At 42.7% G+C, this 51400-nt stretch carries 51 protein-coding genes, 2 tRNA genes and 1 riboswitch; of the genes, 45 read left to right on the top strand and 8 right to left on the bottom strand.

Features of this window, described 5'->3' with window-relative positions:
• The 38 genes from AWB54_RS13490 to ribH all read left to right on the top strand — a co-directional run.
• The coding region (locus tag AWB54_RS13490) for a transposase (protein ID WP_174520071.1) at positions 1-260 on the top strand (260 nt) is incomplete at its 5' end.
• Positions 261-418: 158 nt separating this feature from the next.
• Complete coding sequence (gene recA / locus AWB54_RS13485; protein WP_174520073.1) at positions 419-1423, top strand: recombinase RecA; 1005 nt, start codon at positions 419-421, stop codon at positions 1421-1423.
• Between the two features lie 423 nt (positions 1424-1846).
• Positions 1847-3394, top strand: coding sequence for a ribonuclease Y (gene rny, locus AWB54_RS13480; RefSeq protein ID WP_153014742.1), 1548 nt, complete (start codon positions 1847-1849; stop codon positions 3392-3394).
• 202 nt (positions 3395-3596) lie between these two features.
• Complete coding sequence (locus AWB54_RS13475) at positions 3597-4088, top strand: hypothetical protein (RefSeq protein WP_061215122.1); 492 nt, start codon at positions 3597-3599, stop codon at positions 4086-4088.
• Between the two features lie 14 nt (positions 4089-4102).
• Positions 4103-4891, top strand: a complete 789-nt coding sequence (locus tag AWB54_RS13470) for a TIGR00282 family metallophosphoesterase (RefSeq protein WP_061215121.1) — start codon at positions 4103-4105, stop codon at positions 4889-4891.
• A gap of 597 nt (positions 4892-5488) precedes the next feature.
• Positions 5489-5749: a stage V sporulation protein S gene (locus AWB54_RS13460; RefSeq protein WP_011640662.1), complete on the top strand. Its 261-nt coding sequence runs from the start codon at positions 5489-5491 to the stop codon at positions 5747-5749.
• A gap of 81 nt (positions 5750-5830) precedes the next feature.
• Entirely contained in the window at positions 5831-6763 is a 933-nt protein-coding gene (locus AWB54_RS13455; RefSeq protein WP_061215119.1) for a dipeptidase, read from the top strand.
• On the top strand, positions 6753-7607 hold the full coding sequence (locus tag AWB54_RS13450; protein WP_061215118.1) for a PHP domain-containing protein: 855 nt from the start codon (positions 6753-6755) through the stop codon (positions 7605-7607). Before AWB54_RS13455 ends, AWB54_RS13450 begins: the two co-directional genes overlap by 11 nt.
• Before the next feature lie 73 nt (positions 7608-7680).
• A complete protein-coding gene (locus AWB54_RS13445) occupies positions 7681-8481 on the top strand; it encodes a C40 family peptidase (RefSeq protein WP_160328963.1) in 801 nt (266 codons plus the stop codon).
• A 45-nt stretch (positions 8482-8526) separates the two neighbouring features.
• Positions 8527-8925: a hypothetical protein gene (locus tag AWB54_RS13440; protein ID WP_061215116.1), complete on the top strand. Its 399-nt coding sequence runs from the start codon at positions 8527-8529 to the stop codon at positions 8923-8925.
• A 377-nt stretch (positions 8926-9302) separates the two neighbouring features.
• Positions 9303-9818, top strand: a complete 516-nt coding sequence (locus AWB54_RS13435; RefSeq protein WP_160328962.1) for a uracil-DNA glycosylase family protein — start codon at positions 9303-9305, stop codon at positions 9816-9818.
• A gap of 330 nt (positions 9819-10148) precedes the next feature.
• A complete protein-coding gene (locus tag AWB54_RS13430) occupies positions 10149-10496 on the top strand; it encodes a phasin family protein (protein WP_061215114.1) in 348 nt (115 codons plus the stop codon).
• Positions 10497-10592: 96 nt separating this feature from the next.
• Positions 10593-11156, top strand: a complete 564-nt coding sequence (locus tag AWB54_RS13425; RefSeq protein ID WP_061215113.1) for a hypothetical protein — start codon at positions 10593-10595, stop codon at positions 11154-11156.
• Between the two features lie 36 nt (positions 11157-11192).
• Positions 11193-11621 (top strand): MaoC family dehydratase, encoded by a 429-nt coding sequence (locus tag AWB54_RS13420; protein ID WP_011640654.1) that lies wholly within the window; start codon positions 11193-11195, stop codon positions 11619-11621.
• 34 nt (positions 11622-11655) lie between these two features.
• Entirely contained in the window at positions 11656-12237 is a 582-nt protein-coding gene (locus AWB54_RS16415; RefSeq protein ID WP_235811193.1) for an alpha/beta fold hydrolase, read from the top strand.
• Positions 12234-12746, top strand: coding sequence for a hypothetical protein (locus tag AWB54_RS16410; RefSeq protein WP_235811192.1), 513 nt, complete (start codon positions 12234-12236; stop codon positions 12744-12746). The genes AWB54_RS16415 and AWB54_RS16410 overlap by 4 nt, the downstream gene beginning before the upstream one ends.
• 191 nt (positions 12747-12937) lie before the next feature.
• Positions 12938-15649, top strand: coding sequence for a calcium-translocating P-type ATPase, SERCA-type (locus AWB54_RS13410; RefSeq protein WP_061215112.1), 2712 nt, complete (start codon positions 12938-12940; stop codon positions 15647-15649).
• A gap of 47 nt (positions 15650-15696) precedes the next feature.
• Positions 15697-16575: a YicC/YloC family endoribonuclease gene (locus AWB54_RS13405; protein WP_061215111.1), complete on the top strand. Its 879-nt coding sequence runs from the start codon at positions 15697-15699 to the stop codon at positions 16573-16575.
• A 32-nt stretch (positions 16576-16607) separates the two neighbouring features.
• Positions 16608-16868: an extracellular matrix/biofilm regulator RemA gene (gene remA, locus AWB54_RS13400; protein ID WP_061215110.1), complete on the top strand. Its 261-nt coding sequence runs from the start codon at positions 16608-16610 to the stop codon at positions 16866-16868.
• A 23-nt stretch (positions 16869-16891) separates the two neighbouring features.
• Positions 16892-17479, top strand: coding sequence for a guanylate kinase (gmk, locus tag AWB54_RS13395; protein WP_061215109.1), 588 nt, complete (start codon positions 16892-16894; stop codon positions 17477-17479).
• Between the two features lie 6 nt (positions 17480-17485).
• Positions 17486-17701 (top strand): DNA-directed RNA polymerase subunit omega, encoded by a 216-nt coding sequence (locus AWB54_RS13390; RefSeq protein WP_061215108.1) that lies wholly within the window; start codon positions 17486-17488, stop codon positions 17699-17701.
• 1 nt (position 17702) lies between these two features.
• Positions 17703-18899: a bifunctional phosphopantothenoylcysteine decarboxylase/phosphopantothenate--cysteine ligase CoaBC gene (gene coaBC, locus AWB54_RS13385; RefSeq protein ID WP_061215107.1), complete on the top strand. Its 1197-nt coding sequence runs from the start codon at positions 17703-17705 to the stop codon at positions 18897-18899.
• Positions 18900-18926: 27 nt separating this feature from the next.
• On the top strand, positions 18927-20117 hold the full coding sequence (gene metK, locus AWB54_RS13380) for a methionine adenosyltransferase (RefSeq protein ID WP_235811191.1): 1191 nt from the start codon (positions 18927-18929) through the stop codon (positions 20115-20117).
• Between the two features lie 104 nt (positions 20118-20221).
• Complete coding sequence (priA, locus tag AWB54_RS13375; protein ID WP_061215105.1) at positions 20222-22630, top strand: replication restart helicase PriA; 2409 nt, start codon at positions 20222-20224, stop codon at positions 22628-22630.
• Between the two features lie 11 nt (positions 22631-22641).
• Entirely contained in the window at positions 22642-23100 is a 459-nt protein-coding gene (gene def, locus AWB54_RS13370; RefSeq protein WP_061215104.1) for a peptide deformylase, read from the top strand.
• A gap of 27 nt (positions 23101-23127) precedes the next feature.
• Positions 23128-24072 (top strand): methionyl-tRNA formyltransferase, encoded by a 945-nt coding sequence (gene fmt / locus AWB54_RS13365; RefSeq protein WP_061215103.1) that lies wholly within the window; start codon positions 23128-23130, stop codon positions 24070-24072.
• Positions 24073-24076: 4 nt separating this feature from the next.
• Positions 24077-24829, top strand: coding sequence for a DUF116 domain-containing protein (locus AWB54_RS13360; RefSeq protein WP_061215102.1), 753 nt, complete (start codon positions 24077-24079; stop codon positions 24827-24829).
• 2 nt (positions 24830-24831) lie between these two features.
• On the top strand, positions 24832-25509 hold the full coding sequence (locus tag AWB54_RS13355; protein ID WP_061215101.1) for a zinc metallopeptidase: 678 nt from the start codon (positions 24832-24834) through the stop codon (positions 25507-25509).
• A gap of 91 nt (positions 25510-25600) precedes the next feature.
• A complete protein-coding gene (gene rsmB, locus AWB54_RS13350) occupies positions 25601-26980 on the top strand; it encodes a 16S rRNA (cytosine(967)-C(5))-methyltransferase RsmB (protein WP_061215100.1) in 1380 nt (459 codons plus the stop codon).
• Positions 26981-28054, top strand: coding sequence for a 23S rRNA (adenine(2503)-C(2))-methyltransferase RlmN (rlmN, locus tag AWB54_RS13345; RefSeq protein ID WP_061215099.1), 1074 nt, complete (start codon positions 26981-26983; stop codon positions 28052-28054).
• 70 nt (positions 28055-28124) lie between these two features.
• Positions 28125-28835: a Stp1/IreP family PP2C-type Ser/Thr phosphatase gene (locus AWB54_RS13340; RefSeq protein ID WP_061215098.1), complete on the top strand. Its 711-nt coding sequence runs from the start codon at positions 28125-28127 to the stop codon at positions 28833-28835.
• 16 nt (positions 28836-28851) lie between these two features.
• Positions 28852-30690, top strand: coding sequence for a protein kinase domain-containing protein (locus tag AWB54_RS13335; protein ID WP_061215097.1), 1839 nt, complete (start codon positions 28852-28854; stop codon positions 30688-30690).
• Between the two features lie 237 nt (positions 30691-30927).
• On the top strand, positions 30928-31812 hold the full coding sequence (rsgA, locus tag AWB54_RS13330) for a ribosome small subunit-dependent GTPase A (RefSeq protein WP_061215096.1): 885 nt from the start codon (positions 30928-30930) through the stop codon (positions 31810-31812).
• Complete coding sequence (rpe, locus tag AWB54_RS13325) at positions 31809-32465, top strand: ribulose-phosphate 3-epimerase (protein WP_061215095.1); 657 nt, start codon at positions 31809-31811, stop codon at positions 32463-32465. The genes rsgA and rpe overlap by 4 nt, the downstream gene beginning before the upstream one ends.
• 44 nt (positions 32466-32509) lie before the next feature.
• A riboswitch (FMN riboswitch) is annotated at positions 32510-32627 on the top strand.
• A gap of 228 nt (positions 32628-32855) precedes the next feature.
• Positions 32856-33959, top strand: coding sequence for a bifunctional diaminohydroxyphosphoribosylaminopyrimidine deaminase/5-amino-6-(5-phosphoribosylamino)uracil reductase RibD (gene ribD, locus AWB54_RS13320; protein ID WP_061215094.1), 1104 nt, complete (start codon positions 32856-32858; stop codon positions 33957-33959).
• Positions 33960-33984: 25 nt separating this feature from the next.
• Entirely contained in the window at positions 33985-34635 is a 651-nt protein-coding gene (locus tag AWB54_RS13315) for a riboflavin synthase (protein WP_061215124.1), read from the top strand.
• Positions 34636-34650: 15 nt separating this feature from the next.
• Entirely contained in the window at positions 34651-35847 is a 1197-nt protein-coding gene (locus AWB54_RS13310) for a bifunctional 3,4-dihydroxy-2-butanone-4-phosphate synthase/GTP cyclohydrolase II (protein WP_082736227.1), read from the top strand.
• A gap of 105 nt (positions 35848-35952) precedes the next feature.
• On the top strand, positions 35953-36414 hold the full coding sequence (ribH, locus tag AWB54_RS13305; RefSeq protein ID WP_061215092.1) for a 6,7-dimethyl-8-ribityllumazine synthase: 462 nt from the start codon (positions 35953-35955) through the stop codon (positions 36412-36414).
• A gap of 335 nt (positions 36415-36749) precedes the next feature.
• On the opposite strand, the gene AWB54_RS13300 is transcribed toward ribH, so the two are convergent.
• From AWB54_RS13300 to AWB54_RS13290, 3 genes are all read right to left on the bottom strand, one after another.
• Entirely contained in the window at positions 36750-37277 is a 528-nt protein-coding gene (locus AWB54_RS13300; RefSeq protein WP_061215091.1) for a hypothetical protein, read from the bottom strand.
• A gap of 324 nt (positions 37278-37601) precedes the next feature.
• Positions 37602-37688, bottom strand: a tRNA-Leu gene (locus AWB54_RS13295).
• Positions 37689-37790: 102 nt separating this feature from the next.
• Positions 37791-38657 carry a class I SAM-dependent methyltransferase gene (locus AWB54_RS13290; RefSeq protein ID WP_061215090.1) on the bottom strand — a complete coding sequence of 289 codons (867 nt, stop codon included), beginning with the start codon at positions 38655-38657 and terminating at the stop codon, positions 37791-37793.
• A gap of 332 nt (positions 38658-38989) precedes the next feature.
• Between AWB54_RS13290 and AWB54_RS13285 the strand changes: the two genes are divergently transcribed.
• Positions 38990-39538 (top strand): hydrolase, encoded by a 549-nt coding sequence (locus AWB54_RS13285; protein WP_061215089.1) that lies wholly within the window; start codon positions 38990-38992, stop codon positions 39536-39538.
• A gap of 293 nt (positions 39539-39831) precedes the next feature.
• Complete coding sequence (gene fusA, locus AWB54_RS13280; protein ID WP_061215088.1) at positions 39832-41853, top strand: elongation factor G; 2022 nt, start codon at positions 39832-39834, stop codon at positions 41851-41853.
• 123 nt (positions 41854-41976) lie between these two features.
• Here fusA and AWB54_RS13275 read toward each other — a convergent pair whose 3' ends face one another.
• Both AWB54_RS13275 and AWB54_RS13270 read right to left on the bottom strand, forming a co-directional pair.
• Positions 41977-43212: an anti-sigma factor family protein gene (locus AWB54_RS13275; protein ID WP_061215087.1), complete on the bottom strand. Its 1236-nt coding sequence runs from the start codon at positions 43210-43212 to the stop codon at positions 41977-41979.
• Positions 43213-43791: an RNA polymerase sigma factor gene (locus AWB54_RS13270; RefSeq protein ID WP_061215086.1), complete on the bottom strand. Its 579-nt coding sequence runs from the start codon at positions 43789-43791 to the stop codon at positions 43213-43215.
• Between the two features lie 543 nt (positions 43792-44334).
• Between AWB54_RS13270 and AWB54_RS13260 the strand changes: the two genes are divergently transcribed.
• The 5 genes from AWB54_RS13260 (at position 44335) to AWB54_RS13245 (ending at position 47530) form a co-directional block, all read left to right on the top strand.
• Positions 44335-45174: an Mrp/NBP35 family ATP-binding protein gene (locus tag AWB54_RS13260; RefSeq protein ID WP_061215084.1), complete on the top strand. Its 840-nt coding sequence runs from the start codon at positions 44335-44337 to the stop codon at positions 45172-45174.
• A gap of 91 nt (positions 45175-45265) precedes the next feature.
• Positions 45266-46027: an exodeoxyribonuclease III gene (locus AWB54_RS13255; protein WP_061215083.1), complete on the top strand. Its 762-nt coding sequence runs from the start codon at positions 45266-45268 to the stop codon at positions 46025-46027.
• Between the two features lie 170 nt (positions 46028-46197).
• Positions 46198-46344 carry a hypothetical protein gene (locus AWB54_RS15995; protein ID WP_160328961.1) on the top strand — a complete coding sequence of 49 codons (147 nt, stop codon included), beginning with the start codon at positions 46198-46200 and terminating at the stop codon, positions 46342-46344.
• A 247-nt stretch (positions 46345-46591) separates the two neighbouring features.
• A complete protein-coding gene (locus tag AWB54_RS13250; protein WP_061215082.1) occupies positions 46592-47269 on the top strand; it encodes a phosphoribosylaminoimidazolesuccinocarboxamide synthase in 678 nt (225 codons plus the stop codon).
• A 184-nt stretch (positions 47270-47453) separates the two neighbouring features.
• Positions 47454-47530, top strand: a tRNA-Lys gene (locus AWB54_RS13245).
• Positions 47531-47639: 109 nt separating this feature from the next.
• Here the strand turns inward: AWB54_RS13245 and AWB54_RS13240 are convergent.
• The 3 genes from AWB54_RS13240 to AWB54_RS13230 are packed head-to-tail and all read right to left on the bottom strand — an operon-like array spanning position 47640 to position 50533.
• Positions 47640-48623: a TRM11 family SAM-dependent methyltransferase gene (locus AWB54_RS13240; RefSeq protein WP_082736225.1), complete on the bottom strand. Its 984-nt coding sequence runs from the start codon at positions 48621-48623 to the stop codon at positions 47640-47642.
• A 25-nt stretch (positions 48624-48648) separates the two neighbouring features.
• A complete protein-coding gene (locus tag AWB54_RS13235; protein ID WP_061215081.1) occupies positions 48649-49578 on the bottom strand; it encodes a type II restriction endonuclease in 930 nt (309 codons plus the stop codon).
• A complete protein-coding gene (locus AWB54_RS13230) occupies positions 49556-50533 on the bottom strand; it encodes a DNA adenine methylase (RefSeq protein WP_061215080.1) in 978 nt (325 codons plus the stop codon). Before AWB54_RS13230 ends, AWB54_RS13235 begins: the two co-directional genes overlap by 23 nt.
• Between the last annotated feature and the right edge of the window lie 867 nt (positions 50534-51400).

Raw genomic sequence — 51400 nt, 5'->3', positions numbered from 1 at the left:
TTGAGGAATACCGAAAGCGAGCGAAGATCGAACCCAAGAATGCAGAACTAAAAAGATTCCACGGATTGGACCGGGCCAAAGGCTACGGTCTACGAAGTATCCGCATTCAGGCCAAACTAACAGCCCTATCGGTAAATTTAAAGCGGATAGCCAAGCTGGTATCCGCCTTAAAGGGTTTACATGTTCTCATTTTGAAGTTATTATCTCCGTTGGTGGTTAACCGACCAGATTGTGACTGGGTAGCCGCCCAGGCGGCTTAAAAAGGATACTTTTTCAGTGGTTTCGGACCGTCCCCTTGACACCCTGAAAGGCTAGAAATAATTTGACATTTTTAGATAATTCATATATTCTTATAAAAAACGAACAAATGTTTGAGGAGGGTTTTGGGGTGGAGATTAACGAGGTAAATAAAGGTAAAATGGAGGCCCTTAACAGCACTATTAAAAATATTGAAAAACAGTTCGGCAAAGGGTCCATAATGAAACTGGGTGAAGCCGTCAATATGAATGTTGAGGTTATTTCCACGGGATGCATTTCCCTGGATTTGGCCTTGGGGGTAGGAGGCATACCCAGGGGGCGGGTAGTTGAAATATTTGGTCCGGAGTCATCAGGAAAAACTACGGTGGCTCTGCATGCTATTGCCCAAGCCCAAAAAGATGGCGGCATGGCAGCTTTTATTGATGCCGAACATGCACTGGATCCGCTTTATGCTCGAAAACTAGGGGTAGATATTAACAATCTTTTAGTGTCTCAACCGGATTCAGGCGAGCAGGCCCTGGAAATTGCTGAAGCTTTGGTCAGGAGCGGTGCGGTTGACATTATTGTTATCGATTCTGTAGCGGCTCTGGTACCTCGCGCCGAGTTGGATGGTGAAATGGGAGATATTCATGTGGGCTTACAGGCTCGTTTGATGTCCCAGGCCTTAAGAAAACTTACTGCCCACATAGGCAAGTCTAATGCTTGTGTCCTGTTTATCAACCAGATAAGGGAGAAAGTTGGAGTGGTATACGGTAATCCTGAAACAACTACCGGTGGCCGGGCTTTGAAGTTTTATTCTTCCGTAAGAATAGAGGTAAGAAAGGGTGAGGCCATAAAGCAGGGCACAGATCTAATCGGCAATAAAACCAAGGTCAAAGTAGTAAAAAATAAAGTGGCTCCGCCTTTTAAAACGGCGGAATTTGATATTATGTATGGGATAGGTATTTCCCGGGAAGGCGATTTGTTGGATATTGCTGTGACCACAGATATAATTCAAAAAAGCGGTTCCTGGTATGCCTACCAGGGCGAGCGACTGGGACAAGGACGGGAAAATGCCAAGGAATATCTTAAAAACCACCCTGAATTCATGACCTTGCTGGAAAGTCGTATTAAAGATTGGAAACAGGAAGGGAATGCAGCCAGCAACTCACTAGAGGAAGCTTGACAGCCATAGGGAAACTAACTAAAATTTATATAAAGCTCTGGTTGGAAGTCTTACCTTAAAAGCTTGACCATATAGACTGCTTATTTATATAGATGTTGTCCGTAGGCAAAGAGGGAAACCTATATTTTTACGATGAATGGCAGAATGCCAGGAAGTATTAGCTTGTCTGTTAAGGTTAAAGTGAGTTGTTATAAAGCTTACCATTATATATAGGGATAAGTGTGGGTTATTCTATTCTTATCTTAGTTAATAGTGGTCTTAATAACAATAGTGGGTGCAAAGACTTCTTTATGAACCGAGTTTAAACTCGGTTTTTTATTTTCCAGGCTAAATTTTCCTTATAACGGACTGGGCGGCAGTACAGTAAAACCAGTAGATTTAAAGTATGGAATACTAATTTGTGAAAAATTATGCATTAAGGAGGTGATAGAGATAGATCTTACTAGTTTTGTTATAATTACTCTTTCTTTGGCTGTAGGATTGATTGGGGGTTATTACGGGAGACGATTCCTGGCGGAAAGCAGAATACGAACTGCTGAAGAAGAAGTAGCTAAAATGCTCGATGAGGCTGCCAAAGAGGTAGAAGCCAAAAAGAAGGAGATTTTGCTGGAAGCCAAAGATGAGATCCATCGCAACCGGCAGGATGCTGAAAAAGATATCCGTGAACGCCGTCGTGAACTGGATCGAGTTGAGAGACGTATAATACAAAAAGAAGAAATGATTGACAAAAAAACTGAAAACATGGAGAAGAAGGAACAAGTTCTTCTGGAAAAAGAAAAAGAAACGGAAAAAACCCAACAAGACTTGCAGATGATATTAAGCCAACAATTAAAGGAATTGGAACGTCTTTCCGGATTGAGTTCTGAAGAAGCCAAAGAATTACTCTTATATAATGTTTCTCAACAGATTAGACAGGAAACTGCTTTACTAATAAGGGGCATTGAGAACGAGGCTAAGGAAGAAGCTGATAAGAAAGCCAAAAATATTGTATCACTGGCTATTCAAAGATGTGCCGCTGATGTTGTTTCAGAAAGCACGGTATCAGTGGTACCTTTACCTAATGATGAAATGAAAGGACGCATTATTGGTAGGGAAGGTCGAAATATTCGTACATTTGAGGCCTTATCGGGGGTTGATTTAATAATCGATGATACCCCGGAAGCGGTTATTTTGTCCTCCTTTGACCCGATTAGAAGAGAAGTTGCTCGGGTAGCATTGGGCAATCTGGTATCTGATGGGCGAATTCACCCAGCCCGTATTGAAGAAATGGTAGAAAAAGCCCGGAAAGAGATAGAGCAGGAGATTCGCGAAGTAGGAGAACAAGCCGCCTTTGAGGTAGGGGTTCATGGTTTGCATCCCGAGTTGATAAAGTTGTTGGGGAGATTAAAATATCGTACCAGCTACGGGCAAAACGTGCTTCGTCATTCAGTGGAAGTGGCCCATCTGGCCGGGATTATGGCAGCAGAATTGGATGTTGACATAATGCTGGCCAAGCGTTCCGGCTTATTGCACGACATTGGCAAGGCCGTTGATCATGAGGTTTCTGGTCCCCATGTGGAAATAGGAGTAGACCTGGCTAAAAAATACCGGGAAAATAAGGATGTTATTCATGGCATAGAGGCTCATCATGGGGATATAGAACCAGAAACGGTGGAAGCAGTTTTAGTACAGGCTGCGGATGCGATTTCCGCATCTCGTCCTGGAGCCAGAAGAGAAACGTTGGAGACTTATATTAAGCGCTTGGAAAAATTGGAAAATGTAGCTGAATCTTTCTCCGGGGTAGACCGTACTTTTGCCATTCAGGCAGGTAGGGAAATCAGGATAATCGTTAAGCCGGAAGAAATAGATGATCTGCATGCGATTAATCTGGCTCGGGATATAGCCGCCAGGATTGAACAGGATCTTGATTATCCCGGCCAAATCAAAGTTGTGGTTATCAGGGAGACCAGATCAGTGGAATATGCCAAGTAATTGAGGAGTAGAAGCTACTACATATTTGCAAGTAAATTCTTTCTCCTATTATCTACTAGTCAAAAAGGGGCTTGTATCAAGCCCCTTTTTTTATGCATTTCTAATGGAAAGCCTGCTATATTTTACAAGTCCCTAATTAAAGGACTTTTCTATTTCCCTGAAGAAATGGTTTACAATTCGAAATTTAAGGAGAAGATGGGTAATGGACAGAGATTTGGGACTGGATGTTTTTTTGACGGTTTCACTTGATCATCCAGAAATCAACGCAGTTAAATACCTGGCAGATAAAGAGCAGATAATATTGGAAGTAGCCCTTAATACTGTAATCGAACCTATGAAGCGGAAATCTTTTTTGAAAAAAACCAGGGATTGTTTGGATTTGTTTCACCGTCTTGCCGACCAGAAGCCCGTGCTGATGAAAGTTGATTTGATTGATAAATCAGAACTATCCTTTTTGCGCTTTTACCGGGATGTGGGAACCCTGTCTCAGGATGAGATAAGCCTGTTAATCTTGATTTTGCGAGAGGAATTTGCTAATTTATTGGTAAAGGATAATAATGATATTGTAGCTAAAGATGCTTTTAAGAGAAAATTAAAAAGAACTCTGATGCAAAAATTAGACCGGAATAGCTCCAAATCTACCGATTTCCTGGCCTATCGCAAGGAAGGCCGGGTATTTGTATTTAACCGCTAGATGGAGGTTGTTTTTTGAATATTCTTGTTATTGGTGATATCGTTGGCCGGCCTGGGAGAAAAGCTATCCGTGAATTATTACCCCAAATTCAAAAAGATTATAAAATTGTATTTACCATAGCCAATGCTGAAAATGCAGCCGGTGGACGGGGGCTGAGCCGTGAGGTAATGAAAGAGTTGCTTTCCCATAATATTGATGTTTTAACCATGGGCAACCATGTTTGGGACAACAAAGAAATTTTTAATTTTATTGATGATGAATACCGCCTGATTCGACCAGCCAATTATCCTCCGTATTGCCCAGGACAGGGTTATCATGTATATTCTGCCGCTTTTAATCAAAAGATTACCGTGATTAATGCTTCGGGGAGAGTTTTTCTGCCGTCTCTGGATTGTCCTTTTCGGGTGGTAGATGAGATAGTTTCCGAGTTACAGGAAGAATCAGACTATATTATTATTGATTTTCATGCGGAAGCCACCAGCGAAAAACTGGCGTTTGCCCATTTTTTTGATGGAAGAGTTGCTGCCGTTCTGGGCACTCACACCCATGTTCAAACCGCTGATGAAAAGGTATTGCCCGGGGGGACAGCTTATATCACCGATCTTGGTATGACCGGACCGGTCGATTCCATACTGGGTATGCAAAAAGAACAGGTTATAGAAAAAATTATTTTTCAGCGGCCAGTACGGCTGGAGGTGGCAAAGGGAGCTTGCCAGCTTCAAGCAGTAGTATTAAACTTCGATGAAGCCAGCCGCAAGTGTATCAGCATAACCCGCATTTCTCAACAATTACCGGCCTTCTGATCAGCAAAAAAGAGCTATTGCCACTGTTTCTCCTATTTTGCTTATCTAACTTTGACTCTACTGCAAAAAACCCTTTTTGTTGCATGGGGTTGCATAAATATATAAAGCGAGCGTTGGAAGCATGGATGCAGCACCCGGCGAAGACGAGCAGGCGAAAGGGGGCGAGCGACAGGATGTCGCGAGAGCGCCTCACCCTTCGGGTACGCCTGGTGTTCCACCCTGAGGGTGTCACTAATAAGGTTGCCTCCCATGGACGGGAGATTGGCGCGGTACTCCTTGAGCCGCGAAACAAGCCGTTGGTGTTGCCCATGGGTAGCGCCCTGTCGGGCACAACTGATGCTCCCTGCGGTCGCTATTAAGGACGCACCCTGTCGGGCACTTCTGATGTTCCCTTCGGTCACTATTAAGGATGCTGAGCGGAATATTTATGCAAGCTAATGCATAATTATTACTTTTTGCAGTGGAATCAACTTTCTTATGAAAATTAATCCAAAACATTTATGGAAAAAAGAAGGAATTACCAGATTGATTCAGAATATAGATAAATATAAAGGAGCAATCTATCTGTTTTTATATTTTTTGAAGGGGGTTATATTAGTGGAGGTATTAAAAGTCTCAGCTAAATCCAGTCCTAATTCAGTTGCCGGAGCTCTGGCAGGAGTTTTACGAGAAAAAGGAGCTGCTGAAATACAGGCTATAGGTGCAGGAGCCATTAACCAGGCAGTGAAAGCCATAGCAATTGCTCGAGGATTTGTTGCTCCTAGTGGCATGGATCTGATTTGTATCCCTGCTTTTACCGATATAAAGATTGATGGAGAGGAAAGAACGGCTATAAAACTGATTATTGAGCCTAGATGATTATAATATTAAATATTAGCATATTAAGCATATAACCTGCCATCTAAGGCAGGTTTTTGCTGTAGGGAGGGATTATAAATAATGCAGATTGTAGATTTACATTGTGATACTATTTCGGAGATAACTGCGAGCGATGAAGCATTGTTAAGCAATGGGCGACATTTTGACCTGCTGCGGGCAAAAGAAGCCGGCGTCTCTTTACAGGTATTTGCCTTGTTCAGTTCCAGTCGAGAAGCAGATAGCTCATTAAGAGAGATTTTAATGCAAATAGATAAATTCTATCAGGAGCTTGAGCAGAATTCCAGTCATGTGTTTCAGATATTGGGGTCCAATGAGCTGCAAAGGGTTGGTCAAACAGATAAAATAGCCTGCCTCTTACATCTCGAAGGTGCTGATGCAGTAGGTAGTGACCTGGCAGTATTTAGACAATTATGTCATATGGGCTTGCGTAGTATAGGCCTGACCTGGAATTATTCCAATCAACTGGCCGGGGGCATTGCTGAAGGAGGAAATGCCGGGGGATTGACTTGTCAGGGGAAAATAATTCTTAAGGAAATGGAACGGAACGGAATTTTGCTGGATCTCTCCCATATATCTGAAGAGGCATTTTTTGAGTCTTTGGAGTGTTACAATAAGCCCGCCATGGTAACCCATGCCAATGCCCGGGCCCTATGTAATCATCCCAGGAATTTGAGCGATAAACAATTAAAACTGCTGGCGGAAAATGGTGGCGTAATAGGACTTAATCAGGTAGCCCATTTTATAAAAGAAGGGAAAGCTACCCTGGAGGACTTTTTAAATCATGCAGTTTATATTTCCGACTTGATAGGAGTAAAACACCTGGCCCTGGGTTCTGATTTTGATGGAACAGATAGTTTGGTTTTACCTGGGGTCGAAGCTTATGCTACACTGGAACAAAGCCTATATAATAGGGGTTTTCTCCCGCAAGAAGTGGAAATGATTTTTCAACAAAATGCTTTAAGAGTAATGAAGAGGGTTTTAAATGCTTTATGATTTACACATTCATACTAGCGCTTCAGATGGTCTTTTAAGTCCGGTTGAAGTAATCAGCCAGGCCCGGGATATAGGATTGCCAGGACTGGCTATAACCGATCATGATACAGTAGATGGTTTGGAAGAAGCCCGCTGTTTTATGGAAGAGAATAGTCCGGCTTTGGATTTCATCCCAGGAATAGAAATGAATACAGAATTAGCAGAAAAAGAAATCCATATCCTGGGCTACTTTATCGATTATCATAACCGTCTGCTGCTGAAGCGTTTACAGGAAATAAAAGAAGCCCGCTTGGATCGAGCCCGCAAGATGATAATGCGCCTGGCTAATATGGGATTTAATATTGATATGGAACAGGTAGAAAGAATAGCTCGGGGTGATTTGATTGCCAGGCCACATATTGCCCAGGTATTGATGGAGAATGCTTATGTATCTTCTGTTAAGGAAGCCTTTGATAAATATATTGGTAAAGGATGCCCCGCCTATGTTAATCGCTATAAGTTTCTCCCCACTGAAGCCATTGAACTAATAAAAGGGGCTGGAGGTATAGCTGTACTTGCTCATCCGGGTCTCATCAGAGATGATAGTTTTGTTGTTACTATTATTAGCCTGGGCATTGAAGGTATCGAAGTATTTTATCCAGAACATAATCATGGGCAGGTTTTGAAGTATAGCCAATTGAGCCGGGAAAATCGACTGCTTATTACCGGGGGTTCTGATTTTCATGGATACAATCAGGACGAAAACCGAGGTAGAATAGGCTCTTGTGGTGTTAATCCGGAAATAATGCGAAATATTTTCGACTATCAGCAAAGAAAAACAAAAAACCAGCAAGAAGAACATTAGTTTGGGAGGATTTCCCCTACCGTTGTAGAAAAGAAAGATGTGGGAAACTTTTCTGGGGAAAGGTAGGGGAATAATGAGAAGAATTTGGGCCATCATTTTTATGCTTCCAATATTATTACTTTTTAATGGGACAAGCTTAGATGCCAGTGAAGCTGTTTACATAGTTAAATCCGGTGATAGCCTGTGGAAGATTTCCTCGCAACAAGGAATCACTGTTAAGGAGATAAAAGAATTAAACAATTTGACTTCTGATTCTCTCAAGATTGGACAAAAGCTATTACTTAAGGGAAGTATAGGAGTCGAGACGGGAGATAGTTTAGGGCAGGAGAGTTATACGGTACAAGCGGGGGATAGTTTAGAACTTATTGCTCAGAAATTTGCTATGACTGTTGCGCGGCTAAAGGAATTAAACAATTTAAACAGTGATATACTGAACGCAGGGGCTCAACTTAGGGTCGAGAATCGCAATTTAGCCAATCCGTCCCGAGCGGGTTTTCCTCTCGATGGCAGGCTTATTATTGAAAAAGCAGCACAATATTTAGGAACAGCTTATCGCTACGGGGGAGAAGGACCGGCTGGATTTGATTGTTCCGGTTTTGTAAGATATATATTTTCTAACTTTGGTTATAATTTGCCCCATAACGCAGCTGCCCAGTTTAAATCAGCATACGAGCTTGATAGCAGTGAAATGATGATCGGTGACCTGGTGTTCTTTGCCTGTGGAGGTAAGGGAATTGATCATGTGGGGATTTATTCAGGTGATAATAAATTTATCCATTCCAGTTCTCCCCGAAGCGGTGGGGTTATTTATTCTTCATTAACCGAAGGTTATTATGCAGGTAAATATGTTGGTGCTCGCCGGATACTTCGTTAAAAAAACGGTAAAAATAGGAACAAGGTAGTTTTAGGAGGTAAATCGATGGAGGAAAATATATTTGATAGTTTTGGCATTCCCCCTACGATATTTGGGACCAAAGAATGGCAGGATATAGAAAAAAAAGAAAACACTCTGGGAGCAGATATGCTGCTAGCAGAAATTATTGAAAAGAAGATTTGGTCCAATGAAGAAATTCTTTGGGTCATGAAGAGGTTAATCTTCTTTTATGGTAAAAAGGATAAGCTGTTAAAAAAGACCCCGATTGAACGATTATTTGTGAATATGGTTGATATACTTAGAGCGTTTTATGTTATTCTAGATATAAGTAATCCCGAACTTGATGATAATATGAGGAGTTATATCTCTACCAAGCTGGCCGATGCTACTTGGGGAATAAATCTACGAACCCGTGAATACTTGGAAAAGTTGAAAGATAATTAAAAGTTTAAACGGCAGAATAGTCACAAAGAGCATGAAAAGTCACCAATACGCAGCGACATATTTATCAAACTATGCTGCAAGCCATCCCACTTAGGGTAAAAATATTATAGGCTTGTATTCTAGCAAGAAATTATTCATTTCTTTTAATATATCTATTCATATTATTTCTCTGATATAGAATTTATAAGTCTAGGATTAATGGTATTTTTGCCCCTAATTCTATTTTCAGGGAGGACGAAATGCCATCCAGCAGGGAAGAAATCATCCGGCGAATTATTGGGCTTGAGGACAGGATTTCACGATGCTTTCGTTGTAAATCTTTGATTAAATGCACTGGAAGACCCTCATTGGGCAAGGGTGAATTGGAACCCGAGCTAATGCTGGTGTTTGAGTCAGAGAATAGGCTGACCCGCGACTCGAAAAAGCTAATCGAACTAAGAAGGTTTATCCAAGATGAGTTTAAGCTAAAAGATATTTACCACAGCTTCCTGGTAAGGTGCCACCCCAAGGCATGCACCTTGCAAAAAAGTATTGCGGCATATACTGATTATCGACTCCCTTCTGAACGCTATATAGATAATTACAATATATGCTTGTTGAAACAAGAGCCTTGTAGCGGTATATTAGTAAGACCAGGTTATGAAGAGATACTATTTTGTTTGCCTTTTTTGCTGGAAGAAATCGATATACTACATCCCCGGTATATTATTCTTTTTGGGCAAAGAACCGCAGAATTTGTATTAAGATCATTTGGTATTTTTGGTGATATTGCAAATAACCAACATTTTGAGAAAGATGGCATGGCTTTTATCTTTGTAAAATATCCCCAGGAAGATTTTGCTCTCCAAGACCTTAAAGCATTACAGAGAATCTTTCATAAAGCTTCATCTTAATTAATCTAAGAATTATTCCCCTCTATTAGAAAACACTAATTTATGTTAGAATTAAATTTAGGAAACAGAGGACATCTTACCCATTTTGCATACCTTAATTGTTAGGGCCTTTATTTGGTGCCGGTTAAGGAGGTGGTAAGAACTAAATTGTCTTTAAAAAGATTCTTTTTTATGTTAGAATTAAATTTAGGAAACAGAGGACATCTTACCCATTTTGCATACCTTAATTGTTAGGGCCTTTATTTGGTGCCGGTTAAGGAGGTGGTAAGAACTAAATTGTCTTTAAAAAGATTCTTTTAATTGAAGTTATTTGAGAGGAGGAAGTTATAAATGGCAACTAAAGAAAGCTTGAAGAAAGCATTTGTTATTAGTGAGAGTTCTGCCGAAAAACTTTGGGATATGTGGTTGGTAACTTTGGGGAGTATGTCCTGGACTCAAGAACAAATTGAAAATATGATAAGAAAGTATCTGGATCAAAGAAAAGTAGCCAGAGAAGAAACTACCAAATTAGTTGAGGAATTGATGAATCAGGCTAAAAAGAATAATCAACAGCTGCAAAAGATGATGCAAGAAGCCGTAAACGCTACCATGGAGAATGTTGATTTCCCAAGTTTTACTTATTTTGAGGAGTTGAATAAAAAGGTTGAAGACCTTTCCAAAAAGGTTGAAAACCTTTAATAACATAATTATTTGATAAATAGCGGTTATGGTATTTATGCCATAACCGCATTATATCTTAGCCAAGAATCCAGGTGAAAGGAGCAGAGCAGTTATATGTCCCAGGAAAGTGATAAAGCAAAAAATGATATTCAAATCCCGGATATGGCTGAATTGTGGAAAGAAATGTATTTCACTACTGAAGGCGATTGGGCCAAAACTATGAAGAGTTTTATTAGCACGGAAACATTTGTCGCCATGTTGGACAAGACTCTGGAACAGTATCTGGCTATGTCTAAAATCAGTCGCCAGCAGATGGACAAGTTTTCAGAAAAAGGGGTTGTTCCCAGCAAAAAAGATATTGCCCGGGTGGCCGAATTGGTTATTTCGCTGGAAGAAAAAATAGATATGATGGAATTCCAGTTCTTTGATAATTTTAATAAGATGACAGATAGTGTTATTAAAATGGTAGATTTTCAGAATCATTTCAAACAGGAATTGTCTTTAATAAAGACTGAATTGCAAGAGATAAACCGTAATATTGAGAGTCTTAAACCGGCTCACAAAAACCAGCCGAACGAGCAAATTGAACCGGTGGCAGAAGCCCCCAAAAGCAAAAAGAGAGGCAGAAAAAAAGCCGTAGAAAAAACCACTTTACCAGATAATATTAAAGGGAGTTAAATAGCATAACCTTGATAAGGGGGAGGGGCTTGCCGGATGATTGAACATATATATGATGAATTAAACATCGGAGATATGGACTATGTAGAGAAAACCATCACTGAAACCGATGTTTACCAGTATGCTGGCATTACGGGCGATTTCAGTTGGCTGCACGTAAATGAGGTGCGCTCGCGGCAAGGACATTTCAAAAAACGGGTTGTTCATGGTATGCTCTTGGTAGGTTTGATATCCAACGTGATTGGCAATCGCATGCCAGGAGCCGGAACCATTTATGAAACTCAGGATATCCGCTTTCTAAAACCTTGTTTCATTAATGATACTATCAGGGCTCAGACCGAAGTAATAGAAAAACTGCCCCGGGGAAGGGTTAAGCTAAGAACCTCATGTTTTAACCAGTTCGGTGAATTGATTTTAGATGGAGTCGCTGTGGCCATACCACCCCGAGACCACATAATAAAATAAGCGGCAGCGAATTCAGTGAAGGAGAAGAGGAAGAATGAAAAAACCTTTTTTACACAGTGAATCCGCGGCAGATGTTGGCATGGAAATACAACAGAGCTATGACCGTTTACTGGAGACCACTCGAAAATGGATAGATATACTGCATTTTGACCCTCTTCTTGAGACCGGCCTGACCCCCAAGGATATTGTATGGCGAAAGAATAAGAGCCGTCTTTATCGATATGTCAACCATAAGGGATACAAACATCGAACTCCTATATTAATGCTCTATGCTCTCATTAATAAGGCTTATATACTTGACTTAAGACCAGGTATGAGTCTGGTTGAATACCTGGTTGACCGGGGTTTTGATGTTTATCTCTTGGACTGGGGTGAATTTGATTGGGAAGACCGGGATTTAAGCTTCAGCCAGATAATTGCTGACTATATATCCCGGGCCGTATATAAGGTTTGCCAGTATTCTAATGTAAACGAGTTAAGCATTCTGGGTTATTGCATGGGTGGCACTATGGCTACGATGTATGCATCATTGTATTCCCAGCCGCGGATTAAGAACATGATTTATGTAGCGGCCCCATTGATTTTGGAGATGCCGGCTTATCCAGTATATGGTTGAAAGCATCCGTTTTTGATGTGGACAAGGTTACTGATACATTTTCCCTTATTCCCAAGGAATTTGTTGACCTGGGGCTTAAGATGTTAAATCCCGTTAATAACTTTGTGGCCACTTATACTCGTCTTTGGAAAGCAATAGACGAAGGTGTTTCCATCGAAGCCTGGAAGGCTTTAAATAAATGGGTGGATGATAATATTAATTTCCCTGGTAAAGCTTATCGGGAGTGGGTTAAATATCTTTATCAGGAAAATGCCCTGGTGAAAGACGAATTCATAATTAACGGTCGCAAAGTGGTTCTATCCAATATAGATGCTGCTTTGCTGGTTCTTACCGGTAAAACCGATCATATCGTATTGCCGCAGCAGTGCACTCCCATACTTGAGCTTAGCTCTTCCCGGGACAAGACTAATTTACAGTACCCAGTGGGTCATGGGGGACTGGTATTTGGAAGCCGGGCCAGGAATGAGGTATATCCTACCATTGCGGAATGGCTGGCCCAGCGCTCTTAAGTGGTGCCAGGCACTTAAGTTGTTAACTTATTAAGCGACTTCACTTTCATCGGTGGTTGTGTCCTCGGGGCATGGGCGGTTAATAAGAAATATTTTGAATATAGAGGATAGGCTTTAGGGTCTGTCCTTTGTTCTTTTATATACCTTTATTGAATAAGAATTTGTCAAAATGATTCAATGGAGGCTATATTATGTCAAATAATACCTGGCACAGTACAGGCCTGGATGAAATTTTGCTCTCCCTTAATACCAAGCAGGAAGAGGGATTAAATCTTGCTGAGGTAAGAAAACGGCAAAGTATATATTCCAATTCCCTGGAAGAAGATAAAAAGCCAAGTCCCTTGATTCTATTTATAAATCAATTTACCGATACCATGGTATTGGTTCTGTTAGGGGCTACAGTTATATCAGGGCTTATTGGAGCCATGGCTGATGCCATTACCATCATGGCTATAGTGGTATTAAATGCATCTCTGGGTTTTATCCAGGAATACCGGGCAGAAAGGTCCCTGGAGGAAATAAAAAAACTGGCTTCGCCACATGCTATGGTTTTGCGGGAAGGAAGGCGAGTCAAGCTGCCGGCTTCTGAACTGGTACCGGGTGATATTGTTTTTTTAGAAACGGGAGATAAAGTACCGGCTGACCTTCGTCTCTTGGAAAGTTTCAGCCTGGAAATAGATGAAGCGATTCTAACCGGAGAGTCCCTGCCGGTTAAGAAGAATGCCCTTATCACTATCCCGGATCGCACACCCCTGGCCGAAAGAAATAATATGGCTTTTATGGGAACTGTTATAACTCGAGGCCGGGCACGGGCAGTGATAGTCACAACCGGTATGAATACAGAAGTAGGTCAAATAGCAAAAATGATGAAAGAAACGGAAAGACCATTAACGCCATTGCAGGTGAGGCTGGACCAGTTGGGAAAAATCCTCATTGTCATTTGCCTGGTGGTTTGTACTTTAGTTAGTCTTCTGGGCATCTATCGCGGTGAAAATATTATGGTTATGCTTATGGCGGGAATAAGTCTGGCCGTTGCTGCTATTCCCGAAGGCCTTCCGGCAATTGTGACGGTGGTATTGGCTTTGGGAGTACAAAAAATGGCCCGGAGGAATGCTATTATTAGGAAATTGCCAGCAGTTGAGACCCTGGGGTGTACCACGGTGATTTGCTCCGATAAGACCGGTACTTTGACCCAGAATCAAATGACAGTGGGAAGATTGGCTACTATCGATAAAACGATGGAGATAACGGGAAATGGCTATGAACCTCGTGGAAGCTTCCGGCAAGAAGGTATGGTAATTAATCCCCTTTCTGACATAAACACTCGCCTTATAATGGAGGTGGCTTTAAACTGCAATAATGCCACCCTGGAAAAGCATAAAGGCAGTTATTCGATTCAAGGTGATCCTACCGAAGCGTCTTTGCTGGTTATGGCGCAAAAAGCAGCTATGACCAGGTTATATAAGCGTCGAAGAGAAATTCCTTTTGATTCCGCTAGAAAAAAGATGAGTATAGTAGTGGAAGCAGATGGAGAATACCTGGTTTTTTGCAAAGGTGCCTTGGAAGTTCTAATACCCTTCTGTAATCAGCTAATCAATAAAGATCAAACTCAACCTCTACGGGAAGAACAGAAAGAGTACTTTTATTTCTTGCAGGAACAATGGGCGGGGGAAGCCTTAAGGATTCTAGGTTTTGCGGCCAAAAAAATAAAACCTGCCGATATAAATTTGCCGGAAGATGCTTTGGAGTCCGGCTTGACTTTATTGGGAATCTGCGGAATGAGTGACCCGCCTCGCAGTGGGGTGGAAAAATCAGTCGCAGCCTGTTTAAATGCCGGAATAACACCGATAATGATTACCGGGGATCACCCGGTTACTGCCCTGGCTATTGCCCAAAAGATAGGTATTAGCAAGGGCAATGAGGTTCTTACCGGAAGTGATTTAGAACAATTGACTGACCAGAATTTATACCGAAAATCGCTAACAACCAGGGTTTTTGCCCGGGTTGCTCCAGAACACAAAAATCGTATCGTAGAAGTATTAAAGAAAAATAAAGAAGTTGTAGCTATGACCGGTGATGGGGTAAATGATGCACCTGCTTTGAAATCTGCCGATATAGGGATTGCTATGGGGATGAGCGGAACAGAGGTTAGCCGGGAAGCATCATCGATGACTTTGGCCGACGATGATTTTTCTACTATAGTGGCCGCAATTTATGAAGGCCGGGCCATTTATGACAACATCAGGAAATTCATTCGTTATCTTTTGGGTTGTAATATTGGTGAGGTACTGGTTATGTTTTTGGCCTCACTATTGGGTATGCCTTTGCCCTTGATTCCTATACAAATCCTCTGGGTGAATCTAGTAACTGACGGCTTGCCCGCTATGGCTTTAGGGCTTGAACCACCCGAACCAGGGATAATGAATCGTAAGCCCCGCCCTTCAAATGAGGGGATATTTGCCCGCCGTTTGGGGTGGATGGTTCTTTCCCGCGGTTTTTATATTAGTATGGTTACTCTCCTGGTTTTTACAATCGCTATCCTATATGCTCGTCTTAATGGAATAGAGCCCCTGCCACTTTCCCGCAGCATGGCTTTTACCACCCTGGTGGCAGCACAGCTGTTTTATGTTTTTGAATGCCGCTCAGAGAAATATACTGTCTTTGAACTGGGATTCTTCCGCAACAAATTTTTGCTTATTGCTGTTTTTTGTTCCATATGCATGCATTTGATGGTGCTTTATCTGCCCTGTATGCAGGGAATCTTTCATTCGGTGGGTCTTAATTGCTGGCAATGGGCTTTAATTCTTATCTTAACGGGGTGGAAATTCATCGGCAAATTAATTCTTTATATATGGAAAAGAGTTTTTGCTTTCAAATGGGATTATGCTAAAATTAATGCTTAGTAGAATATATTTGCGGCTTTTGTGGCCCTGGGAAAGGTGAATTCAAAATGATAAAAAGTATGACAGGTTTTGGACATAGCCAGGTTAGTAAAGAGGGCTACAAGGTTAGCCTGGAGATTAAATCGGTAAATCATCGTTTTCTTGACCCGCATATAAGAATCCCCCGGCGCTATACTTTGTTGGAAGATCGTGTTCGGGAGGAGCTTAAAAAATTTGTTAACCGGGGACGACTGGAAGTAAACATAAATATCGAGAAAATTGATGAATCACTGCGTGATATCAAGCTTGACAAAGATTTGGCGATAGCTTATTATTACTATTTGAAGGAATTAGCAGAAAAACTAAATATTTCGCAAGAAATTAGAGTTATTGACATTTTCCGCTTACCTGAAGTATTTTCTTTGGAAGAGAAAGAAGAGAATTGGGAAAACCTATGGGCAGTCCTAAAAGAAGCCATAACAGCAGCTATGGAAGGACTACTGCTTATGCGTATTAATGAAGGACAAAACCTGGCCCATGATATTATGAAAAGAAACCAGTTTATTCTTTCCCTGGTGGAAAAGCTAGAAAGCAGGTCTCCGGCCATTGCCGAAGAAAATATGGAGAGGCTTAGAAGGCGCATAAGTGAAATTGTCTCCCAGCAAATGATTGATGAAAACAGGATTTTACAAGAAGCCGCCATATTTGCTGATAAATCCAGTATTACTGAGGAAATTGTCAGACTCAAAAGCCATACCGGCTATCTTTCCGATCTCTTGAAAAGTGACGATCCCATCGGTAGAAAAGCAGATTTTTTGGTTCAGGAGATGTTCCGGGAAATAAATACCATTGCTTCCAAAGCTAATGACCTGGAAATGAGCCAGATGGTAGTCGAAGTTAAAGCCGAACTAGAAAAAATAAGAGAACAGATGCAAAATATTGAATAACGGGAGGTGTATCCGGTTTATCCGGGATAGTTATGGACATTAAATTGGTAAACATAGGCTTTGGCAATATTGTGGCTGCTAATAGGATAGTAGCTATAGTAAGCCCTGAATCAGCCCCAATAAAAAGAATTATCCAGGAAGCAAGAGAAAAAGGCATTCTGATTGATGCCACCTATGGACGCAGAACCAGAGCAGTTATTATAGCGGACAGTGCACATGTAATATTATCTGCAGTTCAACCGGAAACTGTCGCCAATCGCCTTACCTCCAAGGATGTGAATGAAGAGTCTTAAGCTTGCTGGATGTGTAAATTGTTATGAATAGAAAAGGCATTTTATTTGTAATATCAGGTCCTTCAGGGGTGGGAAAGGGAACTCTTAAAAAAGCTTTACTGAACCAAACCAGGGACCTGAATCTATCCATATCGGCCACTACTCGCGCAGCGAGGCCCGGAGAAGTTCATGGCCAGCATTATTTTTTTGTGGATCAGGTCAGATTCCGGGAAATGATAGAAGAGGATGCCTTTCTGGAGTGGGCTCAGGTATATTCCAATCTATATGGAACTCCACGGGAATTTGTATTAAATCATCTGCAGCAAGGCCGAGATGTTCTCCTGGAGATTGATATTCAAGGAGCTCTCCAGGTTAAGGAAAAGATGCCCTCAGGAGTTTTTATATTTATCTACCCGCCCAACCTGAAAGAACTAGCTTTTCGTCTGGTATCCCGGGGACAAGATTCTAAGGATAGCATAGAAGCGCGTCTGGCTGCCTGCGAGAACGAATTAAAGCATATCGATTATTATGATTATCTTGTGGTTAATGACAAAATTGATCGTGCTCTCCAAAAGATTACTGCGATTATTATTGCTGAGAGATGTAAAATAAAAAATTTGAATATGAGGTGATAATGGGTGATTCCGTCTTCCACCAGAGAATTACTCAACATAGCTGATAGTAAATATGCAGTGGTAGTTGCGGTTGCTAAAAGGGCCAGAACCCTTTCCGAAAAGTATAAAGAGGATGAAAACTACCGGCTTTCAACCATGGTAACCCGTGCTTTGGATGAGGTCGTGAGCGGTAAAGTATTAATTGAGCCATCAAAAGAAGATGGTTCTCGGGAGGTGTAGAATGGCAAAGACAGTTGGGCTTGGGATTACTGGTGGTATTGCGGTGTATAAGCTGGCGGAACTGGTAAGCCTGCTTAAGAAAGAAAATATCGATGTTATCGTGATGATGACCGAAGCAGCCACCAAGTTTGTAACCCCCTTAACTTTTAAGACCCTGTCGGGGCGTGAAGTAATCACCAGCCTGTGGCAGGATAGCCGGGAATGGAAAGTCCAGCATATTGGAGTAGCGGAGGAATTGGATTTACTGGTGATTGCTCCGGCAACAGCCAACTTTATAGCCAAAATGGCGCATGGTCTGGCCGATGATCTGCTTTCAACTGTCGTTTTGGCCAACACTGCTCCTGTATTGGTAGTTCCTGCCATGAACAGCAATATGTTTATCAACCCGGTGGTGCAGGATAATCTTAAAAAATTGCAAAGCTATGGCTTAACTGTGATGCAACCGGGGACCGGACAATTAGCCTGTGGCACCAGCGGCCCGGGAAGGCTCCCCTCAGCTCAGGATATACTTGCTGAAATCAAGCAAATCTTGTTTCCCCAAAAAGATTTGTTGGGGAAACGTTTGATGGTTAATGCCGGTACAACCTGTGAGGATATAGACCCGGTCAGATTTATTTCCAACAGGGGCACTGGGAAAATGGGGTATTGTATAGCCCAGGAAGCAGTATCCCGGGGAGCTGAAGTTGTTCTCGTAAGCGGAAGGACCCATCTGGAACCCCCGGCTGGAGTTGAGATGGTTTCAGTCTGGGGAGCGGAGGAGATGTGTGCAGCGATGCTTAAATACCAGGCATCATGTGATATAATTATCGGCGCTGCAGCGGTAGGTGACTTTAGAATTGCTCAAGTGGCCGGCCAAAAACTCAAGAAAACAGAACAGCGCTCCCAAAGACTGGTGTTGGAACTGGTAGGAACCCCGGATATCTTGAAGGAACTAGGCAAGAATAAACCGGAACATCAAATTGTGGTAGGATTCGCGGCGGAAACAGAAAATGTGCTGGAAAATGCTCGCAAGAAATTGGAGAGCAAGAAGCTGGATTTTATTGTGGCTAATGATGTCACCATGGAGGGAGCTGGCTTTGCTACAGATACCAATATAGTAACTATCATAAATAAAGATGGTCAGGTTTCTCCGCTGCCCAAAATGAGTAAAGAGGAAGTGGCTGGGGCCATACTGGATGAAGTGCTTAAATTACTTTAGAATACAGGACTTAAGGAGATGATTAATTTGGCAAAAACACTATTTACTTCTGAGTCGGTTACCGAAGGGCATCCGGATAAAGTGGCCGATCAGATTTCCGATGCAATATTAGATGCTATTATGGAGCTTGATCCATATGGGCGGGTTGCGGCTGAGACCATGGTAACAACCGGTCTGGTGTTGGTGGCTGGTGAGATTACGACCAATTGTTATGTAGATATTCCGCGTTTGGTCCGCAGCGCTATCAAGGACATCGGCTATACCCGGGCTAAATATGGTTTTGATGCGGAGACCTGTGCCGTTCTAACTTCCCTTGATGAGCAGTCCGGCGATATCGCCCTGGGCGTCGATCAAGCTTTCGAAGCTAAAAAAGGGGAAATGAACAATAAAGAACTCGATGCTATCGGGGCTGGAGATCAGGGTATGATGTTCGGCTATGCGAGTAATGAAACCGCCGTTCTTATGCCCATGCCTATCTACCTGGCCAGCAAAATGGCCGAACGCCTGACTGAAGTGCGCAAAGAAGGGATTCTTCCCTATTTAAGACCAGACGGAAAAACCCAGGTTACGGTGGAATACGAAGACGATAAACCGCAAAGAGTTGCTACCGTAGTGGTCTCGGCACAACACCATCCCCAAGTATCCAGTGCTACCATTGAAAAAGATATAATCGAACATGTTATTAAGGCGGTTATACCGCCCGAAATGATAGATGACAATACAATATTTTATGTCAATCCTACCGGGCGTTTTGTTATTGGAGGTCCCCAGGGTGATAGCGGCTTAACCGGAAGAAAGATAATAGTAGATACATATGGCGGCATGGCCCGGCATGGTGGTGGAGCTTTTTCCGGAAAGGACCCGACCAAAGTTGACCGTTCTGCTTCATACATGTTAAGGTATATAGCCAAAAACATAGTTGCCGCCGGGCTGGCAGATCGTTGTGAAATCCAAGTTGCCTATGCTATTGGGGTGGCCAACCCCCTATCCATAAATGTCAATACCTATGGAACAGGCAAGATACCTGATGATAAAATAATTGAGCTGATAAAGAAGAATTTTGATTTGCGCCCCGCTGCCATAATCAGGGACCTGGATTTAAGAAGACCCATATACCGGAAGACGGCTGCTTATGGCCATTTTGGCCGGGAAGATGCTGATTTCACCTGGGAGAGAACCGACAAGGCGGATACTCTAAGGGAGCAGGCCGGTTTGTAAGAGCAACATCATCCTTAAAAGATATCTCATAAACAATGAAGAAGGTTTAAGGCGGGCCATCCCGCCTTAATTTGATATGAACAGCTTTAAAGGAGAGCCTTAATTTGCTCGGAGTTAGAGTCTTGATTAACCTCCCGGCAATGAGCCTGGATCACTCTTATACCTATATGGTTCCCCCAGCATTGAAGAAAGAAATAGCAGTGGGGAAAAGAGTAGTGGTTGAGCTGGGGAATAGAAAAGTGGAAGCTTTCGTCAGCAAAATCCTGGATGAGGGGGAAATTGCCGGCAATACTATTGCTGCCATAAAACCAGTGCTGAAGGTGCTTGACCGGGAACCGCTCTTTGACCATAATCTTTTTATACTGGCTGAGTGGATGGCAGATACTTATCTTTGCCCGTTAAGCCTGGTCTTGAAGTTGATGACCCCACGCCTGTTGCGCAAAAAAAAGGCCGTAAAGATAACTCCGGCATTAAAGCGGGGAGAAATAGAGCTATGGAGTTCCCGCTTGATGGCCCAAAGGGAAAGTGATTTCCTGGATTTATTGCTGCAGCGGGGAGAATTGACCCTTTATGAAGCCAGGAAGTTTTTAAGCAACCAGGAGATTAAAGCCCTGGTAGATGAGAATATAATTTATCTCTCTGGTGATTATTCCTCCCAGCGAGTAGAAAAAAGCGGCTATGTTTATGTCTTGAAAAATTTTGATTTAGCCCGGGATTTGCCTGCACTGGAGAAAGCAGCCCCCCGGCAGGCGGAAGCCATACAGATAGTGGCAAAGGAGCAAGAAGTCGATTGTATTCTGCTGGAGCAATTAATCCCTGCTCGCAGTATTAAATCCTTGCTGGAGAAGGGCTATATTGAACGGCAAAAAAAGAAGGCTATTGTGAGCGACAGAATTCTGCGGCTAAACCGGGAGCAGGAGAGCGCCTTTAGGAGCATAGAAAAATCCTTGATAAAAGCCGACAGGGAAGAATTCCTCCTTTTTGGGGTAACCGGAAGCGGCAAGACAGAAATTTATATTCGCAGTGTGGAAAAGGTTATTGAGCAGGGAAGAAAAGCTATAGTACTGGTTCCGGAGATAGCCCTGACCCGGCACTTACTGGCGGACTTTTCTTCTCGTATCGAAAATATGGCCGTCATGCATAGTGCCATGCCCGATGGAGAAAGACATGATGAATGGAGAAGAATTCGCCAGGGCGAGGTTGATTTGGTCTTAGGAACCAGGTCAGCTATTTTCGCCCCCCTGGACCAACTGGGTCTCATTATTATTGATGAAGAACAGGAAAGCAGCTATAAGCAAGAAGAAACCCCCAAATACCATGTTGCTAAGGTGGCCAGGAAGCGAGCGGAATTGGACGGGGCTGTACTGGTAATGGGTAGTGCTACCCCCTCCCTGGATACCCTTTACCGCGCTGTAAAGGGAGATATGAAACTTCTCACCTTAAAGCAGAGAATTGCTCAGGCTAAAATGCCCATAATACAGGTGGAGAATATGAAGAAAGTGGCTTCCTCCCGCAAAAGCCGGGTGCTATCACCCTTACTGTTGGAGAAGCTTTCGACTACCATACAGCGAGGGGAGCAAAGCATTCTATTTATAAACCGCCGGGGTTATTCACCCTTAAGCCTATGCAGGAGTTGCGGCAATATCTTATCCTGTCCGTCATGTTCAGTAGGCATGACTTACCACCAGGATATAGGGAAAAACCTGTGTCACTACTGTAATTACCAGGCTAGCCCGCCAGGCAGCTGTCCCATTTGCGGAAGCCGCCACATGGGTCACCTGGGCCTGGGAACGCAAAGGGTTGAAGAAGAATGCCAACAGCTTTTTCCGACTGCTCGCATTCAGCGTCTGGATATGGATAGCAGCAGGAAGGCCGGATACCAGGAAAGCATACTGGAAAGAATGGAAAGAAAAGAAATTGACATTTTAATTGGAACTCAGATGGTGGCTAAAGGCTTGAATTTTCCCAGTGTATCTCTGGTAGGGATAGTAGATGCTGATAGTATGCTGAATTTGCCTGATTTTCGCGCTGCGGAAAGGTGCATACAACTTTTGTTGCAGGCAGCAGGCCGCTCTGGTCGCAGCAATTTGCCCGGAGAAGTGATAATTCAGACTTTTAATCCTGCTAATCCCTTGTTTTCAATGATTCAGAAGCAGGACTACCTGGCATTTTTTTATCAGGAAATCAAACAACGCCGTCTACTGAATTATCCCCCCTTTACCCAGCTTTTAAGGATAGTCTGTTCCGCCCAAAGCCTGGATATGGCCAGGATGGTGGCAGAAAGCTTGAGCCGGGAAATCAATGATATAATTGATGCCAAAGAGGATGATATTGAAATATTAGGACCTGCCCCCTGCCCATTGCAAAAAATCCGCAACCGATATCGTTGGCAATTAACCCTGAAATGCGAGAATATGTTATTATTGAAGAGCATTGCACGTTATATAATAGAGTATAAGGAATTTAAAAATGTACGAGTAGAGTGGGATTTGAATCCAGTCATGGCTATGTAAGGAGGATGGCAATGTCGGTTTACCAGGTTCTTACCGTACCTAATGATATATTACGGGGTAAAGCCTTACCGGTAAAGGAGATAAATGCCGGGGTCTTGAGGGTATTGGACAACATGCGTGATACTATGTATGCTGCTGACGGAGTAGGCCTTGCCGCGCCGCAGATAGGGATAGCCAAGCGTATGATTGTAGTGGATATAGGAGAAAATTTACTTGAACTTATAAATCCGGAGATTTTAAAAAGAGAGGGCAATCAACTGGGCTCGGAAGGCTGTTTAAGTGTACCCGGGATTGTAGGAAGAGTGAACCGGGCTAAAAAGGTTCAAGTCAAAGGACTGGATAGGAACGGACAGGAGCTTAATTTTGCAGCAGTAGATTTGCTGGCCAAGGTATTGCAACATGAAATTGACCATCTTGAAGGTATCCTGTTTATTGATAAAGCTATTGATACCAGAACAGAAAAACCGTAATATGCTTAGAAATCAGGTGATACTATTATGAGGATTGTTTTCATGGGTACCTCCCATTTTGCCATACCCTCTTTAAAAGCTTTAATTGCATCCGAACATGAGATAGCCGGAGTGGTAAGCCAACCGGATAAACAACGGGGGAGAGGCCGTAAAGTTACTCCTACTCCGGTGAAGGAAATAGCCGAGCAATATAAGCTGGAATTGTTGCAGACAGCTAATATTAAAAGCCCTGAATCCATTGAACGAATAAAGCAGTGGAAAGCTGAATTAATTATAGTAGTTTCCTACGGTCAGATTATTCCCTTGCCTATTCTGGAGTATCCTCGTCATGGTTGTATAAATGTACATGCCTCTCTCTTACCCCGTTATCGGGGAGCGGCACCAGTGCAAAGGGCCTTGATGGATGGAATAAAGAGCAGTGGGGTTACTATTATGTTTATGGATGAGGGTTTGGATACCGGGGATATTATTCAACAGGAAGCAATAACTGTAGATGACAACCTCAATCATGGAGAACTGGAAAAAATCCTGGCTGACAGGGGAGCTGATTTGCTGTTGCAGGTGGTGGATCGCCTGGCGCAAGGGGAAAAACTACCACGGGTGCTTCAGGACGATAGCCAGGCCAGTTACGCCGCCCGTATCAGCAAAGAAGATGAGATAATTAACTGGTCTGAACCAGCTTACGCCATTCATAACCGGATAAGAGCACTGAATCCACAACCCGGGGCATATTCTTACATTAATGGAACAAAGGTAAAAATATTTGCCAGTAAGGTGAGAAGTGAAGCAGGAAGCGGGGTGATTGCAGAAGTTATTAAGGTTGATAAAAATACTTTCCAGGTGCAAACTGGCGAAGGTATATTGGAAGTATTGGAAATTCAAAAAGCAGGCAAAAAGAGAATGCCCACTTCCGAATTTTTAAAAGGTTTTCCACTAGAGCCCGGGGTTTTGTTGGGACCGAAGGAGGGTTAGGGCGATGGAAGCCAAGAAACGAATATACATAGGCTTACTGGCAGCAAGTCTTTTTTTTGCCATATTCGCTCTTTTTTTGCTATGGTATCTAATAAGTAAACGGGAGTTTATAATAAGCCAGTTTCTTTTGCTAATTATTCTGACCCTGGTAATTTTATTCTTTCTGATTCTGGCTACCGGTATAATAGCCATAGTATTCATGATATTGCGGTCAAGAAGCATTCCTTCCCTGGAAAATATAACCCAGTTGGCCAATGAAATGCTTTTCCCCCTTACTCTTATTGTTGGCCGGCTCATTGGTATAGAAAAGGAAAAGATTTTGCGTTCCTTTATTGCCGTAAACAATTACCTGGTTCGCTGTAAAAAGCTCATATTAAAAGAGGAACAAATAATGTTGTTGGTTCCCCATTGTTTGCAGAATTCCGATTGTCCCCACAAAATAACGGTGGATGTCAATAACTGCAAAGAATGCGGGAAGTGTAAAGTAGGAGAGCTTAAAAAGTTAGCCCAGGAGCACGGGGCGATACTAAAGGTGGCTACCGGTGGTACCCTGGCCAGAAAGTTCATTGAAGAGAATAAACCCCGGGGAGTTATAGCTGTAGCCTGTGAAAGGGATCTTTCGTCAGGAATTCACGATATGGGGTTTTTACCGGTGATGGGTGTGCTCAACTGCCGGCCTAACGGCCCCTGTTTTAATACTGATGTGGAACTGGAAAGAGTGGAAAATGCTCTTAATATCATGTGCAAAGGAGGATAAAAATGGTTTATCTGATTTTCATTCTTCCCGCTTTAATTTTATCGTTTTATGCCCAGTTTAAAGTCAAATCAACCTTTAGCAAGTACTCGCAAGTCCGTTCGTCGCGGGCTTATACCGGAGCCGATGTGGCCACTGCCATACTTAGAAGAAACGGTATGGCCGGCCAGGTGGCGGTAGAAGCAGTGGCAGGCAGTCTCTCTGACCATTATGATCCCAGCGCCAAAACCGTAAGATTATCCGAAGATGTTTATGGCAGCAATTCTATTGCCGCTATTGGAGTAGCGGCCCATGAAGTAGGGCATGCCATACAGCATAATCTGCAATATGGCCCATTGGAGCTAAGACACAAAATGGTTCCGGTTACCAATTTTGCTTCCTCGGCCTCATTTCCCATCTTGTTATTAGGATTATTTCTGCAGATAAGTGATTTGATTTTTATAGGAATCATTCTTTTTTCAGCTGTAGTCCTGTTTCATGTGGTAACCCTGCCGGTGGAGTTTAACGCTTCCCGAAGAGCCGTGGTTCAACTGGCGGAAACCGGTTTAGTAAGTAATGAAGAAATACCCATGGTCAAAAAGGTACTGGGAGCAGCAGCCTTAACTTATGTGGCAGCAGCCCTTTCGGCTATAGCCAATCTGCTTTATTATCTATTGATTTTCATGGGTGGTGGGGATGATTAGGTTTTCGCCTAAATTACCTTCATGCCTGCGAGTCTAGACTGCAAACAAAAATGAAATATCTACAAATAGCCCTACGAGGTGAGGAAAAGAATTGGCAGCAAAGAAAGACAAAGCGGTTAATAAAGCCCGAATAATGGCCGCAGAAATAGTTTATGAGGTAATGGAAAGGGGGGCTTTTGCCAACCTGGCCCTGGCTAAAGCTCTCCGTAACTCCGATTTATCGGCAGCAGACCGGCACCTGCTTACCGAGATTGTAAACGGGACGGTTCGTATGATTAAGCACCTTGATTGGGTGCTTGAATTATTTTTGCACTCACCCATTAAGAAACAAAATCCCTGCTTGCTAAGCATCCTCCGGACGGCCCTCTACCAGTTAATGTTCCTGGCCAAGGTGCCTGATTATGCCCTGGTCAATGATGCCGTGGAAATAAGCCGTCAAAAGATGGGAGATAAAATGGCCGGGGTTAGCAATGCAGTATTACGAAACATAATCAGAAAGCTGGACAAAATCAAGTACCCGGATGAGCCCGTTAGCTTCTATTCCATATATTATTCCCATCCGGAATGGCTGGTCAAGCTTTGGCTGGATACATTTGGAACGCAGGCCTGCGAAACCCTTCTGGCCTATAACAACAGTCGTTCACGGGTGGTTTTGCGCTGTAACCCCTTAAAGTGCAGTCGGGAGGAGCTTATAGATAAATTGGGGGAAGAAGGGGTTAAAGCCCAGCTCAGTCCCTTAACTCCCTGGGGAATAGTACTGGAAGATAGCCCGCAACCCATAGCCGAAACCGCATCTTTCAAAAAAGGGTATTTTTATATACAAAATGAGGCTTCCATGCTGGCAGCAGCCATTTTAAATCCACCGGCAGGGGAGCGAGTCTTGGATCTCTGTTGTGGAGTAGGAGGAAAGACCACTCAGCTGGCAGAATACATGAATAACCAGGGAGAAGTACTGGCGGTCGAATTTTATGCGCAAAAGCTGGAACTATTGCGGCAAAATTGCCAGCGTTTGGGCCTGGGTATCGTAAAGGACCTGGAAAAGGATATAAGAACCCTTAACAGCAAAGAGGTGAAAGCCCGTTATCTGCTGTTGGATGCTCCCTGCTCCGGATGGGGAGTTTTAAATAGAAGAGCGGATGCTCGCTGGCGTAAGAATCAGGAGGAAATTAACGAACTCACCCGGCTTCAAGCGCAGTTTATTAGTCATGCCGCTGCAATGGTAGAAGAGCAGGGTTATTTACTATATGCCACCTGTACCATTAACCAGGCGGAAAACGAAGAAATTATAGAAGGGTTTTTAGAGCAGAATCAGCATTTTGTCCTGGAGGGTTTTTCGTCAAAGCTTTCATTTTTCCCTCTGGATAAGCCAGATAAAGCCAGTGCGAGCAGGGGCATGCTGACCCTGATGCCAGGCAAATATGAAACTGATGGTATGTTCTATGCTTTGTTGAGGAGGAAGCAATTCAAGTAAATGAACTCATTAGAAAAGAAGCAGCTTTTAGGTTTGGACTTAAATCAAATGGAAGAATATTTGCTCTGCTTGGAGGAACCTCGCTTTCGGGGGCGACAGGTATATAAATGGATATATCAGAAAGAATGCAGTTCTTTTTATGAAATGAGTGACTTGCCTCGCTCCCTGAGAAAAAAACTCGATGAAAAGGCGCGGGTTTCCATACCCCGGGTACTCAAACAACGCGTGGGGAAAGATGGCAGTCGCAAATTCCTTATGGAACTGGACGATAAGAAAAAGATTGAGTGCGTTCTTTTGCCCCAGAGCCGGGACAGAAAGTCTAGCTATACCTTATGCCTTTCTACCCAGGTGGGCTGCCCTATAGCATGTAATTTCTGTGCTACCGGTCAGTCCGGCTTTCAAAGAAACCTGAAGGCCTTTGAAATAATAGGGCAGTATCTGGGGTCCAAGAAAGAATTGAACAAGAGATTAAAGTCATCCCAGGCTGAATTGATAAGTAATATTGTATATATGGGCATGGGTGAACCCCTGCTCAATTATGATGAGGTTATAAGATCGGTGCATATGCTTAATGACCCCAGAGGAATTAACCTGGGGCAGAGGCGTATTACTATTTCCACCTCCGGTGAGGCAGCCGGAATAAAAAAACTGGCCCAGGAGAATATCCAGCTTACCCTGGCCATTTCTCTGCATGCTTGTGATAACACTTTACGGGATCAATTAATTCCCCTAAACCGCAAATACCCTCTGGAAGTTTTGTTCCCCGCTGTAGAGGATTATATCGCTATCACCGGGCGTCGGGTAACCTTTGAATATCTTTTGCTGGATGAAGTAAATATGAGCCGGAATGATGCTCACAAAATGATAAAATTACTAAAACCTTTACTAGCAAATGTTAACTTGATTCCTTATAATGAAATCGAAGGGTTACCCTTCAAGAAGCCCGAAACAGCGAAAATATGGCAGTTCTACCAGTGGCTGCAGGATGGTGGCTTAAATGTCAGTATCCGGGAAGAAAGAGGAAGCGATATAAATGCTGCTTGTGGACAACTGCGTTCCGACTACCGCAGGTAAAAAAGTAGATAGCTATTAAGTCATACTATGAAGACCATGCCCTTGTCACCTATTAGATTAGAGGTAAATTATGAAAGTTGTTGGATTATCAGATCTGGGTTTGAAGCGGAGGAAAAACGAAGATGCTTATTTGATAAATGAGTCCTGGGGACTCTATGTCATTTGTGATGGCATGGGTGGTCACCGGGGCGGCGATGTAGCATCTCAATTAGCCATTAAAACCATTAATGACTGCTTTGAAAAAGATTTGTTAGAAAAGAACATTAGTCTTCTCAATCATAGTATTCAGCAAGCCAATAACATAATCTGGGAGCAAGGAAATATTAATCCAGAATGGCATGAAATGGGAACTACCGTAACTGCGGCCTTGATTAATGGTCTTAAGTTGGAGATTGCTCATGTGGGGGACAGCGGCTGCTACCTCTTTCGCGCCGCGGAGATTAACCGAATAAACAGAGACCATACCCTGGCTCAAGAAATGGTAGACCAGGGTATTATTAAGACAAGTGAAAAACGCCTGAGTTCCTATAACCACATTCTGACCCGGGCACTGGGGGTAGAAAGGCAAGTGCTGGTGGATAATTATGAGCTAGAACTCTCGGAAGGTGATCTCTTACTACTGTGTAGTGACGGTCTGAGTGACATGCTGGAAGAAAATGAAATACTAAATATTGTTGCCGGTTTTGAAGATGATTTAAATAAAACCGCTTCTATGCTCTTGCAGCAAGCCCTTGAGCGGGGTGGATTTGATAATATCACCCTTATATTGATCAGAATTTAACCGGGAGGTAAATTGATTGAAGACCACGGTTTTAGGTGATCGTTATGAATTAATGGATAAAATCGGCGAAGGGGGAATGGCCTCAGTTTATCGAGCCCGCTGCCGTACCCTGGATCGTATAGTAGCAGTCAAGATTCTTAAAGAAGAGCTTTTGAATGATAAGAGTTTTGTGGAAAAATTCAATACCGAGGCTTTATCTGCAGCCCAGTTATCCCACCCTAATATTGTCAATGTTTTTGATGTAGGCCAGCAGGACCAACTATATTATATTGTGATGGAGTATGTTGAAGGTAAAAGCCTGAAAGAATTGCTCGACGAAGAGTCTCCGCTAGCGGTGGAAATGGCGGTTGATATCGCTATAGGGATATGTGACGGAATCCATCATGCCCACAGTAAAGGTATTATTCACCGCGATATTAAGCCGCATAATATCTTAATCACCTCTGATGGAATCGTTAAAGTGGCTGATTTCGGGATAGCCCAGGCTATTTCCCAGAAAACCATTACCTTTGGCGGCAATATTGTGGGTTCAGTACATTATATTTCTCCTGAGCAGGCCAAGGGTGAAGCAGTCGGTCCGGCCAGTGATATATATTCTCTAGGTTGTGTACTATATGAGATGCTTACTGCCCGGCTGCCTTTTGATGCCGATAGCCCCATTACCGTAGCTTTAAAACATATGTATGACGAGCCGGCGAGCCCCAGAAGCATTAACCTGGAAATTCCTCCGGCCCTGGAGGGCATAATAATGAAAGCCATGGAGAAACTGCCCGCAGAGCGTTTTACCAGTGCTGAAGCCATGCGCAATGCCCTGCTGGATCTGGAGGGTAATTCCCTGGCTGGCTACAAAAGATCTAATAGAAATGGGAAAACCTTGGTATTACCTCCCTGGAAGAAACAGGAGATGGATGGTGTCTTGAAAAAGAAAAAGATTCGCACCCCGTTTTTAGTAGGAATAATTATTGCTGTTTTAGGTTTGTTAGGTGGCTTTTTTAGTACTATGGGCGGCCACTTGTTTCCGGATGAGGTAGCGGTTCCGAATATTGTGGGAATGGATATTAAAGAGGCGGAGCGTGAGCTAGGTAAAGTAAACTTGAGCATGAGCGTAATCCAAGAATTTAATGATGAATACGATAAAAATATAATCTTTTTCCAAAATCCCAGCCCCGAACAAAAGGTTAAAGAGGGGCGGGAAATTAAAGTTAAGATGAGCAAGGGCTCAGAACTGCAGAAGACACCCTCTCTGAGAGGATTTAAGCTTATTGATGCTGAAATCAAGCTGAGGAATGAGGGCTTGGAACTGGGGAGAACAGAAAAGATTTATGATGATAAATACGAAGCAGATGTAGTGATATCGCAGGATCCAGAAGCAGGGAGTCGAATTAAAAAAGGCAGCAAGGTTGATCTTATGGTCAGCCAGGGAAAGACCCCGGAAAAAGTAGCTATGCCTAAACTGCTGGGCCTGAGCCTCAAGGAAGCCAGTAATAAACTGCAGGAAAACAAACTCTTGCCTGGTGAGGTAAAATATCAACCAAGCAGTGAATACTATTCTGATCAGGTTTGCAGCCAGGAAATTGAAACAGGCGTTCTGGTGGATGAGAACAGCAGCATAGCTTTAACTGTCAGCCAGGGACCTGGGCCGCAGCCCAAGGTCAAAGATATTGAGTTTTCTCTTCCCCTGGAGCAGGATTATTATAAAGTGCTCATTAGCGTTAAAGATAGTCAGGGGAAAAGGCAGGTTTATGAAGAATTGCACCGGGCCGGTGATACGGTATATGCAGCGGTGAGATATTATGGAAGCGGAGAGCTGGAAATTCATTTAAACGGAAAATTCTATAAAACCATAAAGCTATAGCCCAGACCCTGTTCACTTTCATCGGTCGGACCATAGGGGGTAGTAAGGAAAGTTGTCGGTCGCCAGGCGTCGGATGACGGATGACAGAAGGCGGAAATCAGAGGACCGAATGCCCCAAACTCAGGCAAATTACTTCGCGTTAATGGATATAATTGACACTGAGTGCCAGGTCATGGGTGGTTAGTAAGAAAATGAGGATGAATCTGACTATATTTTCTATTCCAAGGGAGGAGATTTATGACCGCTAATAAAGCCGAAGGATTGGTTTTAAAAAGATACAGCGGATTCTATTATGTCCAGGATGAGCAATACCAGATACATGAGTGCAAACTCCGGGGCAAGATCAAGGACCCTGTTTTTACTGGAGATAGGGTTATATTTACTCCTCTGGAAGCGGGAAAGGGTATTTTAGAAAGCATAATTCCCCGTAAAAACGAGCTATACCGTCCCAGAATAGCTAATGTTAATCTCCTGTTAATAATAATGGCCTGCAAGCAACCAGCACCCAGCCTTATTCTTTTGGACAAGTTATTGTTGCTGGCCAGTTTTTATAGTATTACCCCACAGATTCTACTTAATAAATCAGATTTGCCTCCAGATGCGAAATCTGTCTTTATTGAGGATTATTATCCTCAGATGGGCCTTCCTCTGATTAAAACTTCCGCTATTAAAAAGACGGGTATAGATACTTTGCGAATAGTTATAGAGAATAAGATTACTGTTTTTGCCGGGCCCTCCGGGGCGGGCAAGTCCAGCTTGCTAAATGCACTGGTAGATGGTATTTCAGTAAAAACCCAGGAATTGAGCAAAAAAGTAGATCGCGGGAAACATACCACCCGGCATGTTGAACTTTACCCACTGGAATCCGGGGGTTGGATAGCCGATACCCCAGGCTTTAGCCAAATAGAGATTCCAGCAATAAAAAGTTCGGAGTTGGCTGCTTATTTTAACGATTTGAGCTTGCTCACCGGAGAATGCAAATTCAATGATTGTCTTCATCATGGGGAAAAGGAATGTGCAGTAAAAGATGCTGTTAACGAGGGCTTAATTGCTCAGAGCCGTTATCAAAATTATATTTCCATACTGGAAGAAATCTTGGCAAAGGAGAGAAGCTACAAGTGATATTAGTTGCTCCGTCAATATTATCAGCGAATTTTGCTCACCTGGGGGAAGATATTCGAAAGGTAGAAGAAGCTGGAACCGATTGGCTGCATGTAGATGTAATGGATGGTCATTTTGTACCCAACCTTACTATTGGACCCCAGGTAGTAGCTGATATTCGCTCCCGATCAGAGCTGTTCTTTGATATTCACCTCATGGTGGAGAAACCCGAATCCTTGATAGCTGCTTTTGTAGAAGCCGGCGCTGACCTTTTAACGGTACATTATGAAAGCTGTCCTCATTTGCACCGGGTGGTACATATGATAAAAGACGCAGGAATTAAAGCAGGAGTAGCCCTTAATCCCGCTTCATCGATAATGCTGCTGGAGGACATAATTTCTGAGCTGGATCTGCTTTTACTAATGAGTGTTAATCCAGGTTTCGGGGGTCAGAGCTTTATTCCCGGAGTATTGGATAAAATTAATAAAGCCAGGAAACTGCTGGAGAGCACTGGCTCTACCACTTATCTGCAAGTAGATGGAGGAATAAACCTGGAAACGGGAAGACAGGCGGTGGAAGCAGGTTGCAATGTGCTGGTTGCCGGTTCCTATGTTTTCAAGTCCCCGGAACCGGGAGAAGCGGTAAAGAGTTTGAAAAACCTCGGCAGCTCTTGACCATTACCGGTGGTGATGCTACTATAAGTTAAAATTAATATGCAAACTTTCTTCGGGGATGGGTGGAATTCCCTATCGACGGTACAGCCCGTGAGCCCTCCGGGGCAGGAATCGGTGAAATTCCGGTGCCGACAGTAAAAGTCTGGATGAGAGGAGAAGGTTGAGCGGAGTATGTCTAAATACTCACGTTTAAACTTGCCCATTTTCACCCGATGAATATCGGGTTTTTTGTTTTAAGTATTAATTTGACACAACTGCAAAGACCCCTTTTGTTGCGTAAGGGTTGCATAAATATACAAAGCAAGCGTTGGCGAGCGGTATATTTATACAAACCAATAAATTTTAATAACTTTATGCAATTGAATCGAATTTAATCTATTTGAGGTGCCCATGACGAATAATGCTGATCAGAGATTTATGCGAAGGGCCCTGGAACTGGCCGCAAGAGCCCGTGGTCGAACCAGTCCCAATCCCCTGGTGGGAGCGGTAGTGGTTAAGGACGGCCAAATAATAGGGGAAGGTTACCATCAGAAGGCGGGAACCCCTCACGCTGAGATTAATGCTTTGAATGCTGCCGGTCGGGAAAGGGCTAAAGGGGCCAGTATCTATGTCAACCTGGAGCCCTGCAGTCACTATGGCCGGACAGCTCCCTGTGCTTTGGCGCTGGTAGAGGCCGCAGTAGCCGAAGTGGTTATTGCTACCCTGGACCCCAATCCTCAAGTTAGCGGCAGGGGGGTTCAGATTCTTCAAGAAGCAGGAATAAAAACCAGAGTGGGAGTACTGGCCGAAGAGGCCCGAGAGCTAAATGAATTCTTTTTCAAATACATACAGGGCGGAAGACCATTTGTTAGCTTAAAAGTAGCTATGACCCTGGATGGAAAAATCGCCAGCAGCAGCGGAGACTCCAGGTGGATTACCGGAACAGCTTCTCGGGAATATGTCCATCAACTGAGGAACATTTATGATGGCATAATGGTCGGGATTGGTACGGTATTAAAAGATGATCCCCGTTTAAATACCCGATTGGAGCTGGAAGGCAAAAGAGACCCGGTGAGAATAATCATTGATGGTAGGCTGGACATGCCCCTGGATAGTATTATTGCCAGAACCGGCCATGAACAGCGAACTCTGGTATTTACAGCGGAAAACGCCGATCAGGAAAAGGCCAATTCATTAAAGGAATGTGGCCTGGAGATTATAAAGCTGGGGGGCAATCCGGATCGTCTGCATATAGAAGAAGCCCTGGATATCCTGGGGAAAATGGAGATAATTAGCGTATTGTTGGAAGGCGGCGCTGAGATAAACAGCTATATGCTAGAAAAGCAACTGGTGGATAAGCTATACTGGTTTATCGCCCCTAAAATTATTGGCGGAAAATCTTCACCATCTCCACTGGGTGGGGAAGGTATAAAAATTATGAATCAGGCTATTAAGCTGAAGTCCCTTTCAACCAGGCACTTTGAAGACGATATATTAATAAGCGGCTATATTTGAGGAATACAGGCAGGAGGTGCGTTCCATTTTTACCGGGCTTATTGAAGAAATAGGAAGCATAAAACAGATTATACGAGGAAAACGCTCTATTCAGCTCCGGATTGCGGCGGAAAAAGTTTTGTCCGATGTGAAAATTGGCGACAGCATTGCTGTTAACGGGGTTTGCCTTACGGTTACGGATTTTTCCAAAACGGATTTTACCTGTGATCTTATGCCCGAGACTATGGATAGGAGCAGTTTGAAATTCCTGCAAATCGCAAGTCCGGTAAATCTGGAAAGAGCTTTACGGTTAAGCGGCCGGCTGGGTGGTCACCTGGTACAAGGACATGTTGATGCACTAGGTATAATTAAACAGAAAGAACAACTGGACATAGCAATAATCTTTCGTATCGAGGCCCCGTCCAGTGTTTTAAAATATACGGTTCCCAAAGGTTCAATTGCTATTGATGGCATTAGCCTTACCGTAATTGATGTGTTCTCAGATAGTTTTACCGTCTCTTTAATTCCCCACAGCGCTCAAAATACTACCCTGGCGCGAAAAAACATAGGGGATATGGTTAACCTGGAGAGTGATATTATTGGGCGTTATGTAGAGAAATTGCTGTTTTCAGAAAAAAACGAAAGGGAATCATCTCGTCTTAGTATAAGCTTTTTGGCCGAAAATGGTTTTGCATAAAAGGAGGTAATGGATTTGTTCAGCAGTATAGAAGAGGTTATTCAGGACATGAAAGAGGGGAAACTGATTGTTCTGGTCGATGATGAAGACCGGGAAAACGAAGGAGATGTAATTATAGCGGCGGAAAAGGCCGGCCCTGAAGCCATTAATTTTATGGCTACCCATGCCAAAGGACTTATCTGCATGCCAATTACCGGCAAGAGATTGGATGAACTGGAAATACATGATATGGTCACAGAAAATACCGATAATCATGAAACCGCCTTTACCGTTACGGTTGATTACCGGGGAACTACCACTGGTATTTCCGCTTTTGAAAGAGCCGCAACGGTAAAGGCCTTAATTGATCCGGTCAGTAAGCCCAATGATTTTCGGAAGCCAGGACATATTTTTCCCTTGCGCTACAGAGAGGGAGGGGTTCTGAGAAGAGCGGGACATACCGAAGGTTCCATTGACCTTACCCGTCTGGCCGGGCTTTACCCGGCGGCGGTTATCTGTGAAGTAATGAATCAAGACGGAACCATGGCCCGCCTGCCCCAGTTGCTGGAATTTGCCCGTCAACACAATCTTAAACTGGCCAGTATTGCTGATTTGATTGAATACCGGCGGCGGAAGGAGAAGTTGGTGGTAAGGGTAACTGATGCCCAGCTTCCCACCATGTACGGTGATTTTGTGGCGGTAGCTTATGAATCTTTATTGGATAATAAAGGTCATATAGCCCTGGTCAAAGGGGAATGGGAAGAAGACGAACCCATACTGGTCAGGGTGCATTCCGAGTGTCTTACCGGGGATGTATTCGGTTCCCGGCGCTGTGATTGCGGAGAACAATTAGAAACGGCTATGAGTATGATTGCCAGTGAGGGAAAAGGAGTTTTGCTCTATATGCGACAGGAAGGCCGGGGAATAGGCCTTCTAAACAAGATAAAGGCTTACAAGCTTCAGGATAATGGCCGGGACACGGTCGAAGCCAATTTAGAACTGGGCTTCCCAGCCGACCTCAGGGATTATGGCATTGGAGCGCAGATACTGGTAGACCTGGGAGTACGCAAAATGCGTCTTATGACCAACAATCCCAAAAAGATAAGGGGTTTAGAGGGCTATGGTCTGGAAGTGGTGGAAAGAGTTGCTATTGAAATGCCCCATAAACCTGAAAATACGCGATATCTGAGAACCAAAAAAGAAAAAATGGGGCACCTCTTGGCCAGTCTATAGAAAGGCTGGAACTGCATTTATAGACTCTACTGCCAAAATCCTTTCTTGCAGAAGGATTGCATAAATATTCAAGACAAAAACATTTTATGTTTGGAGGTATTAGTTTTGGGCAGAATTATTGAAGGCAAACTAATTGGAAAAGGGCAGAGGATGGCAATTATTGTTTCCCGCTTCAACGAGTTTATCACCAACAAACTTTTATCAGGCTGTATGGATGCCTTGACCCGCCATGAAGTAAATCAGGACGATATCGATATTGTCTGGGTGCCGGGGGCATTTGAAATGCCTCTGGTGGCCCAAAAAATGACGCAAAAGGCATACGATGCGGTAATCTGCCTGGGGGCGGTAATCCGCGGTGCTACTCCACATTTCGAGTATGTTTCGGCGGAAGTAACCAAAGGTATAGCCCAGGTGGGGCTTAACTCCGGTATTCCTGTGGTTTATGGAGTTATAACTGCTGATACAATTGAACAGGCTATCGAGCGTGCAGGCACCAAAGCCGGCAACAAAGGTGTAGATGCTGCCGTCACTGCCATCGAGATGGTCAATCTTTTAAAAAACATTTGATTTTGATTCCGCTGCAAAAAGTAATAATTATGCATTAGCTTGCATAAATATTCCGCTCCAGCGTCCTTAATAGCGACCGCAGGGAGCATCAGTTGTGCCCGACAGGGCGCTACGCATGGGCAACACCAACGGCTCGTCTCGCGGCTCAAGGGGTACCCGAAGGGTGAAGCATCCATGCTTCGCCAACGCTCGCTTTGCATATTTATGCAACCCTTCTGCATCAAAAAGGAGTTTTTGCCAGGGGATCATGATACTATTATAGAAAAAGACAAGAGCTGCCTTACTATTAAGGGCGGTTCTTGTCCTTCTTGTTTACTTGAAGTTTTTTTCAGGTCCTATAATTCCTTTTCCAGTACTATTCTTTTGACCACATTATCCCTGATTTGAAAGACAATGTTATCCTCGCCTCCATAAACAAGATCAAAATCCTCGGCTTTGTTGGGCATAATAACCCGAGCACAATCGGGTCCATATTTTTCGCTTATTCGGGCGAAAGAATCTCCCATCTTGATTCCCCGCGCTGTAGCATAATCACCGCTTTCAATGTGCATAATAACCAGCAAATTTTCATCTTCCGAAAAAGTAAAAAGACAATCTCCATCCTTCGATTGGTAGATGGTACTCATTCCCAGCATTTTGCCTCCCGGGAGAAGCTTTTGAATATCCTCCCAACTGGATTCCCCTACTTTAATAGTTCCGTTATCAGTGGAAACATAGAAGTCTTCTTTATCAAGAAGTATTTCCTTTTCCGCTTTTATGATTTCCACCACGGGCCGGTCGCTAATCAGCAACAGTCCTACAACTACTGCCAGAACAACAATAAGCAATACTCCATAAATCTCCTTCTTGTGCTGATATAGCAAAAACTCATCTCCTTTTAATCACCTGCTACAATTATTTTCTCCTGTTTTTAAGCATCGGAAGAAACTGCGGAGCAGTTTCAACACAGCGCTGCAACGAGGCGGGGGATTAGAACCCGCCTGTTTCGTTAATAGGCGACCGCTTAGCGGGGGACATATTTCACCTCGTTATATCTGCTATTATACTATGAGAGTAAAAAAAGAAATAGGGAGCAAGGCAGGGTAAAAGATGGTGCCTGTATACAATCCAGGTAAGTATAAGTCAAGTGCGGAGGCTAGGCCTCTCCAAAATAAAATAGGGAGGTTTAATCCTCCCAATTATTACTATGGTGCGGATGAAGGGACTTGAACCCCCATGAAGTTGCCCTCACACGGACCTGAACCGTGCGCGTCTGCCAATTCCGCCACATCCGCATGGTTTATTATCAGCAAATCAAATTATATTACATGCTATTCGTGCTTGTCAAGGGCTTCTTTTGAGGTTTTAATTCGCGGTTTGACCCCATTTTACCTGTTTCAATCCTTCACCACCTGCCAGATAATCATACCCACCCGGGAAGAGACCTCTTGTCTAATGCTACCTTGACTGGCATGTCTATTTATAAGCTGTTCTACCACTGACTCTGCTTCCGTATTGAGCAGTTCCCTGTTTTCCAATATTTCATATATTTCCCTTCTGAAATCTGTCACCTTCTGGTTTAATTGGTTAGAAGAAGAGGAAAGCTTGATGCCAGGCTCACAACCCAGGGTATACAGTAAATTGAAGGGGAATATGATATCGTTAAAATGGTTTATATAGGGCTCACCGGTTATTTGTTTAAATACTTCGTTGTAGAGGGAATAATTGCGGGAACCGGAGAAGCCGCTCAGATAACACCATCTTCGCGAGCAGAACATCATTTTTTGCAAGGTTTCCAGGTTGTTTACTCCCGGTGACATGGAGGCAAAAACCAGGTCGAATTTATTTTCCCAGCCCTGCTTTTCGACATCGTAATCCTCCCAAAGGGCCTGAACGCAATCTACCGAACCAGGCGTAGAAGGGGGAAGGTTTTCCTGCAGTATTTCCAACATTCTGGAAGCAGGATCCAGGGCTACCACCCGGGCTCCCTGTTCAGCCAGGGGAATGGCAAAGGAGCCGGGACCGGATCCTATATCCAGAACAGTCATACCGGGTTGGATAATGCCAAAGTATTCAAGGAAAGAAAATACCTCCCGGGTTCTTTCCTGCCGGGAATCAGATTTAATAGTAGAATTGGCAAATCCTTCTGCCCGTTGGTTCCAGTATTCCTCCGCATCTTTCTTTTGTCCTCGATAGGTGGCATTTTTTACTTTAAATTCAATCCATTTACGATCCCAGAACTCTGGGGTAAAAAGCTCCTCCATACTTTCCCTCCGTTTCTTGATCAAACTAATCATATCTTTAGACACTATAACTAATGCTTACTGCTAATCACTTTATTTTCATTATGCTTATTCGGATTAGAGCAAGCTTGATTCCACTGCAAAAACCCCTTTTGTTGTATAAGGGATGAATAAATATACAAAACGCTGGCGAAGATGAAAGCGCAACATTTGCCGGTTGTTAATAAACTTATCTTAATGAACACTTTCTAATAAAATTTGACATAAGCCATTCTATTCCTCTATTCAAAAGATTTTTAATACAGCAACAGTAATGGTAAAATAGGCATAACTTATGTGGAGGAGGCAAAAGTATGGAAAAGTTTCGCTTGCGTAGAGATGATAGCGTATTAATGATTATTGACCTGCAGGAAAGACTGATGCAGGCCATGAAGGAGCGGGAGCGGGTATATAAGAATACCAATCTACTTTTAGCAACAGCCCGGGAGTATGATATTCCGGTAGTTTTGAGCGAACAATATCCCAAGGGACTGGGTCCCACCGTTAACGAAATCAAGGATAATCTTACTTCATATCATTATTTGGATAAAACCTGCTTTTCTCTTTGTAAGCAGGAGGCCAATACAATCCTGGATAAGATCGGCAAACATACTATTATTGTAACTGGAAGCGAGACACATGTATGTGTGTTTCAAACCGTTCGGGACCTACTGGAATCGGGCTTTAATGTTCACCTGGTCAGGGATGCGGTCTGTTCGAGATTTGATGAAAACTATAGAAATGCTCTGGCCTTAATGCGCGATATGGGAGCCGTAATTACCAATACGGAGACCGTAGTCTTTGACCTCTTGCAGGAAGCAGGTACGAGTGCATTCAAACATATTTCACCTCTAATAAAATAGTAATTTTATGGAATATTTCTCCCCTCACGGCTTGGTTTTTTCTAACCCCCACGGCCAGAGGCCACAACCAATAACCCCTTACCCCTCATTCGTCACTGCTCTTACTAATTCGAGGGAAATAAAACTAATATAACTATTTGCAACGATATCATAATTTAGCTTTGACAAGCAGGGTTAAGCCTATTATAATTTAAATTCGGACGTAAATTTAACTTTGGCCCGGAAGATATATTTGCGGCATTGGAATGCCGCTACTTTTATGATTTGCATTTGAAGGAGGAGCATTTCCCAAGATGTTGAAGGAACTTAGAAACATAGGAATTATTGCCCATATTGATGCGGGCAAGACAACCACAACTGAAAGGATACTCTATTACACCGGACTAACCCATAAAATGGGGGAAACCCATGATGGTGACAGTGTTATGGACTTTTTACCCTGGGAAAAAGAACGGGGAATAACCGTGGCCTCCGCAGCTACCCGCTGCTTTTGGAAGGGTAATACTATTAATATTATCGATACTCCGGGTCATGTGGACTTTACGGCCGAAGTGGAAAGGAGTCTGCGTATACTTGATGGCGCGGTAGTAATATTCTGTGGAAAGGGAGGGGTAGAACCCCAATCGGAAACAGTATGGAGACAGGCAGATAAGTACCAGATTCCTCGCATCGCATATGTAAATAAAATGGATGCGATAGGGGCTGATTTTTACCGGGTGGTGGAACAGATAAAACAGCGCCTGGGTTCTAATCCGCTGGTTATCAGCCTGCCGGTTTTTAAAGAAGAATGCTTTTCCGGCATTATTGATTTATTAAAAATGAAATATTACACCTTTGCGGGAAAACTGGGTAATGATATTGCCGAAAAGCCCATACCCTTGGAATACACCGATACTGCGAAGCAATGGCGCTCAGTTTTGGTAGAAAGACTGGCCGAGACTGACGATGCATTACTAGATTTATATTATAACAACGAAGAAATAGACGCTGATTTGTTGTCCCGGGTAATCAGAACCAACACGATAGCTGGAAATATGGTTCCCGTATGCTGCGGTAGTTCCTACCGCAATATCGGGGTGCAGTTGCTCCTCGATTCTATAGTTGACTACCTGCCGTCACCACTTGATGTGCCTGGAAGTAAAGCAGTGGTAATGGAAACGACTGAGACAATTAATATAATGCCTGATTCACAGGACACCTTTTCAGCTCTGGTCTTTAAGATTATAAACGACCGGCATGTTGGCAGGCTGGCTTTTGCTCGGGTTTACTCCGGCAAATTGAAAGCCGGTGCGCTAGTTTTTAACAGCAGTAAAAATAAACGGGAGCGGGTGGGGCGTTTACTCAGAATACACGCTGAACACCGCGAAGAAATTAACGAAGTAGCAGCTGGAGATATCGTAGCTATTATAGGTCTAAAAGATATTGGAACTGGCGATACACTATGTTCGGAAAGCTTTCCCATTCTATTGGAAACTATTGATTTTCCGCAGCCGGTAATCCAAATTGCTATAGAACCCAAAAACCAGGCGGGACTTGATAAAATATCCGAAGCCCTTAACCGGATTTCAGCCGAAGACCCGACCTTCAAGATTTCCTATAACAAGGAGACGGGTCAGGTATTACTCGCCGGTATGGGTGAATTACATCTAGAAATAGTAGCTGAGCGCCTGGCCCGGGAATTCAAGTTGGATTTTAATACCGGTCAACCGCAGGTAGCTTACCGGGAAACTATTGGAAAAGCGGCAGAACAAGTTACCCGTTATGTAAAACAAACCGGGGGCAAAGGTCAATTTGCTCATGTTGTTTTAAGGCTGGAACCAGGTGAAGGCTTTGAGTTTGTTAACCGGATAAGCCAGGGCAGCATACCACGGGAATATATTCCGGCGGTTGAATCTGGAATAAAACAAGCTCTGGAAGAAGGAGTGCTCAAGGGGTACCCCGTAGTTAATGTTAAGGCTACCCTTCTGGATGGTTCTTTCCACGAAGTGGATTCTTCTGAAATGGCTTTTCGAACGGCAGCCTTCCTGGCTACCAGGGATTGCCTTAAGAAAGCTCACCCCCGTATGCTGGAACCGGTAATGCGGCTGGAGATTGTATCACCGGAGGAATATACCGGTAATATTATTAACAACATCACTAATCGAAGGGGCAAACTGGAATCATTGGAAATGGAAAATCATACTCAGATTATAAGGGGTTGTGTACCTCTGGCCGAACTCTTTGGCTACTCCACCGTTTTACGCTCATTAACTCAGGGAAGAGCCGGCTTCTCCATGGAGTTTTCCCATTATGCTGAACGGCACCTGGCCTCGTAAACTCTGATTTACTTTTCCAATTAAAAAAGGTACGGTATATCTGCATAAACAGAATCGCCGTACCTTTTTTCTTTTCTTCATCTCAGTTCAGGCTTAGAAGCAATAGAAGGTTTTATCGTTGTACTATTCCTGAGGAAAGATAGGTTCTGTTGCCAGTTTACTTTCTTGCCAATCGATTACTGCAGCCACAGTGGCCAATTCTTCTGGAGGAAGGTTCCCGCTAAAAGTTACTTGATACTCATGTTTATTAATGAGCAGGGTTTCTTTAATTGAATTAAGCATCTCCGTGGATGCCGGGGAAGCAGTGGTAGCTGGGGAAGGATTATTAAACTGCTGCTGAGCTTCACTATTCTTTTCTTTACTCATTTCATCAATAGAAAGATCTTCCATATCCGTTTTGCTGTAATTGGAAAGGTTTTCCGAAAACATTTTGCTGCTGGTGGATTGAGGAACATCTATATCCTGTTTTTCTGGCTCCAAAGCCGGGATATCTCGGCTGGAATCCTGCTTTGGCTTAGGGGTTACCGTAATTTTAAGCTCTACTCCATTATCTATCTTTTTATAAGAAAAAGAATAGTCTTCTGTACCCTGGCTGGCCCCAATCAATTGATAAGATTCAGGCAAACCGGAGGGAAGCAGCATATTTGTTTCTTCATCGTAAACACTGCTGGTTGACAATTTGCCCCGGTTTGCTTCCTGCAGGCCTCTATTATCCGCCAGGCGGGTTTGAGTTGTGGTAGAATGAGCGGATAATTGCCCGTTTTGTTCGCTTGAAGTATCAAACTGGGACTGGGTAGTTTTTATTTCTTGTACATTGCTATGTTCTGGTGATTTAGCGACATCCTCTTTTAATTCACTCTTAATTACTGATTTATTAGACTTGCCTTGACCTGATAAAATACTTTCTTTTGGTGTATCCTGTTTTAGGGTTATGGGGACAAGCGGGGTATTAGGGTTGGTCTTATCGGCAATATCTATCAGTCCTGATTCCAGGTAAAAACTTGCACCCAAAAAGACCAGTAAAAACACCGCGGCAATAGCTATTCTGGATCGCATAATTCCCCAGTTTGCTTTCTTTTTTCCCTGGATGGAGGCAGGCAAATCTTTATTATCATCCCGAGGGGCAATCGACCCATAGCGAGATTCAATTAACATCATCAGATCACCGGTAAAAGATTCTGAAAGCTGAGGGATATCGGCTGCTTCCTTAATAAGTTCATTTTCTAAAATTACCAAATCTAATTTATGGCGGCAGGAAAAACATTTTTGCAGGTGTTCCTCAACCGCCAGGCGCTTTTTGGGGGTGAGATTATTATCACAGTAGGAAAAGATTAACCTGTCCAAACTCTGGCAATCCACCTATATTATCCCCCTTTCCTTGCGATTATTCAGTATTCTTTTTCTTAAAGCCATACGGGCACGGTGTACTTTAACCTCAACATTATCCTTACTAACTCCCAGGATATCAGCAATCTCCTGGTTACTAAATTCCATTTGATAACGCAAGGCAATCACTGTTCGATAACTCTCCGGCAACTGCATAATGGCAGAGCCTATTTCCTTTCGAAGTTCTTCTCTTTCCAACATTAAATGTGGATCACCGGCATCGAAATGACTACGGTTATTAAATGCTATAGAAATAAAAGACTCATCAAAATTAAGACTTATAATGTTTTTCTTCTTGCGAAGAGCACTTATACTGGTGTTTACGGCAATACGGTGAAGCCAGGGCGAAAACTTTTTTTCACGATCAAATTGATAGAGCTTTTCAAAAAGGGTAAGAAAGACTTCCTGACTGATATCCTCAGCATCCTGGTATTGTCCACATATCCGGTAGACAATAGCAAAAACTGACTTTTTGTAGCGGTTAACCAGCTCTTCAAATGCTGCAATATTGCCCAGCAGTGCTTGTTCTGCCAATAATTCATCACTTATCACCTGATCCAGCTCCCCAGCTACCTTCACTAATTATACGCAGATATATCCGGCAGCTTTCATTAATAAAATTGATTTGCCTCATGAAAATATTAAAAAACTTCTCGTTCCAATCACGAATCATTTTAGAAGAAGATTCTTATGTTTTTTAACAATAAGCAGTTATATGCAAGAAGTTATTTAAGCACCGGAAGAAACTGTAGAGCAGTTTCAGCACACCGCTGCAACGATGCGGGGGATTAGAACCCGCCGCCTGTTTTGTTAATAGGAACCGCTTAAAGAAGCACCCTGCGGGCACCACTGATGTTCGCTTCGCTCACTATTATGGACGCGGGAGACATTTTTCACCTCGTTATATTTTGTAAGAAACAAATCAAACTCCAGTCTAAATATTATCATATTGCCTTTGCTTTCCCAACCGCTTTGTTTGAGAGGATACGACAGAGATATATTTTTTGTGGGCATATGTGCAAAATATCTTGCTTGAAAGCGCTCTTTGAGGTATATAATAAGAGGAAATGATAAAGCAGCGAAAGGAGCAAAATCATGTCTGAACAATGCAAGACCTGCCCCTCCAATGGCGGTTGCAACATAGACCCCGCTGATTGTGGAGTGGAAGTTGAAAAAACGCTTTTAGGGGCCTTAAATTCGATTCGCAATGTTATCGTGGTTATGAGTGGTAAGGGAGGAGTAGGAAAATCATCTGTAACGGCTCTCATTGCCTCCAGCCTGGCCAAAGAAGGCTATGCTGTGGGGGTTTTGGATGCTGATATAACCGGTCCCAGCCAACCCAAGGCTTTTGGTATTCAAAAGCCCCAGATTACGGCCAGTGAATATGGCATTACTCCTCCTCTTACCAGGTTAGGCATAAAACTTATATCAATAAACTTCTTCCTTCCTAATGAAGATGATCCCGTTATCTGGCGTGGTCCCCTTTTAGCTGGTGCGGTAAATCAATTTTGGGGAGAAGTTGATTGGAGAGATTTGGATTACCTGGTAGTGGACTTACCTCCAGGAACCGGCGATGTTCCGCTGACGGTAATTCAATCCTTACCGGTTAATGGCATAGTGATTGTATCTTCACCACAAGACCTGGCCTTTATGGTAGTTAAGAAAACTATAAATATGGCGAAAAAGCTCAATGTACCCATTTTAGGTTTGATTGAAAACATGAGCTATGCCGTTTGTCCGCACTGCGGGGAAAAGCTGGATATATTTGGAGTCAGCCAGGGAGCAAAAGTGGCCAATGATAGCGGACTAGACTTTCTGGGTTCCTTACCCTGGGATACTAGCCTCAATATTATGGTAGATGAAGGGAAAGTAGAAGAATATAACTCCAAGGAAATGAATCCTATTATTGATCAGATCCTTAGAAAGCTACCTTAATAAAGCTGGCAGCAAACGGGAACATTGATTTCTCGGTTTAAAATTTTGGATTTAGATGCCAATCGTTTTGTGTTATGGGGAAGGTTAGGGTATGAAGATATATTCCTGGAATGTTAATGGTATCAGGGCAGTTCAGAAAATGGGCTTTATTCAATGGCTAAAGGAAGAACAACCGGATGTTCTCTGCCTGCAAGAGACCAAAGCCCATCCCGAACAATTGGAAGAATCTCTGGTAAACATAAAAGGTTATCAGAGTTGCTGGAATTCAGGGGAGAGAAGAGGTTACAGCGGGGTAGCCAGCTATTTTCAAAAAGAGCCCCTGCAGGTGGAGAAAAACCTGGGGGTCGAAGAATTTGACCGCGAGGGCCGCGTATTAATCAGCTTCCATGAGAATCTGGCTCTTTTAAATGTCTATTTCCCCAATGGGCAGATGGGAGAAGAACGCCTAGGATATAAACTGCGCTTTTACGAGCATTTGATAAACTTTTGCGAAGAACTAAAAAATCGTTATCCCCGCCTGGTAATCTGTGGTGACTTTAACACGGCTCACCGGGAAATTGACCTGAAAAACCCCAAAGCCAATGAAGGTCGTTCAGGCTTTTTGCCGGTAGAAAGGAAAATGCTGGATAGGTTTTTATCCTATGGCTATGTGGATGCTTTCCGTTGTCTCTATCCGGAAAAGGTTCAGTATTCCTGGTGGAGTTACCGTACCAGGGCCCGGGAACGGAATGCAGGTTGGAGGATTGACTGTTTTTATGTTAGCGAAAAGTTGCTTGATGATATTATAGACTGTGAGATCTTGGATCATATACCGGGCTCCGACCATTGCCCCATAGCTCTGTATTTAAAGTAAACTGGCTTTTCTGGATGATTTTCAATTAAGGGGTTAAATAATGACTAATTATTGTATATAATTAGATAGTAAACTACTTATTTCACGGTTATGAAGATGCAATACTATAGAGGATGGCGTATAGCTGTAAATTATTTCCCCACGTCAGGATTGATTGGAGGAATGATATTATGGTAACTAAACTATTCATGGAACTAAAAAATCTCTTTGCTGATTTGGCTTCAACCTTAATTCTGGGCAAGGATAAAGACGCGGCCAACCTGGCCTTGATTTTATCGGAAAAGAGTAAAGCCCTGGCCGAAGAACTTGGAAAATAGAATAGGGTTTTTTATATCATCCCGCTTAATTACAAGACGAAGGGATGAATTAAAAACACTGTTCAGGCAGTGTTTTTTTGCTGTCTGGATTTGGTAAATTAAATTTAAACTTATGACATCTTGTGGGAATTCCGGCAAGTATACAATATTTCTTGCCGAGCCGGTTTGCATTGCCGGGAGATTATTCTACAATAGAGATGGACATAATTTAAAAGCATGATATTGAACAAGGGGGTCAGCAGATAAAATGAAGCTGCTATATGATGGTAAAACCAAGGCGGTTTACGAACTGGATAAGGATAAGTGTGTACTGGAGTTTAAAGATGATGTCACTGGAGAAGATGGTCACATTGACCCCGGTTCAAACTATGTACTGGGCAAGCTGGAGGGTAAAGGGAAATCCTCTCTCAAGATGTCGCAGCATTTCTTTAAGCTTTTGCAGGAGCAAGGCGTTCCTTCCCACTATATCGACTCCGACCTGGCTAAGAACAATATGGTAGTTTGGAAAGCTCAAACCTTTGGTCATGGTCTGGAGGTAGTATGCCGCTTTAAAGCCTATGGCAGCTTCCTGCGCCGTTATGCCCGCTATGCCCAGGAGTTTCAACCCCTAAATGCACTGGTGGAAGTAACCCTGAAAGATGACGAGCGCGGGGACCCCTTGATTAATGATGAAAGCTTGATACAGCTCGGACTGCTTACGGATGGGGAATTGGAGACTATCAAGGCACTGGCCCGTAAAGTAGCGGTAATTGTCAAAAACGACCTAGCCTCAAAGGGCTTGGAGTTGGTGGATATAAAATTTGAATTCGGCCGGGTAGGGCAGGAGATAGTAGTTATCGATGACATTTCCGGCGACAATATGCGGGTATTTAAGGATGGAGTCCAAGTACCTCCCCGGGAGCTCTCTGATCTAGTAGCGGAATAAAGCGCCGGTTCAAGAATTACTTGAAAAATTAATGGATGGCAATGGAAATATACCCTCTGGATATGAACCCTAAAAGGAATACTTCTGGAGGAACGATAAACATCAGAGGGGATTAGCAAAAAAGCAGAGTATCCCTTGATTTATTCTTGAACTGGAATTATAATATCAACTGTAGCAAATTTCTGGGCCATTAGCTCAACCAGGCAGAGCAGCTGACTCTTAATCAGAAGGTTACAGGTTCGATTCCTGTATGGCCCACCATAAAAAAGCAAGCAACCGCGCGGTTTTGCGCGGTTTTTGGTTTTTCTGATAATTTAAGGTTTTGGGGTATTTGGTGCCATAGTTTTTAAGGTCTTTAAGACACCTAATCCTAAGGTTTAACAAATACAAATAAGTATTCATGGGCAATAAGCAGGAAATTATATTCAATACTGCGATTATACCAAAAACCGGTTGCTTTACAATTATGTTGCTCTTTTATTATGATTTCCTTTAAGGTGAACCCTGCATTAACAAATACCTGCATAACATTGAATCCTAGCGGTATTATATTCTTTTTTCGTCTGGTGTCACCTATTAAAATGGCACAGAATCTATCTTTTTTAAGAACTCGTATAGATTCGCTGGCCACCTTTTGCATTTCAATAATGAAATCATCTATATCATAATGAGATAAATCCCCCTCAATATCTTCACTATATTTTATTATGTTGCTATACGGAGGATGGGTACATATCAGATCAATACTCTCACTTTTAATAAAATTCAGATTCCTGGCATCCCCCTGGCGAATAATAATTCCTGTGCTACCATCTCTTTGGAAATTGGTATTAATCCTGGCCAAATCTAACGCACTGGGGTTAATATCGATACCAATACCTCTCCGCTTTAAAAGCCTGGTTTCAACAAGAGTGGTACCACTCCCTACAAACTGGTCTAATACAACGTCTCCCTCTGCGGAATAACGCTGTATTATATTTCTCGGAATATATGGAGACCAATTACCACGATAATTCCCTTTATGTGTTGCCCAATTACCCCTATCCGGAAAACTCCAAATGGTGGTTGCTTCCATTTTATAATCACGGGGTTCCCATGACTTTATTTTTAGAGGTTCATGAATATTATATATTCCGTTCTGTTCCCTGAGTTCTTCTATTTTAGTTTCCACGAATTTCTCAGTTACATTATAATTAGTTGCTATTTCTTTTACCGTATATCTTTCATTGTTTCTTTCAATTATTTCGCCAAGTAATTGTTCATAAGCCGCGGGGTGCTCGGTTTCAATATGTTTAATATAATTATTTTTATTAAAACGAGCCTTACAAATAGAACATTCTATTCTCCTGGGCATAATCAGCTACCTTCCCGTCAATCATTTAAAGATCGTTGACAATAATATCTGCTAACAGGCCTTTCTCTAACATATCCAAATTCAGTAGATAATCAATATGTTCAAAGGTTTCTTTTAAGGAATTTTTTGTTGAAATCCATCCCTTACCGTCCGTTATCCAAATAAATTTATGCTTATTGTTTCCGGCTTTTATAAAATCAAACAAAGCTTTATATTCTCCGGCAGTTGCTTTTAACTTTGACCCACCTCCACCATAATAGTTTGTTTCAATTAAATACAGGGAAGAATTATTGGTTACAGCAAAATCAAATATTCTCTTAGCTTTGTCCACTTTAACTTCATAACCGAATTCTTCTCTAATTTTCTTGGGCGTTGCTTGACTTATATATTTATATTTGTTTTGTTCAGAGATTTTTTTAATGTAAATTTCTGTTATTAACTCCATTGAGGTTCCACTTCGATTTTTGCGCGCATTAGTATCTAGTCCAACCTCAATCCCGGTAACGTAATCAACAACATTTTTTATTTTCTTAGTACGGAAAATCTCTAATATCCCTGATTTCAATGCAAACTCAGCAATAGCATCAATTTCACGTTCTGATAAGGTCTTTTTCTTTTTAAAACTATAATTCTTATAATTAAAAACGTCATCTGGAGAAGGATCCAGTACTGTGAGTTCTCCATCTCGACATGCCATCAGAATGGGTATTAGTGTTACAATTTCCGGGTATTCTTTTAAAAGCTTTTTAAATTCGTCTTCAATGTTGGATTTACCGATTAAGTAATTCATAATATTAAGGGATACCTCTATTTTATCCACATTACCAGTGATTTTAGCCCAATCAACAAAATAGTCCCAGCCCTTTATAGTTTCTTTTAAATTACCAATTATGTAATCGAAAACCTCGCTATTACTACATTTAATTTTTTGATTATAAAATTTGATATTCTTCATTTGCTCGCCTACTTTCCCCGTAAATATCATAGTTAGTAATAACTAGCTCTTTGATTTGGCCCCTTTTTTCTCCTTTAGAATTAATGGCTCTTCTAGCATTAACGTTATAGATATTAAAACCCTCAAATAATTCTTCGAAGAAAGTATCATTTTTATCTACATTCTTGGGATTGGAATTACTTAACATAAGATAGGCCTTTTTATCCTGGCATACTTCCCGGTAAAACTGCGCCAGTTCTATTTGTTTGGAATCATCAAAATCATACTCGTTATATGAAGTAAAACTAGCGGTTTTATTCAGGGGTCTGTAAGGAGGGTCAAAGTATACAAAGCTATTGCTATTAATATTATTTTTACACTGTTTATAATCAGAGTGCAGAATATGTACATTTTGTAATACATCACTAACAGCTATAAGATTTACGTTATCACATATTTTAGGGTTTTTATAACTGCCCATAGGAACGTTATATAACCCATCCTTATTAACCCTGTATAAACCATTAAAGCAGGTCTTGTTTAGGAATATGAATTGGCCGGCACGTTTAATGGTTTGTTTGCTATTTTTTCTATAACAAAATCCCGTTTTACCCTGGTTATATTCATTGCGAATGGTATAATAAAAAACTTTCCGTTGTTCGTCAGGAAGGTGAAGAAAGTTTATCTCCATTTCTTTTAGATAATCTATGAGATTATTAGCATTGTGCTTAACTACTTTATAGACATTAATTAAATCATAATTTATATCTGCAATATAGGCTGATTCAATTTTAAAGTTTTGCATAATTTGGAACAATACCGCCCCACTACCAACAAAGGGTTCAATATATCTCTTTATACCACCATTCAATAATTCTTCCGGATAATATTTATCAAAGGTGCTGAGCAATTGCGTCTTTCCCCCAGCCCATTTGAGAAAAGGTTTGGCTACCGCCTCTTTATGCCGATAACTCATGCGTAACACTCCATTATTAAGAAGATTAATGCCATAAAAACTAATTCATTCTCAAGTTGTACTGTTAATGCTATGTATTATTATATAACAATTATATCCTCAAGGTTTTCAAAACATTTCATTTAGCTTCGAGAAGTTGGCTATCATAGTATTGCAGCATTCGTTATCTATCCCCCACCGCCACCATCCGATAATAAGGGATTATGTAGCCCTTCGGGTTTGCTGCGCCTACATAATCTCCATTATACGAAGGTGGCTAGACCGGTTCCGGCCCAGGCTGCGGGATTCCCTCTCGGCGGTAACCTGCGCGCGCTCCGCGATAACAGGCGCAGATGTTCCCGTACCTCCACCTGCGCCTTCACCTCCGTGGCCGAGGACAGCGTACCCGCTGGTTTCTTCCTTTGCATCAAACAGTTTACTTTCATAAAACCTGCCTTCACCTCCAGCCGGTACCCTGTCCTCGGAGTTTATTGCCTGCCTTTGCGCTTATGGCAATAGCTCGTGGTACGCTCGTATTATCCTTTTAACCCTGCAGAGTCTTGCCCCGTTCGTGGTTTAAATCCATTTCCAAAACACGCTGTACTGCCAAGTTAATTCCCCCCTTTCCTAATAAAATTCCTGCCGCTCATCCGGTCACTGCCCGGAAATTACGACTGCCTATTCTTCTTCAAGCTCTTCAGTGTCCCGGCGCTGCACTGCCAGCAGGGTTTTTTCCTTGATTTCTTTTCTCCGGAGGAAGCTGTAACTGTCAAGTAAAAATGAACAAAAAATGATAAATAACTTTGGACACCTAGTTATTCCCAAAAATGGTTTGGCGGTGTTTTAAACGATAGCTGTCACCGCTTAAATGGATAACCTCACTTTTGT

The sequence above is a fragment of the Syntrophomonas wolfei subsp. methylbutyratica genome, assembly GCF_001570625.1.
Classification (GTDB): Bacteria; Bacillota; Syntrophomonadia; order Syntrophomonadales; family Syntrophomonadaceae; genus Syntrophomonas; species Syntrophomonas methylbutyratica.
The sequence above is the reverse complement of the archived record's forward strand: the minus strand, read 5'-3'. Positions and strand labels throughout refer to the sequence as shown.

Excerpts from the sequence above, each read along its gene's own strand:
- recA (WP_174520073.1), top strand. The coding sequence starts at position 419 with ATGGAGGCCCTTAACAGCACTATTAAAAATATTGAAAAACAGTTCGGC.
- AWB54_RS13475 (WP_061215122.1), top strand. The coding sequence starts at position 3,597 with ATGGACAGAGATTTGGGACTGGATGTTTTTTTGACGGTTTCACTTGAT.
- AWB54_RS13455 (WP_061215119.1), top strand. The coding sequence starts at position 5,831 with ATGCAGATTGTAGATTTACATTGTGATACTATTTCGGAGATAACTGCG.
- AWB54_RS13450 (WP_061215118.1), top strand. The coding sequence starts at position 6,753 with ATGCTTTATGATTTACACATTCATACTAGCGCTTCAGATGGTCTTTTA.
- AWB54_RS13445 (WP_160328963.1), top strand. The coding sequence starts at position 7,681 with ATGAGAAGAATTTGGGCCATCATTTTTATGCTTCCAATATTATTACTT.
- AWB54_RS13440 (WP_061215116.1), top strand. The coding sequence starts at position 8,527 with ATGGAGGAAAATATATTTGATAGTTTTGGCATTCCCCCTACGATATTT.
- AWB54_RS13435 (WP_160328962.1), top strand. The coding sequence starts at position 9,303 with ATGCTGGTGTTTGAGTCAGAGAATAGGCTGACCCGCGACTCGAAAAAG.
- AWB54_RS13430 (WP_061215114.1), top strand. The coding sequence starts at position 10,149 with ATGGCAACTAAAGAAAGCTTGAAGAAAGCATTTGTTATTAGTGAGAGT.
- AWB54_RS13425 (WP_061215113.1), top strand. The coding sequence starts at position 10,593 with ATGTCCCAGGAAAGTGATAAAGCAAAAAATGATATTCAAATCCCGGAT.
- AWB54_RS13420 (WP_011640654.1), top strand. The coding sequence starts at position 11,193 with ATGATTGAACATATATATGATGAATTAAACATCGGAGATATGGACTAT.
- AWB54_RS16415 (WP_235811193.1), top strand. The coding sequence starts at position 11,656 with ATGAAAAAACCTTTTTTACACAGTGAATCCGCGGCAGATGTTGGCATG.
- AWB54_RS13410 (WP_061215112.1), top strand. The coding sequence starts at position 12,938 with ATGTCAAATAATACCTGGCACAGTACAGGCCTGGATGAAATTTTGCTC.
- AWB54_RS13405 (WP_061215111.1), top strand. The coding sequence starts at position 15,697 with ATGATAAAAAGTATGACAGGTTTTGGACATAGCCAGGTTAGTAAAGAG.
- remA (WP_061215110.1), top strand. The coding sequence starts at position 16,608 with ATGGACATTAAATTGGTAAACATAGGCTTTGGCAATATTGTGGCTGCT.
- gmk (WP_061215109.1), top strand. The coding sequence starts at position 16,892 with ATGAATAGAAAAGGCATTTTATTTGTAATATCAGGTCCTTCAGGGGTG.
- coaBC (WP_061215107.1), top strand. The coding sequence starts at position 17,703 with ATGGCAAAGACAGTTGGGCTTGGGATTACTGGTGGTATTGCGGTGTAT.
- def (WP_061215104.1), top strand. The coding sequence starts at position 22,642 with ATGTCGGTTTACCAGGTTCTTACCGTACCTAATGATATATTACGGGGT.
- fmt (WP_061215103.1), top strand. The coding sequence starts at position 23,128 with ATGAGGATTGTTTTCATGGGTACCTCCCATTTTGCCATACCCTCTTTA.
- AWB54_RS13360 (WP_061215102.1), top strand. The coding sequence starts at position 24,077 with ATGGAAGCCAAGAAACGAATATACATAGGCTTACTGGCAGCAAGTCTT.
- AWB54_RS13355 (WP_061215101.1), top strand. The coding sequence starts at position 24,832 with ATGGTTTATCTGATTTTCATTCTTCCCGCTTTAATTTTATCGTTTTAT.
- rlmN (WP_061215099.1), top strand. The coding sequence starts at position 26,981 with ATGAACTCATTAGAAAAGAAGCAGCTTTTAGGTTTGGACTTAAATCAA.
- AWB54_RS13340 (WP_061215098.1), top strand. The coding sequence starts at position 28,125 with ATGAAAGTTGTTGGATTATCAGATCTGGGTTTGAAGCGGAGGAAAAAC.
- rsgA (WP_061215096.1), top strand. The coding sequence starts at position 30,928 with ATGACCGCTAATAAAGCCGAAGGATTGGTTTTAAAAAGATACAGCGGA.
- ribD (WP_061215094.1), top strand. The coding sequence starts at position 32,856 with ATGACGAATAATGCTGATCAGAGATTTATGCGAAGGGCCCTGGAACTG.
- AWB54_RS13290 (WP_061215090.1), bottom strand. The coding sequence starts at position 38,657 with ATGGAGGAGCTTTTTACCCCAGAGTTCTGGGATCGTAAATGGATTGAA.
- AWB54_RS13285 (WP_061215089.1), top strand. The coding sequence starts at position 38,990 with ATGGAAAAGTTTCGCTTGCGTAGAGATGATAGCGTATTAATGATTATT.
- fusA (WP_061215088.1), top strand. The coding sequence starts at position 39,832 with ATGTTGAAGGAACTTAGAAACATAGGAATTATTGCCCATATTGATGCG.
- AWB54_RS13260 (WP_061215084.1), top strand. The coding sequence starts at position 44,335 with ATGTCTGAACAATGCAAGACCTGCCCCTCCAATGGCGGTTGCAACATA.
- AWB54_RS13255 (WP_061215083.1), top strand. The coding sequence starts at position 45,266 with ATGAAGATATATTCCTGGAATGTTAATGGTATCAGGGCAGTTCAGAAA.
- AWB54_RS15995 (WP_160328961.1), top strand. The coding sequence starts at position 46,198 with ATGGTAACTAAACTATTCATGGAACTAAAAAATCTCTTTGCTGATTTG.
- AWB54_RS13250 (WP_061215082.1), top strand. The coding sequence starts at position 46,592 with ATGAAGCTGCTATATGATGGTAAAACCAAGGCGGTTTACGAACTGGAT.
- AWB54_RS13240 (WP_082736225.1), bottom strand. The coding sequence starts at position 48,623 with ATGCCCAGGAGAATAGAATGTTCTATTTGTAAGGCTCGTTTTAATAAA.
- AWB54_RS13235 (WP_061215081.1), bottom strand. The coding sequence starts at position 49,578 with ATGAAGAATATCAAATTTTATAATCAAAAAATTAAATGTAGTAATAGC.
- AWB54_RS13230 (WP_061215080.1), bottom strand. The coding sequence starts at position 50,533 with ATGAGTTATCGGCATAAAGAGGCGGTAGCCAAACCTTTTCTCAAATGG.